The 56,696-nt window shown below is 70.7% G+C and carries 51 protein-coding genes, 3 pseudogenes and 1 riboswitch (2 of these 55 running past the window's edge); of the genes and pseudogenes, 36 read left to right on the forward strand and 18 right to left on the reverse strand.

The features are described 5' to 3' along the window. From lepB (ACIBKX_RS29410) to ACIBKX_RS29455, 10 genes are all read left to right on the forward strand, one after another. On the forward strand, positions 1-300 hold the final stretch of the coding sequence (gene lepB / locus ACIBKX_RS29410) for a signal peptidase I (RefSeq protein WP_363273555.1). The gene continues 819 nt to the left of window position 1, outside the view; only the last 300 of its 1,119 coding nucleotides appear in the window; its start codon lies beyond the left edge, outside the window; it ends in the stop codon at positions 298-300. Beyond that, positions 230-1,126 carry a signal peptidase I gene (lepB, locus tag ACIBKX_RS29415; RefSeq protein WP_399376407.1) on the forward strand — a complete coding sequence of 299 codons (897 nt, stop codon included), beginning with the start codon at positions 230-232 and terminating at the stop codon, positions 1,124-1,126. Before lepB (ACIBKX_RS29410) ends, lepB (ACIBKX_RS29415) begins: the two co-directional genes overlap by 71 nt. Before the next feature lie 82 nt (positions 1,127-1,208). Continuing rightward, positions 1,209-1,976: a signal peptidase I gene (lepB, locus tag ACIBKX_RS29420; RefSeq protein WP_363273554.1), complete on the forward strand. Its 768-nt coding sequence runs from the start codon at positions 1,209-1,211 to the stop codon at positions 1,974-1,976. Continuing rightward, positions 1,966-2,469 (forward strand): NUDIX hydrolase, encoded by a 504-nt coding sequence (locus ACIBKX_RS29425; RefSeq protein ID WP_363273553.1) that lies wholly within the window; start codon positions 1,966-1,968, stop codon positions 2,467-2,469. Before lepB (ACIBKX_RS29420) ends, ACIBKX_RS29425 begins: the two co-directional genes overlap by 11 nt. Before the next feature lie 55 nt (positions 2,470-2,524). Continuing rightward, positions 2,525-2,833: a DUF2469 domain-containing protein gene (locus ACIBKX_RS29430; RefSeq protein ID WP_005311352.1), complete on the forward strand. Its 309-nt coding sequence runs from the start codon at positions 2,525-2,527 to the stop codon at positions 2,831-2,833. A gap of 144 nt (positions 2,834-2,977) precedes the next feature. Next, on the forward strand, positions 2,978-3,355 hold the full coding sequence (locus ACIBKX_RS29435) for a YraN family protein (RefSeq protein ID WP_363273552.1): 378 nt from the start codon (positions 2,978-2,980) through the stop codon (positions 3,353-3,355). Between the two features lies 1 nt (position 3,356). Then, entirely contained in the window at positions 3,357-4,976 is a 1,620-nt protein-coding gene (locus ACIBKX_RS29440) for a YifB family Mg chelatase-like AAA ATPase (protein WP_363273551.1), read from the forward strand. Further along, entirely contained in the window at positions 4,973-6,151 is a 1,179-nt protein-coding gene (dprA, locus tag ACIBKX_RS29445; protein ID WP_363273550.1) for a DNA-processing protein DprA, read from the forward strand. The genes ACIBKX_RS29440 and dprA overlap by 4 nt, the downstream gene beginning before the upstream one ends. A 338-nt stretch (positions 6,152-6,489) precedes the next feature. Next, positions 6,490-7,332, forward strand: coding sequence for an RNA polymerase sigma factor WhiG (gene whiG / locus ACIBKX_RS29450; protein WP_363273549.1), 843 nt, complete (start codon positions 6,490-6,492; stop codon positions 7,330-7,332). Positions 7,333-7,471: 139 nt separating this feature from the next. Next, positions 7,472-8,029, forward strand: coding sequence for a helix-turn-helix domain-containing protein (locus ACIBKX_RS29455; RefSeq protein ID WP_363273548.1), 558 nt, complete (start codon positions 7,472-7,474; stop codon positions 8,027-8,029). Here the strand turns inward: ACIBKX_RS29455 and ACIBKX_RS29460 are convergent. Continuing rightward, a pseudogene (locus ACIBKX_RS29460) lies at positions 7,983-8,552 on the reverse strand (peptidoglycan DD-metalloendopeptidase family protein); the annotation flags it as partial. The gene ACIBKX_RS29455 and the pseudogene ACIBKX_RS29460 overlap by 47 nt on opposite strands. 353 nt (positions 8,553-8,905) lie before the next feature. Between ACIBKX_RS29460 and rpsB the strand changes: the two are divergent. The 11 genes from rpsB to ACIBKX_RS29515 all read left to right on the forward strand — a co-directional run bounded on the left by rpsB (position 8,906) and on the right by ACIBKX_RS29515 (position 21,180). Beyond that, a complete protein-coding gene (gene rpsB / locus ACIBKX_RS29465) occupies positions 8,906-9,808 on the forward strand; it encodes a 30S ribosomal protein S2 (RefSeq protein ID WP_363273545.1) in 903 nt (300 codons plus the stop codon). A gap of 122 nt (positions 9,809-9,930) precedes the next feature. Next, a complete protein-coding gene (gene tsf, locus ACIBKX_RS29470; RefSeq protein WP_363273544.1) occupies positions 9,931-10,767 on the forward strand; it encodes a translation elongation factor Ts in 837 nt (278 codons plus the stop codon). Between the two features lie 185 nt (positions 10,768-10,952). After that, positions 10,953-11,714: a UMP kinase gene (pyrH, locus tag ACIBKX_RS29475; RefSeq protein WP_363273543.1), complete on the forward strand. Its 762-nt coding sequence runs from the start codon at positions 10,953-10,955 to the stop codon at positions 11,712-11,714. 149 nt (positions 11,715-11,863) lie between these two features. Beyond that, positions 11,864-12,421, forward strand: coding sequence for a ribosome recycling factor (gene frr, locus ACIBKX_RS29480; protein WP_363273542.1), 558 nt, complete (start codon positions 11,864-11,866; stop codon positions 12,419-12,421). Between the two features lie 33 nt (positions 12,422-12,454). Beyond that, positions 12,455-13,510 (forward strand): phosphatidate cytidylyltransferase, encoded by a 1,056-nt coding sequence (locus ACIBKX_RS29485; RefSeq protein ID WP_363273541.1) that lies wholly within the window; start codon positions 12,455-12,457, stop codon positions 13,508-13,510. 168 nt (positions 13,511-13,678) lie between these two features. Next, complete coding sequence (locus ACIBKX_RS29490; protein ID WP_363273540.1) at positions 13,679-15,070, forward strand: FG-GAP and VCBS repeat-containing protein; 1,392 nt, start codon at positions 13,679-13,681, stop codon at positions 15,068-15,070. Positions 15,071-15,174: 104 nt separating this feature from the next. Next, positions 15,175-16,281 (forward strand): 23S rRNA (adenine(2503)-C(2))-methyltransferase RlmN, encoded by a 1,107-nt coding sequence (rlmN, locus tag ACIBKX_RS29495; RefSeq protein WP_363273539.1) that lies wholly within the window; start codon positions 15,175-15,177, stop codon positions 16,279-16,281. 48 nt (positions 16,282-16,329) lie between these two features. Beyond that, positions 16,330-16,447, forward strand: a riboswitch (TPP riboswitch). 84 nt (positions 16,448-16,531) lie between these two features. Beyond that, positions 16,532-17,617, forward strand: a complete 1,086-nt coding sequence (locus tag ACIBKX_RS29500; RefSeq protein WP_363273538.1) for a thiamine ABC transporter substrate-binding protein — start codon at positions 16,532-16,534, stop codon at positions 17,615-17,617. After that, complete coding sequence (locus ACIBKX_RS29505) at positions 17,593-19,278, forward strand: iron ABC transporter permease (RefSeq protein ID WP_363273536.1); 1,686 nt, start codon at positions 17,593-17,595, stop codon at positions 19,276-19,278. The genes ACIBKX_RS29500 and ACIBKX_RS29505 overlap by 25 nt, the downstream gene beginning before the upstream one ends. Next, complete coding sequence (locus tag ACIBKX_RS29510; RefSeq protein WP_363273535.1) at positions 19,278-20,357, forward strand: ABC transporter ATP-binding protein; 1,080 nt, start codon at positions 19,278-19,280, stop codon at positions 20,355-20,357. The genes ACIBKX_RS29505 and ACIBKX_RS29510 overlap by 1 nt, the downstream gene beginning before the upstream one ends. 31 nt (positions 20,358-20,388) lie before the next feature. Continuing rightward, positions 20,389-21,180, forward strand: a complete 792-nt coding sequence (locus tag ACIBKX_RS29515) for a maleylpyruvate isomerase family mycothiol-dependent enzyme (RefSeq protein WP_363273534.1) — start codon at positions 20,389-20,391, stop codon at positions 21,178-21,180. A gap of 93 nt (positions 21,181-21,273) precedes the next feature. On the opposite strand, the gene ACIBKX_RS29520 is transcribed toward ACIBKX_RS29515, so the two are convergent. The 6 genes from ACIBKX_RS29520 to ACIBKX_RS29545 all read right to left on the reverse strand — a co-directional run bounded on the left by ACIBKX_RS29520 (position 21,274) and on the right by ACIBKX_RS29545 (position 27,062). Beyond that, on the reverse strand, positions 21,274-22,452 hold the full coding sequence (locus ACIBKX_RS29520) for an LOG family protein (protein WP_363273533.1): 1,179 nt from the start codon (positions 22,450-22,452) through the stop codon (positions 21,274-21,276). Positions 22,453-22,489: 37 nt separating this feature from the next. Continuing rightward, entirely contained in the window at positions 22,490-22,894 is a 405-nt protein-coding gene (locus ACIBKX_RS29525; protein ID WP_363273531.1) for a VOC family protein, read from the reverse strand. Positions 22,895-23,051: 157 nt separating this feature from the next. After that, complete coding sequence (locus ACIBKX_RS29530; RefSeq protein ID WP_363273529.1) at positions 23,052-24,221, reverse strand: hypothetical protein; 1,170 nt, start codon at positions 24,219-24,221, stop codon at positions 23,052-23,054. After that, positions 24,203-24,997: an ATP-binding cassette domain-containing protein gene (locus tag ACIBKX_RS29535; RefSeq protein WP_363273527.1), complete on the reverse strand. Its 795-nt coding sequence runs from the start codon at positions 24,995-24,997 to the stop codon at positions 24,203-24,205. Before ACIBKX_RS29535 ends, ACIBKX_RS29530 begins: the two co-directional genes overlap by 19 nt. A gap of 188 nt (positions 24,998-25,185) precedes the next feature. Then, positions 25,186-26,565, reverse strand: a complete 1,380-nt coding sequence (locus tag ACIBKX_RS29540; protein ID WP_363273526.1) for an aspartate aminotransferase family protein — start codon at positions 26,563-26,565, stop codon at positions 25,186-25,188. Continuing rightward, on the reverse strand, positions 26,550-27,062 hold the full coding sequence (locus ACIBKX_RS29545; protein WP_361822707.1) for an Lrp/AsnC family transcriptional regulator: 513 nt from the start codon (positions 27,060-27,062) through the stop codon (positions 26,550-26,552). Before ACIBKX_RS29545 ends, ACIBKX_RS29540 begins: the two co-directional genes overlap by 16 nt. Positions 27,063-27,223: 161 nt before the next feature. Here ACIBKX_RS29545 and ACIBKX_RS29550 point away from each other — a divergent pair, with 161 nt between their 5' ends. The 3 genes from ACIBKX_RS29550 (at position 27,224) to ACIBKX_RS29560 (ending at position 32,759) form a co-directional block, all read left to right on the forward strand. After that, positions 27,224-28,663: a gamma-aminobutyraldehyde dehydrogenase gene (locus ACIBKX_RS29550; protein WP_363273525.1), complete on the forward strand. Its 1,440-nt coding sequence runs from the start codon at positions 27,224-27,226 to the stop codon at positions 28,661-28,663. 175 nt (positions 28,664-28,838) lie between these two features. Further along, positions 28,839-31,445, forward strand: coding sequence for an MXAN_6230/SCO0854 family RING domain-containing protein (locus ACIBKX_RS29555; protein ID WP_363273524.1), 2,607 nt, complete (start codon positions 28,839-28,841; stop codon positions 31,443-31,445). A gap of 129 nt (positions 31,446-31,574) precedes the next feature. Next, complete coding sequence (locus tag ACIBKX_RS29560; protein ID WP_363273647.1) at positions 31,575-32,759, forward strand: spermidine/putrescine ABC transporter substrate-binding protein; 1,185 nt, start codon at positions 31,575-31,577, stop codon at positions 32,757-32,759. A 15-nt stretch (positions 32,760-32,774) separates the two neighbouring features. Here the strand turns inward: ACIBKX_RS29560 and ACIBKX_RS29565 are convergent, their stop codons facing one another. Both ACIBKX_RS29565 and ACIBKX_RS29570 read right to left on the reverse strand, forming a co-directional pair. After that, complete coding sequence (locus ACIBKX_RS29565) at positions 32,775-33,242, reverse strand: hypothetical protein (RefSeq protein WP_363273523.1); 468 nt, start codon at positions 33,240-33,242, stop codon at positions 32,775-32,777. Positions 33,243-33,269: 27 nt separating this feature from the next. Then, positions 33,270-33,965 (reverse strand): IclR family transcriptional regulator C-terminal domain-containing protein, encoded by a 696-nt coding sequence (locus tag ACIBKX_RS29570; protein ID WP_363273522.1) that lies wholly within the window; start codon positions 33,963-33,965, stop codon positions 33,270-33,272. A gap of 78 nt (positions 33,966-34,043) precedes the next feature. Between ACIBKX_RS29570 and ACIBKX_RS29575 the strand changes: the two genes are divergently transcribed. Then, positions 34,044-34,694: a nitroreductase family protein gene (locus ACIBKX_RS29575; RefSeq protein ID WP_363273521.1), complete on the forward strand. Its 651-nt coding sequence runs from the start codon at positions 34,044-34,046 to the stop codon at positions 34,692-34,694. 48 nt (positions 34,695-34,742) lie between these two features. Here ACIBKX_RS29575 and ACIBKX_RS29580 read toward each other — a convergent pair whose 3' ends face one another. Continuing rightward, positions 34,743-35,897 carry a serine hydrolase domain-containing protein gene (locus tag ACIBKX_RS29580; protein WP_363273520.1) on the reverse strand — a complete coding sequence of 385 codons (1,155 nt, stop codon included), beginning with the start codon at positions 35,895-35,897 and terminating at the stop codon, positions 34,743-34,745. Between the two features lie 219 nt (positions 35,898-36,116). Beyond that, positions 36,117-36,455 (reverse strand): annotated as a pseudogene (locus tag ACIBKX_RS29585) (winged helix-turn-helix transcriptional regulator); the annotation flags it as partial. Between the two features lie 81 nt (positions 36,456-36,536). Here ACIBKX_RS29585 and ACIBKX_RS29590 point away from each other — a divergent pair. Beyond that, positions 36,537-37,163: an NAD(P)-binding domain-containing protein gene (locus tag ACIBKX_RS29590; protein WP_363273518.1), complete on the forward strand. Its 627-nt coding sequence runs from the start codon at positions 36,537-36,539 to the stop codon at positions 37,161-37,163. A 56-nt stretch (positions 37,164-37,219) separates the two neighbouring features. Here the strand turns inward: ACIBKX_RS29590 and ACIBKX_RS29595 are convergent, their stop codons facing one another. Together ACIBKX_RS29595 and ACIBKX_RS29600 are read right to left on the reverse strand one after the other, a co-directional pair. Next, positions 37,220-37,906, reverse strand: coding sequence for a glycerophosphodiester phosphodiesterase (locus ACIBKX_RS29595; RefSeq protein ID WP_363273517.1), 687 nt, complete (start codon positions 37,904-37,906; stop codon positions 37,220-37,222). 20 nt (positions 37,907-37,926) lie between these two features. Next, positions 37,927-38,985 (reverse strand): adenosine deaminase, encoded by a 1,059-nt coding sequence (locus ACIBKX_RS29600; protein WP_363273516.1) that lies wholly within the window; start codon positions 38,983-38,985, stop codon positions 37,927-37,929. A 144-nt stretch (positions 38,986-39,129) separates the two neighbouring features. On the opposite strand from ACIBKX_RS29600, the gene ACIBKX_RS29605 reads away from it, so the two are divergent. Next, positions 39,130-39,999, forward strand: coding sequence for a DUF4190 domain-containing protein (locus ACIBKX_RS29605; protein WP_363273515.1), 870 nt, complete (start codon positions 39,130-39,132; stop codon positions 39,997-39,999). Positions 40,000-40,253: 254 nt separating this feature from the next. Here ACIBKX_RS29605 and ACIBKX_RS29610 read toward each other — a convergent pair whose 3' ends face one another. Continuing rightward, a complete protein-coding gene (locus ACIBKX_RS29610) occupies positions 40,254-40,805 on the reverse strand; it encodes an NADAR family protein (RefSeq protein ID WP_363273514.1) in 552 nt (183 codons plus the stop codon). 207 nt (positions 40,806-41,012) lie between these two features. Between ACIBKX_RS29610 and ACIBKX_RS29615 the strand changes: the two genes are divergently transcribed. From ACIBKX_RS29615 to ACIBKX_RS29650, 8 genes and pseudogenes are all read left to right on the forward strand, one after another. After that, positions 41,013-42,515: a gamma-aminobutyraldehyde dehydrogenase gene (locus ACIBKX_RS29615; protein WP_363273513.1), complete on the forward strand. Its 1,503-nt coding sequence runs from the start codon at positions 41,013-41,015 to the stop codon at positions 42,513-42,515. 56 nt (positions 42,516-42,571) lie between these two features. Next, entirely contained in the window at positions 42,572-43,816 is a 1,245-nt protein-coding gene (locus tag ACIBKX_RS29620) for a spermidine/putrescine ABC transporter substrate-binding protein (RefSeq protein WP_363273512.1), read from the forward strand. 60 nt (positions 43,817-43,876) lie between these two features. After that, complete coding sequence (locus tag ACIBKX_RS29625) at positions 43,877-45,037, forward strand: ABC transporter ATP-binding protein (RefSeq protein WP_363273511.1); 1,161 nt, start codon at positions 43,877-43,879, stop codon at positions 45,035-45,037. Further along, positions 45,034-45,963, forward strand: coding sequence for an ABC transporter permease (locus tag ACIBKX_RS29630; protein ID WP_363273510.1), 930 nt, complete (start codon positions 45,034-45,036; stop codon positions 45,961-45,963). The genes ACIBKX_RS29625 and ACIBKX_RS29630 overlap by 4 nt, the downstream gene beginning before the upstream one ends. Then, the gene (locus ACIBKX_RS29635) at positions 45,963-46,766 is read left to right on the forward strand and encodes an ABC transporter permease (protein ID WP_363273509.1); all 804 of its coding nucleotides are present in this window, start codon (positions 45,963-45,965) and stop codon (positions 46,764-46,766) included. The genes ACIBKX_RS29630 and ACIBKX_RS29635 overlap by 1 nt, the downstream gene beginning before the upstream one ends. 44 nt (positions 46,767-46,810) lie before the next feature. Then, positions 46,811-48,229, forward strand: coding sequence for an FAD-dependent oxidoreductase (locus tag ACIBKX_RS29640; protein ID WP_363273507.1), 1,419 nt, complete (start codon positions 46,811-46,813; stop codon positions 48,227-48,229). Between the two features lie 121 nt (positions 48,230-48,350). Beyond that, complete coding sequence (locus ACIBKX_RS29645; protein WP_363273506.1) at positions 48,351-48,827, forward strand: hypothetical protein; 477 nt, start codon at positions 48,351-48,353, stop codon at positions 48,825-48,827. Positions 48,828-49,044: 217 nt separating this feature from the next. Further along, a pseudogene (locus tag ACIBKX_RS29650) lies at positions 49,045-50,049 on the forward strand (chitinase); the annotation flags it as partial. A gap of 34 nt (positions 50,050-50,083) precedes the next feature. Here ACIBKX_RS29650 and ACIBKX_RS29655 read toward each other — a convergent pair. The 4 genes from ACIBKX_RS29655 to gabT all read right to left on the reverse strand — a co-directional run bounded on the left by ACIBKX_RS29655 (position 50,084) and on the right by gabT (position 56,312). After that, complete coding sequence (locus ACIBKX_RS29655) at positions 50,084-51,373, reverse strand: hypothetical protein (RefSeq protein ID WP_363273505.1); 1,290 nt, start codon at positions 51,371-51,373, stop codon at positions 50,084-50,086. 3 nt (positions 51,374-51,376) lie between these two features. Then, positions 51,377-53,863: an AAA family ATPase gene (locus tag ACIBKX_RS29660; protein ID WP_363273504.1), complete on the reverse strand. Its 2,487-nt coding sequence runs from the start codon at positions 53,861-53,863 to the stop codon at positions 51,377-51,379. Between the two features lie 21 nt (positions 53,864-53,884). Next, positions 53,885-54,451, reverse strand: coding sequence for a phosphatase PAP2 family protein (locus tag ACIBKX_RS29665; protein ID WP_363273503.1), 567 nt, complete (start codon positions 54,449-54,451; stop codon positions 53,885-53,887). A 526-nt stretch (positions 54,452-54,977) separates the two neighbouring features. Beyond that, positions 54,978-56,312, reverse strand: coding sequence for a 4-aminobutyrate--2-oxoglutarate transaminase (gene gabT, locus ACIBKX_RS29670; protein ID WP_363273502.1), 1,335 nt, complete (start codon positions 56,310-56,312; stop codon positions 54,978-54,980). Between the two features lie 322 nt (positions 56,313-56,634). Between gabT and ACIBKX_RS29675 the strand changes: the two genes are divergently transcribed. Beyond that, a protein-coding gene (locus ACIBKX_RS29675) for an ATP-binding protein (protein WP_363273501.1) crosses the window boundary here: on the forward strand, positions 56,635-56,696 show its beginning. The gene runs 2,071 nt beyond the window's last position; 62 of the gene's 2,133 nt are visible here — the first part of the coding sequence; the start codon lies at positions 56,635-56,637; the stop codon falls past the right edge of the window.

The raw sequence follows: 56,696 nt of genomic DNA on the forward strand, positions 1-56,696 counted from the left end.
TCGGACGTGGCCCTGGGCCCGTCGCATAGGGTGGTTCCCGGCGATCGATACGGATTGACCGGACTCCCGACCCCTGCGGAACTCCCGCTCGTTATGGGAGTGGTGGGCCTGCATCGCATATGGGGCAGGCGGCGGCACGGACTGAGGAGTGGATGTGGGGGACGTGGCGGTCGGCGCACGGTCCGGACACGATGGGCCCGAGGAACAGCCGGGGCGGTCGGAAGAGCCGGTGATCGATTCCGCGGCGGACGGAGTGAAGCCCGACAGCGAGCCCGCGGACGGTGGTCCCGGCAGCGGTGACCAGCCGGGGAAGCGCGCCAAGGGGCCGAAGAAGCCCCGGTCCTTCTGGAAGGAACTCCCGCTCCTCATCGGCATCGCGCTGATCCTGGCGCTGGTGATCAAGACCTTCCTGGTGCAGGCGTTCTCGATTCCCTCGGACTCGATGCAGAACACCCTGCAGCAGGGCGACCGGGTCCTGGTCGACAAGCTGACGCCGTGGTTCGGCTCGGAGCCCGAGCGCGGCGAGGTCGTCGTCTTCAGGGACCCCGGCCACTGGCTGGACGGTGAGCCGACGCCGGACCCGAACGCGATCCAGCGGGTCCTCGGCTGGGTCGGCCTGATGCCGTCCGCCGACGAGAAGGACCTGATCAAGCGGGTCATCGCGGTCGGCGGCGACACCGTTGAGTGCAAGGGCACCGGTCCGGTGAAGGTCAACGGCAAGGCGCTGAACGAGCCGTACGTCTTCGAGGGCAACACCCCGTGCAGCGTCGACGACCAGGGCGGCCAGTTCAAGGTGACCGTGCCCGCGGGCAAAATCTGGGTCATGGGTGACCACCGGCAGAACTCGCTGGACTCCCGCTACCACCAGAACCAGCCGGGCGGCGGCGCGGTCCCCGTGGACAACGTGGTGGGCCGCGCGATCGTGATCGCCTGGCCGCCCACCCGCTGGGCGACGCTGCCCAAGCCGGACACCTTCGACCAGCCGGGCATCAGCGCCGCGCTGAGCGCCGCTCCGGCGGCCCTCGGGCTCGCGGGCGCCGTGCCGGTCGTGCTGTGGCGCAGGCGCCGCCTCGCGGTGGCCGCCGACGGGAGCGCGAGGGTTTCTGGCGGAGGTACCGCCGGGTAGGGTGCCGTCCCAGATCGCCGATCTTCCGATGCCCCTGGTGCAGGGGGCGCGGGGTCGTCTCCGAACATGGGGGAGCACTGGGATGAGCAGGACACAACGTACGGACGAGGGCCGCGGGCGGCTCGGCAGCGTGCTGTCGGGGCTGGCCGTGGCCCTCGGCTGTGTGCTCTTCCTGGGCGGCTTCGTATGGGGCGCGGTCGTGTACCAGCCGTACACCGTCCCGACCGGGTCGATGACGCCGACGATCGGCGCGGGCGACCGGGTGCTCGCCGAGCGGGTGGACGGCGACGAGGTGCGCCGTGGTGACGTCGTCGTCTTCCGGGAGTCGAGCTGGGGCGACCTGCCGATGGTCAAGCGCGTGGTCGCCGTCGGCGGCGACCGGGTCTCCTGCTGCACGGACGGCAAGCTGATGGTCAATGGCAAGCAGGTCGCAGAACCGTATCTGCCGGAGGGCAAGGGCGCCGCGGCCACCGGCATCCCCGCCACGACCGTGCCCAAGGGCCGGCTGTTCCTGCTCGGCGACGAGCGCAGCGGCTCCCTGGACTCCAGCGTGCACCTGGGCGACGGCGACCACGGCTCGGTGCCGCGCAGCGCGGTGGAGGGGCGGGTCGACGCGGTGGCGTGGCCGCTGGGCAAGTTCGGGATGCTGGAGAGCGCCGACGGTTTCGCCCAGATGCCGGGCGGCATCTCCGATCCGGGTCCGCTGCGGCTGATGGTGACGGCCGTGGTGGCCGGTGCGGTGCTCGTCCTGGGCGGCGCCGCCTACGGGCCGATCGCCAAGCGGCTCGGGCGCGGGCGTGAGCGGTCCCGGAGCGGCAGTCGCTCGGGAGAGGCCGCCCATGTCGGCTGAGGGGACGGAGCGGCCGCTGCGCGAGGTCGCACGGGTGGTGCTGCTCGACCCGCAGGACCGCATCCTGCTGCTGCACGGGCATGAGCCGGACGATCCGGCCGACGACTGGTGGTTCACGCCCGGCGGCGGTCTGGAGGGCGACGAGACGCATGAACAGGCCGCGTTGCGTGAACTGATGGAAGAGACGGGCATCACCGAGGTCGAGCTCGGTCCCGCCCTGTGGCAGCGGGTCTGCTCCTTCCCCTTCGCCGGGCGGCGCTGGGACCAGGACGAGCGGTACTTCCTGGCGCGTACGTCGCAGACGGCGACGCAGGCCACGGGGCTGACGGAGCTTGAGCGGCGGAGTGTGGCCGGAGCGCGTTGGTGGACGTGCCGGGAACTGACCGAGGCACATGAGACGGTGTATCCGACCAGGCTCGCCGAGCTGCTTCGCAGGCTGCTCGACGAGGGTCCTCCGGGCAGGCCCGAGATCCTCGACACGGAAATCGTGTAGAGGCTCCAGGGGCTGACGCACAATAGGGGGACGCAAGGCTGAAGGGGAACATGCCATGAGCGCCGAGGACCTCGAGAAGTACGAGACCGAGATGGAGCTGAAGCTCTACCGGGAGTACCGCGATGTCGTCGGTCTGTTCAAATATGTGATCGAGACCGAACGGCGCTTCTATCTCACCAATGACTACGAGATGCAGGTGCACTCGGTCCAGGGTGAGGTTTTCTTCGAGGTATCCATGGCGGATGCCTGGGTGTGGGACATGTACAGGCCCGCACGGTTCGTGAAGCAGGTGCGCGTCCTGACGTTCAAGGACGTGAATATCGAGGAGCTGAACAAGAGCGACCTCGAGCTGCCGGGGAGCTGAGCCGGTCCACGGCAGGCTCCGCGGCGGTTCCGCGGGGGTTTCACCGCATCGGGTGAGCGGGTTGTCCACAACGCCCGCGTTGTCCACCAAGATCCACAAGGTGCGCGTCCGGGCCCCAGTGTGGGTGTCGGAGGTGGTGCCGACATGAACGCACGGGGGGCACTCGGGCGGTACGGCGAAGAACTGGCCGCGAGGCGGCTCGGTGAAGCCGGGATGACGGTTCTGGAGCGCAACTGGCGCGGTGGCAGGACCGGCGAGATCGACATCGTGGCGATGGACGGCGAGGCGCTCGTCGTCTGCGAGGTCAAGACGCGCAGGGCGGGCCTGGCCGGCTCGGTGATCTATCAGCATCCGATGGCGGCGGTGGGCCGCGCCAAGGCGGAGCGGCTGCGGCGGCTCGCCGAGCGCTGGATCGAGGAGCGGGGCGGTCCGCCGCCGGGCGGGGTCCGGATCGACCTCGTCGGGGTGCTGATCCCCCGGCGCGGCGCCCCCGTCGTGGAGCACGCGCGGGGGGTGGCCTGAGATGGGCTTCGCGCGTACGTGTTCGGTGGCGCTGGTGGGCGTCGAGGGCGTGGTCGTCGAGGTGCAGGCCGATCTGGAGCCCGGCGTCGCGGCGTTCACGCTGGTCGGGCTCCCCGACAAGAGCCTGACGGAGAGCAAGGACCGGGTCAGGGCCGCGGTGGTCAACTCGGGCGGTGAGTGGCCGCAGAAGAAGCTCACCGTGGGCCTGAGCCCGGCGTCGGTGCCCAAGGGCGGCAGCGGATTCGATTTGGCGGTGGCCTGTGCGAGCCTTGGCGCCGCGGAGCGCATCGATCCGCGGGTGCTCGCCGACATCGTGATGATCGGCGAGCTGGGGCTCGACGGGCGGGTGCGGCCGGTGCGCGGTGTGCTGCCCGCGACCCTGGCCGCTGCGGACGCGGGCTATGAGCAGGTCGTCGTCCCGGAGTGCACGGCGGCCGAGGCGTCGCTGGTGCCGGGGATCTCGGTGCTCGGAGTGCGCAGCCTGCGGCAGCTGATCGCGGTGCTGACCGATGAGCCGGTGCCGGAGGAGGAGCCCGTCGAGCCGGGGCGGCCAGACCCGCTGCTCGCGGGGCTCTGCGTGCCCGGCACGGGCGTCGGTTCGGGGCTCGGCGGAGGTCTTGACGAGACCCATGCGCTGGACCTGGCGGATGTCGTCGGGCAGCTGTCGGCCCGCACCGCCGTGGAGGTGGCCGCCGCGGGCGCGCACCACCTCTTCCTCCAAGGGCCGCCGGGCGCCGGGAAGACGATGCTCGCGGAGCGGCTGCCGGCGATCCTGCCCCGGCTGACCCGTGAGGAGTCCCTGGAGGTAACCGCCGTCCACTCGGTGGCGGGCATGCTGCCGCCGGGCAAGCCGCTGGTGGACGCCGCGCCGTACTGCGCGCCGCACCACTCGGCGACGATGCAGTCCCTGGTGGGCGGCGGCCAGGGCCTCGCACGGCCGGGCGCGGTCTCGTTGGCGCACAGGGGCGTGCTCTTCCTCGACGAGGCGCCGGAGTTCAGCAGCCGGGCCCTGGACTCCCTGCGGCAGCCGCTCGAAGCGGGCCATGTGGTGATCGCCCGCAGCGCGGGGGTGGTGCGGCTGCCGGCGAGGTTCCTCATGGTGCTCGCGGCCAATCCCTGTCCCTGCGGTCGGCACACCTTGCTGGGGGACGGCTGCGAATGCCCGGCCTCGGCCGTCCGCCGCTACCAGGCACGGCTCTCGGGTCCGCTGCTCGACCGCGTCGACCTGAGGGTCGAGGTGGAGCCCGTGACACGCTCCGAGCTGGCCGGGCACGGGACACGCGGCGATGCCACGCAGACGGTCGCCGACCGGGTGCGTGCCGCCCGGGAGAGAGCGGCGGCCCGGCTGGCCGGCACCGGGTGGCGGACGAACAGTGAGGTGCCGGGGCATGCGCTGCGCACGCGGTGGCCGGCCGAGCCGGGAGCGCTGGATGCCGCCGAAGTCGACCTGGAGCGTGGGTTCCTGACCGCCCGGGGGCTCGACCGGGTGCTGCGGGTGGCGTGGACGGTGGCGGACCTCGCCGGGCGCGACCGGCCGTCGGCGCAGGACGTGGCGCTGGCGCTGCAGTTGCGTACGGGGGTGTCGCGGGGCGCGCCCATGGCGATCGGGGCGTCGGCGTGACGTCCGGGGCGGGCGGGTCGGAGGAGGAGGGGGAGGGGGAGGAGCGTACGGCGAGGGCCGCGCTGACGCGGATTCTCGAACCGGGGGACCAGGTGGCCGGGCGGTGGCTGCGGGAGGCCGGTGCCGTCGAGGTGGTGCGGCGGCTCGGGGCGGGGGAGCAGCACCTCGACGGGGTGACGCCCGCGCGGTGGGAAGGGCTGCGGGCCCGTGCGGCTCGGGCGCGGCCCGCCGCTGACCTGGCGGCGGCGCGGGACGCCGGGGTGCGGTTCGTGTGTCCGGGGGAGGCGGAGTGGCCCGTGCAGCTGGACGACCTGGGGGACGCGAGACCCGTCGGGCTGTGGGTGCGGGGGCGGCCCAGCCTGCGGATATGGGCGCTGCGGTCGGTGGCCGTGGTGGGCGCGAGGGCCTGTACGGAGTACGGGGCGCATATGGCGGGCGCTCTCGGCGCGGGGCTTGCCGAGCGGGGCTGGGTCGTCGTCTCGGGCGGGGCCTATGGGGTGGACGGGGCCGCGCATCGGGGGGCGCTGGGTGCCGGGGGTGCCACGGTGGCGGTGCTGGCGTGCGGGGTCGACCGGCCCTATCCGCGGGGGCATGCCGAGTTGATCGGGCGGATCGCGGAACAGGGTCTCGTGGTGGGGGAGTTGCCGCCGGGTGATCATCCGACGCCGAGCAGGTTCATCCTCCGCAACCGTGTCATCGCCGCGTTGACCAGGGGCAGCGTCGTCGTCGAGGCGGCGTACCGCAGCGGTGCGCTGGTCACGGCGCGCAGTGCGCAGGAGCTGGGCCGGCACGCGATGGGGGTGCCGGGGCCGGCCACCAGCGGCCTTTCGGCCGGGGTGCATGAACTCCTGCGCGGGGACGGTGTCCTGGTGACCGACGCGGCGGAAGTCGTCGAGCTGGTGGGGGACATGGGCGAGGTGGCGCCGCGGCGGCGCGGGCCCGTCGTGCCGCGCGATCTGCTCGCCCCGGAGGCCGCGCGGATCCTGGCCGCGCTGCCCGGCCGGGGCAGCGCGTCGGTCAAGGAGATCGCGGTCGGGGCGGGGACGGCGGTGGACGAGGTTGTCGGTCGGCTGTACGAGTTGCGCTCACTTGGGTTCGTCGAACGACACGGCGACGGCTGGCAGTTGACACGCCAGGCGATTCTGTCGGTCTTCCCGGAGGGAGGAGGATCATGACGGACCGTGTTCGGCCGTCCGGATGAATCCTCGATGTCCTTGGGAAATCGCGGAGTTGGCGCTCCGAGGTCGTCACACATCGCGACGACGGGGACTCGGTGGGGCGTCAAGCGGAACGTATCTGCGTACGCGCGATCCCACGCTCTTCGCGCACTGCGACACTCCAGTCACGCTACGCTCACAAGGATTCCGGCGCGGACAGGCGATTCAGACGGCAATCAGCGATCAGACGGCAACCAGACGGCGATCAGACGGACAACCTCATTCACTTCACGCAAGTTCACCTCACGGGTCCGAGCGACTCCACCGGTACACGGCAGAACGGCTCAAGGCGACGAATGCCCCAGCACACCTCAGGGTCCGACCGGGCGGCGGCTCCCCCCGCAGCCCGTAGCGGCGAGCCGGAGCGGCCCCCCGCACCGTCGTCGCTGGACGAGCTGTGGCGGTCGTACAAGGAGACCGGGGACGGGCGGCTGCGCGAGCAACTGATCCTGCACTACTCGCCGCTGGTGAAGTACGTCGCGGGACGGGTGAGCGTGGGGCTGCCGCCCAATGTCGAGCAGGCGGACTTCGTCTCGTCCGGGGTGTTCGGACTGATCGACGCGATCGAGAAGTTCGACATCGAGCGGTCCATCAAGTTCGAGACGTACGCGATCACCCGGATCCGGGGCGCGATGATCGACGAACTGCGGGCACTCGACTGGATTCCCCGCTCCGTGCGGCAGAAGGCGCGCAATGTCGAGCGGGCCTACGCCACGCTCGAGGCGCAGCTGAGGCGTACGCCGTCGGAGAGCGAGGTCGCCGACGAGATGGGGATCGCGCTCGAGGAACTGCACGCGGTTTTCAGCCAGTTGTCGCTGGCCAATGTGGTGGCGCTGGAGGAGCTGCTGCATGTGGGGGGCGAGGGCGGCAACCGGCTGAGCCTGATGGACACGCTCGAGGACACCGCGGCCGACAATCCGGTGGAGGTCGCGGAGGACCGCGAGCTGCGGAGGCTGCTCGCACGGGCGATCAATACGTTGCCGGAGCGGGAGAAGACCGTCGTCACGCTCTACTACTACGAGGGGCTCACGCTGGCCGAGATCGGCAATGTGCTGGGCGTGACGGAGAGCCGGGTGAGCCAGATCCACACGAAGTCCGTGCTGCAGTTGCGGGCGAAGCTGGCGAGTTTTGGTCGCTGAGGACGCTGAATCGTCCCTGCCGGTGGCTGTGCGCGGGGCTCATCAGGGGCTTATCAGGGGCTTCTCCGGGGTGGAGCGGCTCCCGTGCCGGCGGTCTCGTCCGTAGAGTGGACGTGTGCCAAGGATTCGAGCGGCCTCTGTGGCCGAGCACCGGTCGATGCAGCGCGGCGCCCTGCTGGACGCCGCGCGTTCCCTGCTGTCCGAAGGCGGTACGGAGGCGTTGACCTTCCCCGCACTCGCCGAGCGCACCGGGCTGGCCCGGTCCTCCGTGTACGAGTACTTCCGGTCGCGGGCCGCGGTCGTCGAAGAGCTCTGCGAGGTCGACTTTCCCGTCTGGGCGGCGGAGGTTTCGGCGGCGATGGAGGGCGCGGAGACCGCCGAGGGCAAGGTCGAGGCGTATGTGCGGCGGCAGCTGGATCTTGTGGGGGACCGGCGGCACCGGGCGGTGGTCGCCATCTCCGCGGCCGAGCTGGACGCGGGGGCGCGGGAGAAGATCCGTGCCGCGCACGGGGGCCTTGTCGTGATGATCGGCGAGGCGCTGGCGTCCCTTGGCCATGCGGAGCCTCGCCTGGCGGCGATGCTGCTCCAGGGCGTTGTCGACGCCGCCGTCCGGCGGATCGAGCTTGGCGCCGCTGAGGATCCTGCCGCCATTACCGAAGCGGCGGTTGCCATGGCCCTGCGGGGAGTGCGGGGCTGAGGCCCTGTTTGTCGGTGCCCGGCAGCGGGGCGTTGTGCGCACCCGTTCCGCCCTGCGGAACGCCTGCCCACAACGCGGGCGGCGGCAGTTCCGCCACCGGCAGCAGTCGTGAAGGCCCCCTTCCCAGTAGCCAGGGCGGCAGCAATGTCAGTGGATTCACGTAGGTCGTCCCTCTGCGCAGCCCCCAGTGGAGGCAGCTCTCCGGACGGCAGTGGCCCGTCGGGAGTTCCAGGGTGCCCAGGAGCGCGCCCGCGGGCACCTCGTCGCCCTTCTTGACCGTTGCCCGCACGGGTTCATAGGTCGTACGCAGTGGCGGGTCTCCCGTACCCGACAGGTTCACCGAGACCACGCCCCGGCCCGCCACCCGCCCCGCGAACGCCACCGTGCCCGCGGCCGCCGCCCGGACCGGAGCGCCCGGCGGTGCGGCGAGGTCCACACCGCGGTGCCCCCGGCCGTACTCCGTCGCCGGGGGCTCCCAGCCCCGTACGACCAAAGGACGCACCCCCACCGGCCAGCCGTCGCCCGCCGCCGTCGGCAGCGGCAGCACGGCCAGCAGCAGTCCCAGCAATCCGCTCGGCATCACTCGTCGTCGCATGCGAGAACGGTCCCGCCGCCGGCCGATCCGCGGGGATCATGGCCCGGATCTGTGGACTACCAGCCGGTTGTGGACAGCGGCGTCACCCGCCGCCTCGCGGGTCCCGTACACTTCTTGTGGCGATCCGGGTCACCGGGTCGACTTCGCACGCCCCGACATCAGGCCATGAAAAGCCTGGTGCCAGCGCCTCTCGGTCCTTTGCGGCACGGCGCGTCGCGGGCGTCAGGCGCGACCGCCGTCCGGCGGACGCGGCACAACCGAGAACACCAAGGAGTACGGCCATGGCCGTCGTCACGATGCGGGAGCTGCTGGAGAGCGGCGTCCACTTCGGTCACCAGACCCGTCGTTGGAACCCGAAGATGAAGCGCTTCATCTTCACGGAGCGCAACGGCATCTACATCATCGACCTGCTCCAGTCGCTGTCGTACATCGACCGCGCCTACGAGTTCGTCAAGGAGACCGTCGCCCACGGCGGCACGGTCATGTTCGTCGGCACGAAGAAGCAGGCGCAGGAGGCCATCGCGGAGCAGGCCACCCGCGTCGGCATGCCCTACGTCAACCAGCGCTGGCTGGGCGGCATGCTCACCAACTTCTCGACCGTCTACAAGCGCCTGCAGCGCCTGAAGGAGCTCGAGCAGATCGACTTCGAGGATGTGGCCGCGTCCGGCCTCACCAAGAAGGAGCTGCTCGTCCTCTCCCGCGAGAAGGCGAAGCTCGAGAAGACCCTCGGCGGTATCCGCGAGATGTCCAAGGTGCCCAGCGCCGTCTGGATCGTGGACACCAAGAAGGAGCACATCGCTGTCGGCGAGGCCCGGAAGCTCAACATCCCGGTCGTCGCGATCCTCGACACGAACTGTGACCCCGACGAGGTCGACTACAAGATCCCGGGCAACGACGACGCGATCCGTTCCGTCACGCTGCTCACCCGCGTGATCGCCGACGCCGTCGCCGAGGGCCTCATCGCCCGTTCCGGCGTGGCCACCGGTGACTCGAAGCCGGGCGAGAAGGCCCAGGGCGAGCCGCTGGCCGAGTGGGAGCGCGACCTGCTCGAGGGCGAGAAGAAGGCCGACGAGGCCCCCGCCGCCGAGGCCCCCAAGGCCGAGGAGAAGCCGGCCGAGGCCGAGGCCCCCGCCGCCGAGGCCCCCGCCGCCGAGGCGCCGGCCGCGGACGCCGAGCAGGCCTGACCCTCACCGGTCCGGTAGTTGCTTCACAGGTTCGGTAGTTGACGGCGGGGGCCCGATCGGCCCCCGCCGTTCACCCGTACACCTTCGTAGATCTTTCAGACTTCGAGAGAGAAATTTCGATCATGGCGAACTACACCGCCGCTGACGTCAAGAAGCTCCGTGAGCTCACCGGCGCCGGCATGATGGACTGCAAGAAGGCGCTCGACGAGGCCGACGGCGACGTCGACAAGGCCGTCGAGGCCCTGCGCATCAAGGGCCAGAAGGGCGTCGCCAAGCGCGAGGGCCGCTCCGCCGAGAACGGCGCCGTGGTCTCCCTCATCGCCGACGACAACACCTCCGGCGTGATCGTCGAGCTGAAGTGCGAGACGGACTTCGTCGCCAAGGGCGACAAGTTCCAGGCCGTGGCGAACAACCTCGCCGCCCACGTCGCCAAGACCGCCCCGGCCGACCTCGAGGCGCTGCTCGTGTCCGAGATCGAGGCCGGCAAGACCGTCCAGGCGTACGTCGACGAGGCCAACGCCAACCTCGGCGAGAAGATCGTCCTGGACCGCTTCGCGCAGTTCTCCGGCGCCTACGTCACCGCGTACATGCACCGCACCATGCCCGACCTGCCCCCGCAGATCGGTGTTCTGGTCGAGCTGGACAAGGCCGACGCGGACCTCGCCAAGGGCATCGCCCAGCACATCGCCGCCTTCGCGCCGAAGTACCTCACCAAGGACGACGTGCCGGCCGAGGTCGTCGAGTCCGAGCGTCGCGTCGCCGAGGAGACCACCCGCGCCGAGGGCAAGCCCGAGGCCGCGCTCCCGAAGATCGTCGAGGGTCGCGTCAACGGCTTCTTCAAGGAGGTCACCCTCCTCGGTCAGCCGTACGCGCTCGACAACAAGAAGTCCGTCCAGAAGGTCCTGGACGAGGCCGGTGTCACCCTGAAGCGCTTCTCGCGCATCAAGGTCGGCATCTGAGTCCGTACCGCGATCGACGGTAGACCCCGCTAGGGTCTGACAGCGGTCGCCCGCGTACCGCACGCGGTACGCGACGTACGACCGCAGGATCTGACGAGGAGGCCATTGCCGAGCATGGGATGCGAACAACACCCCACCGGCAGTGGCCTTCTTCGTATGTGGCCAAGTAAAGAAGCGAGAACTCCATGACCACCAAGGCCGACACGAAGAGTGACGACGGCAAAGTCGCCGGTCGTTTCCTGCTGAAGCTCTCCGGCGAAGCGTTCGCCGGCGGGGGCGGCCTTGGCGTCGACCCCGATGTCGTGCACGCGATCGCCAAGGAGATCGCGGCCGTCGTACGCGACGGATCGCAGATCGCCGTCGTCATCGGCGGCGGCAACTTCTTCCGCGGCGCCGAGTTGCAGCAGCGCGGCATGGACCGGGCCCGCTCCGACTACATGGGCATGCTCGGCACGGTCATGAACTGCCTTGCCCTGCAGGACTTCCTGGAGAAGGAAGGCATCGACTGCCGCGTGCAGACCGCCATCACGATGGGTCAGGTCGCCGAGCCGTACATCCCGCTGCGCGCCGTCCGGCACCTGGAGAAGGGCCGTGTGGTCATCTTCGGCGCGGGCATGGGCATGCCGTACTTCTCCACCGACACCACGGCCGCCCAGCGCGCCCTGGAGATCGACGCCGAGGCCCTGCTCATGGGCAAGAACGGCGTCGACGGGGTCTACGACTCCGACCCCAAGACGAACCCGGACGCGGTGAAGTACGACGCGCTCGGCTACGGCGAGGTCATCACCCGCGACCTGAAGGTCGCCGACATGACCGCGATCACGCTGTGCCGGGACAACAAGCTGCCCATCCTCGTCTTCGAGTTGCTCTCCGCCGGCAATATCGCGCGCGCCGTCAAGGGTGAGAAGATCGGCACGCTCGTGGGTGACCACGGCACCCGGGTCTGACCCAGGCACGTCCCCCGAGGGATGGACAAAGCCCTGCCGGTCGGACACGGTGCAGGGAAAGAGACGCGACGCAGCCGACACCCCATGGACTCCCCCTGCTTCACCGTGTGGGGGCGCGCCAAGACCACTCACAACACCAGGAGCACGTGGTGATCGAAGAGACCCTCCTCGAGGCCGAGGAGAAGATGGAGAAGGCCGTCGTGGTGGCGAAGGAGGACTTCGCCGCGATCCGCACAGGCCGTGCGCACCCGGCGATGTTCAACAAGATCGTGGCCGACTACTACGGCGCCCTGACGCCGATCAACCAGCTGGCCTCGTTCTCGGTGCCCGAGCCGCGGATGGCCGTGGTGACGCCGTTCGACAAGACCGCGCTGCGCAACATCGAGCAGGCGATCCGGGACTCGGACCTCGGCGTCAACCCGAGCAACGACGGAAGCATCATCCGGGTGACGTTCCCGGAGCTGACGCAGGACCGCCGCAAGGAGTACATCAAGGTCGCCAAGACCAAGGCCGAGGACTCCAAGATCTCGATCCGTTCCATCCGCCGCAAGGCCAAGGAGGCCATCGACAAGGCGATCAAGGACGGCGACATCGGCGAGGACGAGGGCCGTCGCGCGGAGAAGGAGCTCGACGACACCACCGCGAAGTACGTCGCTCAGGTGGACGAGCTGCTCAAGCACAAGGAAGCCGAGCTGCTCGAGGTCTGAGTGCCCGGCTCCGAGGACTGAGGAATCCGATCCGTGAACGACTCTTCCTGGGGGGCGCCTCCCAGAACCGGGTACTGGGGGCCGCCCGACCAGGGCCCTGCTCGAGGGGCTGCCCCGGCAGGTCCCGCGTACGATGCGCATGACGCCCTGTATCCAGCAGAGACGCAGCCCATGCCCATCGTGCCCGACGTGCCTGATGTACCCCAGGAGCCCATGCCCAACGCACCACAGCCCGCCCCCGAAGCGCCTCGTGCGCCTCAGGCGCCGCAGAAGAAGAGCGCGGGCCGTGACCTCGGGGCGGCCATAGGAGTCGGTGTGGGGCTCGGCGCGGTGATCGTCGCGTCGCTCTTCATCGTGAAGGCCGTGTTCGTCGGCGTCATAGCGGTCGCCGTGGTGGTCGGCCTCTGGGAGCTCACCTCACGCCTCGAGGAACGCAAGGGCATCAAGGCGCCGCTGGTACCGCTCGCGGTCGGCGGCGCCGCGATGGTCGTCGCCGGATACGTCCGTGGGGCCGAGGGTGCCTGGGTCGCGATGGCGCTCACCGCGCTCGCGGTGCTCGTCTGGCGGATGACCGAACCGCCCGAGGGCTATCTGAAGGACGTCACGGCGGGCGTCTTCGCGGCGTTCTACGTGCCGTTCCTCGCCACGTTCGTGGCGCTGATGCTCACCGCGGACGACGGGCCGCAGCGTGTGCTCACCTTCCTGCTGCTGACCGTGGTCAGCGACACGGGGGCGTACGCGATCGGCTGGCGCTTCGGCAAGCACAAGCTCGCGCCGCGCATCAGCCCCGGCAAGACCCGCGAGGGCCTGGTCGGAGCGGTGACGTTCGCGATGGCGGCGGGCGCGTTGTGCATGGAGTTCCTGATCGACGGCGGCAGCTGGTGGCAGGGTCTGCTCATCGGCCTCGCGGTCGGCGTGAGCGCCACACTCGGTGACCTGGGCGAGTCGATGATCAAGCGGGACCTCGGCATCAAGGACATGGGCACGCTGCTGCCGGGCCACGGCGGCATCATGGACCGGCTGGATTCCCTGCTGCCTACGGCGCCGGTGGTGTGGCTGCTGCTGGTGATCTTTGTAGGGTCGGGCTGACCTGCGTAGTTGTTACGTGAGGGGCTCGTCGTCCGGTGGGACGGCGGGCCCCTTCTCGTCACCCCGGTCGGCTCTCCGCCTCGTACACCCGATGGCCGCGACACAACCTTCCTGCCCTGTCGGCTGTCCAGTGTGTGATTTTCCGACGTCGTCGACAGGTGAGGTCCCATGGAACGGCTCGTGCAGGTGCCGCTGAAGTTCGCCGCCGGAGCGCTGGCAGCCGTGCTCCTCGCGACGGGGTGCGGCGCTTCGGAGAGCCCGGCCGACGGTGAGGACAACGCCGCCGAGCGGCCCAAGGCGGGCAAGCCGTCGGAGCGGCCCCGGCCGGGGGACTTCAACGGCGATGGTTACGACGACTTCGCGGCGGTGGTGGGGGGCCGGAGCCTGGTCGTGGTGTACGGCTCGGCGGACGGACTCGATCCGCGCCGCCGCACGGTCGCGGCCCGGCCGGAGTCGAAGACCGGGCCCGAGCAGACGCGGCTGCTGCGCACCGATCTGGACCACGACGGCTTCACCGATCTGATCCAGGCGACGGAGCGCGGCAAGCCGGTCGTGCTGTGGGGCGGGCCGCGCGGGGTGGGCGCCCCTGAGCCGCTCTCCGGGGCGCCGGGCAGCCCCGCCGCCACCGGTGACTTCGACGGGGACGGCAACGCCGACCTGTTCTTCCCCGGCGGCACCGGGGGCCCGGAGGGCACGGTCTGGTACGGCCCCGTCAAGCGCGACGGCGCCCCCGCCCGGCGGCAGAGCCTGAGCAACGGCCGGTGGCCGGACTCGATTCCCGGCCGTTTCCTGGCCGGGGACTTCGACGGGGACAAGGCCACCGACCTGGCGATCTGGTTTCACTGGACCGACCCGGAGATGGAGGGCGACGGCGATGTGACCATCAGCGGGCTGCAGTATCTGCGCGGCGGAAAGGGAGGCCTGAAGCTCGCCGAGCGTCGCGAGCGCCCCGACATCGGTCTGGAGGGGCAGCCGGGCGACGTGGACGGCGACGGCATCGACGACCTGTACTCGGCCGGCTTCACCGCGGCGCAGCGGCAACTGGGCGCCGGCTACCGCCTCAGCACCCGCTCCGGGCCCGAGCGCGGCAAGCGGGACGGGGTGGGCCTTGCCGACCCGCCGGGCCTGACGGACGCGACGCAGTACGGCGGCATGGGCGGCACCGCGCTCGGCGACGTCACCGGCGACGGCAAGGCGGACCTGGTCACATCGGCGACCGGCGCCAACGACAGCAACGGCGTGGTCTGGCTGATCCCCGCCCTGCTCACGGCCAAGAGCGGGGCGAAGGGCGGAGCCGGGGCAGCCCAGGCGATGACCCTCGACACCCCCGGCATCCCCGGCAGCGACACCCCCGCCGCAGGCCGCGGCCCGACCCGCAACCGCATCACGGTCGTGGGCCCCCTGCTCGACACCGACGGCGACAAACACCTGGACGTGGTGGTAGGCGCCCCCGGCTTCCTGAACCCGAAGAAGCGCGACCTGGACGCGTTCTGGGTGCTGCGGGGCACGGACGAGGGGATGAAGTACGAGAGCCGGTTCACGGCGAGGGACGTCGGCTGAGGGGAGGCGCTGGCAGCGGCGGAGGGGCGTACTCCCGGGGAGCCCCCGGCCCCCCGCCACGCACAGCAGGCGCACCCCCGCCCGTCTGCGACACTGGACGGACCATGCCTGTACCCGGAGAACTCACCTTCGTCGCGCCCCGCGGAGCCAAGAAGCCGCCGCGGCATCTCGCCGACCTCACGCCCGCCGAGCGCAAGGAAGCCGTCGCCGCCGTCGGCGAGAAGCCGTTTCGCGCCAAGCAGCTCTCGCAGCACTACTTCGCGCGGTACGCGCACGACCCGGAGCAGTGGACCGACATCCCGGCCGGGGCGCGCGGGAAGCTTCAGGAGGCGCTGCTTCCCGAGCTGATGTCCGTGGTGCGGCACATCAGCTGTGACGACGACACGACGCGCAAGACGCTGTGGCGGCTCTTCGACGGGACGCTCGTCGAGTCCGTGCTCATGCGCTACCCGGACCGCGTGACGATGTGCATCTCGTCGCAGGCCGGGTGCGGGATGAACTGTCCGTTCTGTGCGACGGGGCAGGCCGGGCTCGACCGGAATCTGTCCACCGCCGAGATCGTGCACCAGATCGTGGACGGCATGCGGGCGCTGCGGGACGGGGAGATTCCCGGCGGGCCCGCGCGGCTGAGCAACATCGTCTTCATGGGGATGGGCGAACCGCTCGCCAACTACAACCGGGTGATCGGGGCGATCCGTCGGCTCACGGATCCCGAGCCGGACGGGGTCGGGCTCTCGCAGCGCGGCATCACCGTGTCGACCGTGGGTCTCGTGCCCGCCATCCACCGGTTCGCCGACGAGGGCTTCAAGTGCCGCCTCGCGATCTCGCTGCACGCGCCCGACGACGAGCTGCGCGACACCCTCGTACCCGTGAACACGCGCTGGCAGGTGCGTGAGGTGCTCGACGCGGGTTGGGAGTACGCGGCCAAGTCGGGGCGCCGGCTCTCCATCGAGTACGCGCTGATCCGGGACATCAACGACCAGGCGTGGCGCGGTGACCGGCTCGGCCGGCTGCTCAGGGGCAAGCCCGTGCACGTCAATCTCATTCCGCTGAACCCGACGCCGGGCTCGAAGTGGACGGCCTCCCGCCCCGAGGACGAGAAGGCCTTCGTGGAGGCCATCGCCGCCCATGGGGTGCCCGTCACGATCCGTGACACCCGTGGCCAGGAGATCGACGGGGCGTGCGGACAGCTCGCGGCGGCCGAGCGTTAGGCTTGGCCTGAACACGACTGCCTGATGGCCGAGTGTTCGCACATCTGCATATTCCGACAGGGGAGCGCCACAGCGCTGAGAGTGCGGCAGCCAAGGACAGGTTGGCCGCAGACCCTCTGAACCTTGCCCGGGTCATTCCGGGTAGGAAGTTCGGACACCACTCAAGCTGTTGCGCCCTGCCCGCGGACCTCTCCCGGTCCGCGGGCAGGGCCGCGTCTCTTCCTGGTCACACCCAGGAGGAATGATCTCAGTGAGCACCACCAAGAAGGTCACGGTCACCGCGGTCGCGGTCGGCCTCGGGCTCGTCGCGCTCTCCGCGTGCGGCGGCTCGGACAGCGGCGACAAGGCCGCCGGCTCCAAGAGCGTCACGCTCGTCAGCCACGACTCCTTCAACGTCTCCAAGGACGTACTGAAGGAGTTCGAGAAGAAGTCCGGCTACAAGGTCAACGTCCTCGAGGACGGGGACGCGGGCGCCGCCGTGAACAAGGCGATCCTGTCGAAGGACAACCCGCAGGGGGACGTCTTCTTCGGGGTGGACAACACCCTGCTGTCGCGCGCGCTCGACCAGGGTGTCTTTGCTTCGTACGAGGCGAAGGGCTTGGACGGGATTCCCGCCGAGCTTCAGCTCGACAAGGGCAAGCACCGGGTGACGCCCGTCGACAGCGGCGACATCTGCGTCAACTACGACAAGAAGTACTTCGCCGACAAGAAGCTCGCGCCGCCGAAGACGCTCGACGACCTGGTCAAGCCCGCGTACAAGGACCTGCTGGTCACCGAGAACGTCGCGACGTCCTCGCCCGGCCTCGGCTTCCTGCTCGGGACCGCCGCCGAGTACGGCGACGACGGCTGGCAGGGCTACTGGAAGAAGCTCACGGCCAACGGCGTCAAGGTCGTCGACGGCTGGGAGCAGGCCTACAACGAGGAGTTCTCCGGCTCCGCCGGCGGCAAGAAGGCCAAGGGCGACCGGCCGCTCGTCGTCTCCTACGCCTCCTCGCCGCCCGTCGAGGTGCTCTACGCCAAGCCGCAGCCCAAGGAGGCGCCGACCGGCGTCGCCACCGGCACCTGCTTCCGCCAGATCGAGTTCGCGGGCCTGCTGAACGGCGCGCGGAACGAGAAGGGCGGCAAGGCGCTGATCGACTTCCTGATCAGCAAGCGGTTCCAGGAGGACCTGCCGCTCTCCATGTTCGTGAACCCGGCGGTCAAGGACACCAAGCTGCCCGAACTGTTCACGGAGCACGGCGTGAGCGTCGACAAGCCGCAGACCATGGCCCCGGAGAAGATCGCCGACAACCGTGAGCAGTGGGTCAAGTCGTGGACCTCGCTCGTACTGAAGTAGGCAGGTCCCGTAAGGGGCTCACGCGTGGGAGCGCGGCGCGGCTCGGTCTGCTGGCCGTGCCCGTCGCGTTCTTCGCCGTGTTCTTCGCCTATCCGGTCGCCGCGATCGTCGCGCGCGGCCTGAAGGTGGGCGGGCAGTGGCAGTTCGGGCGGATCGCGGAGGTGCTCGGGCAGTCGGACATCCGGCACGTGCTCTGGTTCACCACCTGGCAGGCGCTCGCGTCGACCGCGCTCACGCTGCTGATCGCGCTCCCCGGCGCGTATGTCTTCGCGCGCTTCGAGTTCAGGGGCAAGCAGGTGCTGCGGGCCGTCGTCACAGTGCCGTTCGTGCTGCCCACCGTCGTCGTCGGGACCGCGTTCCTCGCGCTGATCGGGCGCGGGGGTCTGTTCGACGAGATGTGGGGCCTGCGGCTCGACACGACGGTGTGGGCGATTCTGCTCGCCCATGTCTTCTTCAATTACGCCGTCGTCGTGCGGACCGTGGGAGGGCTGTGGTCGCAGCTCGATCCGCGGCAGGAAGAGGCCGCACGGATGCTGGGCGCGTCGCGCTGGACCGCCTGGCGGACGGTGACGCTGCCCGCGCTCGGCCCGGCCGTCGCGGCGGCCGCGCTGATGGTCTTCCTCTTCACCTTCACCTCCTTCGGCGTCGTCCAGATCCTCGGCGGCCCCGCGTACTCGACGCTCGAAGTCGAGATCTACCGGCAGACCGCCCAGCTCCTCGACCTGCCGACGGCCGCCGTCCTGACCCTCGTGCAGTTCGCGGCGGTCGGCGCGATCCTCGGCGTGCACGCGTGGACCGTGCGTCGGCGCGAGACCGCACTGAAGCTGGTCGACGCCGCCACGGTCGCGCGCCGGCCGCGCGGCGCGGGCCAGTGGGCGCTGCTCGGCGGGGTCATGCTCACGGTGGCCGTGCTGATCCTGCTGCCGCTCGGCGTGCTGATCGAACGGTCGCTGAGCGGTCCCGGCGGCTACGGCTTCACCTACTACAAGGAGCTGACCTCGGCGGACGGCGGCGCCTTCCTCGTCCCGCCGATCGAGGCCGTCTGGAATTCGCTCCAGTACGCCCTTGCCGCCACCGCCATCGCCCTGCTGATCGGCGGTCTCGCCGCCGCCGCGCTGACCCGGAAGGCCGGTCGTCTGGTGCGCGGCTTCGACGCGCTCCTGATGCTGCCGCTCGGGGTGTCCGCCGTGACGGTCGGCTTCGGTTTCCTGATCACGCTCGACAAGCCGCCGCTCGACCTGCGTTCCAGCTGGATCCTGGTGCCCCTGGCCCAGGCGCTGGTGGGCGTTCCCTTCGTCGTACGCACGATGCTGCCCGTCCTGCGTGCCGTGGACGGGCGGCTGCGCGAGGCGGCGGCCGTGCTCGGGGCGTCGCCGCTGCGGGCGTGGCGGGAGGTCGACCTGCCGATGGTGCGGCGGGCGCTGCTGATCGCCGCGGGGTTCGCCTTCGCCGTGTCGCTCGGCGAGTTCGGCGCGACGGTGTTCATCGCGCGGCCGGACAACCCGACGCTCCCGGTCGCCGTGGCGCGGCTGCTCGGGCGGGCCGGGGAGCTCAACTACGGCCAGGCGATGGCCCTTTCGACGATCTTGATGGTGGTGTGTGCGGTGTCGCTGCTGCTGCTCGAACGGCTCCGTACCGACCGCACGACAGGGGAGTTCTGATGGATGCGGCCGCAGGTGTGGCTACGGGGGCGACGACGCGTGCGGGGCTGCTGACGCTGGCGGACGCGACGGTGCGGTTCGGGGAGCGGGCCGTCCTCGACGGCGTCGGCCTTGAGGTCGCCGAGCACGAGACGGTGTGTGTCCTCGGGCCGAGCGGCAGCGGCAAGTCGACGCTCCTCAGGGCCGTCGCGGGGCTCCAGGAGCTGGACGCGGGGCAGGTCCTGCTCGACGGCCGCGACCAGCGCGGGGTGCCCGCGCACAAGCGGGGCGTCGGCCTGATGTTCCAGGACCATCAGCTCTTCCCGCAGCGTGACGTGGCGGGCAATGTCGCCTTCGGGCTGCGGATGCGCGGTGCGACGCGCGGCGAACAGGCCGACCGGGTGGCCGAGTTGCTCGATCTGGTGGGGCTGCCGGGGGCGCAGCGGCGGGCGGTGGGCTCGCTGTCCGGCGGGGAGCAGCAGCGGGTGGCGCTGGCCCGGGCGCTCGCGCCACGGCCACGGCTGCTGATGCTGGACGAGCCGCTCGGGCAGCTCGACCGTTCGCTCCGGGAACGCCTCGTCGTCGAACTCCGGGAACTCTTCCACGAGTTGGGTACGACGGTCCTTGCCGTCACGCACGACCAGGGTGAGGCGTTCGCGCTCGCGGACCGGGTCGTCGTGATGCGGGACGGGCGGATCGCCCAGTCCGGTACGCCACTTGAGGTGTGGCAGCACCCGGCGGACGAGTTCGTCGCGCGGTTCCTCGGCTTCGACAACATCGTCGACGCGACGGTCGCGGGTGACGTGGCGGACACGGTGTGGGGCAAGGTTCCGGTGCCGCCGGGCGGGGTGCGGGACGGCCGGTGCAGGCTGCTCGTACGGCCCGCCGGGGTGCGGCTCGTGGCCGCCGACGATGGGCTGCCGTGCGTGGTGACGGCGCGGACCTTCCGGGGCACCCATGTCGCCGTACATCTGGAGCCCCGGACGGGACCCCGGCTGGAGGCGGCGTGCGCGCTGCGGGACGCGCCGGGGGTCGGGGAGACGGTGGGGGTCGGGTTCGACGCGGGGGATGTCGTCGCGCTGGGCGAAATCGAGGTGTGATCTCCCTGGCGGCCTGCCTAGGGTGCGGCACATGACGACCATGGATTACGACCGTTACTGCGCCGAAGTCGCCGGTCAGCTAGGCCAGTTCAGGGCGACCTTGGCCGGGGCCGACCTCTCCGCCACCGTACCGACCTGTCCTGAGTGGACCCTGGCCGACCTCGCCCGGCATGTGGGTGGCGCCGTGCGGTGGGCCGAGCGGCTGGTGGCGACCCGGGCCACGGAGGACATCCCGGAGGAGCAGGTCTCCGGTATTCGCGGGCCCGAGGGGGATGATGCCGCTGCGCTTGACGCGTGGCTGGCGGAGACCGCGGAGCTCGCGGCGAAGACGCTGGGGGGTGTGCCTGCCGATACGGCCGTGTGGAGCTGGTCCGACCGGCAGGACGCCGGGTTCTGGGCCCGTCGCATGACCCATGAGGTGGCCGTCCACCGCGCGGACGCGGCGATCGCCGCGGGGGTTCCCTATGAGGTCGCGCCGGAGGTGGCGGCCGACGCGATCGACGAGTGGCTGGAGATCGTGCGGTTCGTGCAGCGGTCCGACCCCTCGGACAGTGCGGCCGAGTTGCGGGGCGGCGGGCGCAGCATTCATCTGCACGCCACGGACGCGGCCGCGGAGTTGAACGCGGAGTGGCTCATCGAGTTCGGCGAGGACGGGTTCGACTGGCGGCGGGGGCATGAGAAGGCGACCGTCGCTCTGCGGGGGCCGTTGACCGAGGTACTGCTCGCCTTCTACCGGCGGCGGTCGCCCGATGACGGGGGCGTCGAGGTGCTGGGGGAGCGGGAGTTGCTGGACTTCTGGCTGGAGCGGGCTTCGTTCGGGTGATCAATCCCCAACCCCGTCCTCAATCGCCGGACGGGCTGAAAGCGCCCCGAAGGGGCGCGGGGAACTGCGCGACCAGCCACGAAGTACCCGCGGTCAACCGGACTGGGAAGCCGACAGCTCAGCCAAGGCGGCCGGGACGGCCGTCACGTCGTCCACCAAGGTGATCCGCGGCTCCATGGACCGCTCCCGCGCCAGCGCCTGCAGCAGCGGCCACGCCGGGAGATTCTCCGTCCAGTGGGTGCGGTTGACCAGGACCATCGGGACCGGCTCGCCCCGTGACTCGTAATAGTTCGGGGTCGCCGCGTCGAAGATTTCCTGGACCGTGCCCGCCGCGCCGGGCAGGAAGACCACGCCCGCGTTCGAGCGGGCGAGCAGGCCGTCCTCGCGGGTCGCGTTGGCGAAGTACTTGCCCAGGTGCGAGGCGAAGGCATTCGGCGGTTCGTGGCCGTAGAACCACGTGGGGATGCCCACCGACGCTCCGCCGTCCGGCCAGCGGCCACGGACGTCGAAGGCCGCCCGCGCCCACTCGGTGACCGACGGGGTGAAGGAGGGGGCCTTGGCCAGGAGTTCCAGCGCCTCGTCCAGCATCTCGTCGCGGAAGACCGACGCGTACGCGCCCAGATTCGCCGCCTCCATCGCGCCGGGGCCGCCGCCCGTGGCGACCATGAACCCCGCGCGGGCGAGCGAACGGCCGAGTCGCGCCGCACCCTCGTACGCAGCCGTGCCACGGGCCATCGCGTGCCCGCCCATGACGCCCACCACCCGTGCGCCGACGAGCAGTTCGTCCAGGGCGTCGGAGACCGAGTCGTCGTGGATCGCGCGGAGCATCGAGGAGAAGACGTCGCCGTCCGCCTTGGTCCGCTGGAACCACTCGTAGGCGAGGGCGTCGGGCGTCGCGTCGTAGCCGCGCTCGGCGAGGCCCGCGAACAGCTCGTCCGGCGTGTAGAGCAGACCCCGGTACGGATCGAACGGCAGGCCCGGCACCGGCGGGAAGACCAGGGCGCCCGCCGAACGCACCGCGTCGGCCGCGGACTGCTCCATCGGGCAGCCGAGGAACACCGCGCCCGTGGTGTCGCAGGACAGGAGCGCCGCCGTACGCCCCGTCAGATCTATGGCCTGGACCCGGCATCCGGCGATCGAGCCGCCCGCAGCCAGGTCGTCGAACTCGGCGAGCGTCTCGATCTCGCGGTCGTCGCCCGGCAGTTGGCCGGGCGACGGAGCGTGGGCGGATCCGGATACGGATACGGATACGGATTCGGGAGTCGGCTGCATCCGCTCATGCTAGGCAGCACGCTCCGCGCGGCCGAGCTCAGCCCTCGACGGCGGTCGGGTCCATCCACATGATCTCCCACGTGTGGCCGTCCAGGTCGTCGAAGCTGCGGCCGTACATCATGCCGTAGTCCTGCGTACGGCCCGCCGTGGCGCCGGCGGCCAGCGCCTTGTCGACCAGCTCGTCGACCTTCTCGCGGCTCTCGGCGCTCAGACAGAGCAGTGCCTCGCTGGTGGTCGTCGAATCCGCGATCTGCTTCTCGGTGAACTCCGCGTAGCGCTGCTTGCCCAGCATCATCGCCACGATGGTGTCGCTGATCACGACGCAGGCGCAGTCGTCCGTGGTGAACTGCGGGTTGATCGTGTAGCCGAGCTCCGTGAAGAACTTCTTCGTGCTGTCGACATCGGCGACGGCGAGGTTGACGAAGATCATCTGCTGGTACATGTGTCTCTCCCGTTGAGCGTTGACCGTTGAGCCCGGTGTGGTCCGTGCGTCGTGTGCCTTACGGAGGGTTAGACGCCGGGCCCGCGCGGAACTCATCGGCCCGCCCGAACTTTTTTCGCAGAGCTGCCGAGTTGCCGAGCTGCCGAGCCGATACGCCTTACGCGAGCGGCAGCGCGGCCAGCTCCGCGACGATCCACGTCAGCGGACCGAAGACCGCCGCGAGGGCACCCGCGCGCAGCGCCGCCGAACCGCGCAGCAGCGTCATCGGCGCCCCCAGTTGCAGCAGCGCCGCCGTGGTGTCCGAGCGCTCGTGCTTCGCCTCGACCGCGGCCGTGGCGAGGGTCAGCACCGCGCAGCCCACGACGAGCAGCGAGCCGAGCGTGGTCAGCGGGCCGACGTCGGGGCGGGCGCCCGCGTACAGCGTGAGTGCCGCGTACGCCGCCGACGCCACGGCACACAGCACGCCGAGCGGCCGGCCGATCCGCCGCGCCTCCTCCTGGAGCGCGCGCCCCGCGAGCAGCCGCATCGCGCCGGGCCGCACCGACTGCAGCAGCCGCCCGCACAGATGGGTGAGGCCGGGGCCCGCGACCGCGAGGCCGACCGCCGTCAGCGCCCATCCGGCGAGCACGCCCGCGGGGCCGCCGGTGAGGCCGCCCGGCATGGCGGGGCCCGAAGCACCGCCGGCCCGGCTCGCGTACGTCTCGACGGCGAGGCCGGCGGCGAGCAGCGCGATCCCCCAGGGCAGCCCGTTCGGCGCCGTGGCCGGGGCGTCCGGCCGCTCCGGGTCCTCCCGCTCCTGCTCGGCGCCGGGCTTGGCGGGGCGCGGCCGGAGCACGAGGGCGCTGGCCAGGGAGGCGGCGAGGGGCACCAGGGCGAGCAGGGTCAGCGCGGCGGCGAGCGGCAACGGCGTGTCGGCGGCGAGGAGTTCGGCCGCGGCGCCGTCGAACGGCAGCCCGGTCAGGTCGCCCCGCAGGTGCAGGAAGAACAGCAGGGCCACCATGGAGCCGAGCGTGCAGGCCACGGCCGTGGAGATCGCGGCGAGCACACTCAGCTTGGCCGGGCCGAGCCCCACGGCGGAGAGTCCGGTACGCGGCCGGGTCGCCGGGTCCGTGCGCGCGACGGCCACGGCGAAGTAGACGGTGGCGGCGATCGGCGCCAGGCACCAGGCAAGGCGCAGCACGGCGGGGCCCGACGCCTCCGGATGGCCCATCGCGTACCCCAGAGTGCACAGCAGCAGGAATCCGGTGCCGGCCGAGGCGGCGGCGACCAGCAGACGGCGCAGCTGGACCAGGGGATGGGCGCCGCGGGCTAGACGGAGAGCGAGCACGCGGCCCGGCCTTCCGCGTCGGAGCCGCCGGGGACCTCGTCGGCCGTGGCGCCCGTGCCTCCGGGAGCCGTGACCCCCTCCGCCCCCGGCAGATGCACCGTGTGCACCCGCCGCCCGTCGAGCAGCGCGACCGTACGGTCCGCGAGGGCCGCCACCTCCGCGTCGTGTGTGGCGAGGACCACGGTGATGCCGTGCGAGCGGGCCGCGGTGGTCAGCGTGCGCAGGACGTGGGCCCGGTCGGCGCGGTGCAGCGGGGCGGTGGGCTCGTCGGCGAAGATCACCGACGGCATGGTGACCAGGGCGCGGGCGACGACGACGCGCTGGCGCTGGGCCTGGAGCAGCGCGTGCGGGCGCTTGCGGGCGCAGTCGCCGATGTCGAGGCGCTCCATCCACTCCTGGGCGACGGTCCGCGAGCCGCGGTTCGACGTGCCGCGCAGCATCAGCGGCAGCGCGACGTTCTCCCAGGCGGTGAGCTCGGGCACCAGGCGCGGCTCCGGGTCGATCCAGCCGAAGCGGTCGCGGCGCAGCCGTTCGCGGGCCGCCGCGCTCATCGTGTGCACGGGGGCGCTGTTGAACCAGACCTCGCCCTGCTGGGGCAGGAGCTGGCCCGAGAGGCAGCGCAGCAGGGTCGTCTTGCCGCAGCCGCGCGGGCCGCTGACGGCGAGGATCTCGCCCTCGCGGACGCCGAGCGATACGCCGCTGAGCGCGGGCGAGCCGTTGTGTGTGATGTGCAGGGCGCGTGCCCACAGCACGTCGTTGTCCGGTGGGGCCACCATCACGTACACCTCGGTTCAGATCAGTTTTGCCTCCCCCGTCCGGGGGAACGAAGGCGGGGCCGATCGGTCACTGGGCACGCTAGGGATCCGGGTCGCGAAGCCGGGAAACGACGCGGCCCGGGGGCGCCCGTTCTCACTCGAACGGGCGCCCCCGGGCCGGTGTCGCTGACCTCAGGTCACGGGGTGACTCAGAGCTTGGTCCAGGCCTCCGTGAGGACCTGGCGCAGGATGCCCTCGATCTCGTTGAAGGTGTCCTGGTTGGAGATCAGCGGCGGGGCCAGCTGGACGACCGGGTCGCCACGGTCGTCGGCGCGGCAGTACAGGCCGTTGTCGTACAGCGCCTTGGAGAGGAAGCCGTACAGGACGCGCTCCGTCTCCTCGTCGTTGAAGGACTCCTTGGTGTCCTTGTCCTTCACCAGCTCGATGCCGTAGAAGAAGCCGTTGCCGCGGACGTCGCCGACGATCGGCAGGTCCAGCAGCTTGCGCAGGGTCTGGTAGAACGCGTCCTCGTTGTCGAGGACGTGCTGGTTGAGACCCTCCTTCTCGAAGATGTCGAGGTTGGCGAGGCCGACCGCGGCGGACACGGGGTGACCACCGAAGGTGTAGCCGTGCAGGAAGGTGTTGTCGCCCTTGTAGAACGGCTCGGCGATGCGGTCCGAGACGATGCAGGCACCGATCGGGGAGTAGCCCGAGGTCATGCCCTTGGCGCAGGTGATCATGTCCGGGACGTAGCCGAACTTGTCACAGGCGAACATCGTGCCGAGACGGCCGAAGGCGCAGATGACCTCGTCGGAGACGAGCAGCACGTCGTACTTGTCGCAGATCTCGCGCACGCGCTGGAAGTAGCCGGGCGGCGGCGGGAAGCAGCCACCGGCGTTCTGCACCGGCTCCAGGAAGACGGCCGCGACCGTCTCCGGGCCCTCGAAGAGGATCTCCTGCTCGATCTGGTCGGCGGCCCAGCGGCCGAAGGCCTCCGGGTCGTCGCCGTGGATCGGGGCGCGGTAGATGTTGGTGTTCGGCACCTTGTGCGCGCCCGGGACGAGCGGCTCGAAGGGGGCCTTCAGGGCCGGCAGACCGGTGATGGACAGGGCGCCCTGCGGGGTGCCGTGGTAGGCGACCGCGCGGGAGATGACCTTGTACTTCGTGTGGTTGCCGTTGAGCTTGTGGTACTGCTTCGCCAGCTTCCACGCGGTCTCGACGGCCTCGCCGCCACCGGTGGTGAAGAAGACCTTGTTGAGGTCGCCCGGCGCGTAGTCCGCGAGACGCTCGGCAAGCTCGACGGCCTTGGGGTGGGCGTAGCTCCACACCGGGAAGAAGGCCAGCTCCTGAGCCTGCTTGTAGGCGGTCTCGGCGAGCTCGTGACGACCGTGGCCCGCGTTGACCACGAACAGGCCGGAGAGGCCGTCCAGGTACTTCTTGCCCTTGTCGTCGAAGATGTAGGTGCCCTCGCCACGCACGATGGTGGGAACGGGCGCGTTCTCGTACGACGACATGCGGGTGAAGTGCATCCACAGGTGGTCGTACGCGGTCTGGCTGAGGTCCTTGCTCACGGCTATCGGGTTCCCCACATATAGGTCTGCTTCTTGAGCTTCAGATAAACGAAGCTCTCGGTGGAGCGCACGCCGGGGAGGGCGCGGATGCGCTTGTTGATCACTTCGAGAAGGTGGTCGTCGTCCTCGCAGACGACCTCCACCATCAGGTCGAAGGAGCCCGCGGTCATCACCACGTACTCACACTCGGCCATGGCCGTCAGTGCCTCGGCGACAGGATCCAGATCGCCCTCGACATTGATGCCGACCATCGCCTGCCGTCGGAAACCCACGGTGAGCGGGTCCGTGACGGCGACGATCTGCATCACGCCCTGGTCGAGCAGCTTCTGGACGCGCTGCCGTACGGCTGCCTCGGACAGGCCCACGGCCTTGCCGATGGCGGCGTACGGACGGCGTCCGTCCTCCTGAAGCTGTTCGATGATCGCCAGGGAGACGGCGTCGATGGACGAAGAACCGTTCCCGTGTCGGGAACTGCTGGAATCTGCGCTGCGACTGGCCACAACCCCATGGTGCACAGGTCTCGTCGGTTCCGCAAGGTCAGATCGATGAAATTCGTTGTTTGGAGCTTCGAACGTCACGGATTTCGCAGTTCTGGGCGGCCGGGTATGTTGAAAGCGTTGGTAGAACGACTAGGGTGGGTGTCTCATCCACTGGACATCTGACTGGAGGGCCGGAAGTGACCACCGAGCTGCGCCGTCTGCGTAACTACATCGACGGAGAATTCCGGGACGCCGCCGACGGCCGGACCACTGAGGTGGTCAACCCCGCCACCGGCGAGCCGTACGCCACCGCGCCGCTGTCGGGCCAGGCCGACGTGGACGCCGCCATGGAGGCGGCCGCCGCCGCGTTCCCCGCCTGGCGTGACCTGGTGCCGGGCGAGCGCCAGAAGTACCTCCTCAAGATCGCCGACGCGTTCGAGGAGCGCGCCGAGGAGCTCATCGCGGCCGAGGTCGAGAACACGGGCAAGCCGATCGGACTCACCCGGTCTGAGGAGATCCCGCCCATGGTCGACCAGATCCGCTTCTTCGCGGGTGCGGCCCGGATGCTCGAGGGCCGCTCGGCCGGCGAGTACATGGAGGGTCTGACCTCCATCATCCGCCGCGAGCCGATCGGCGTCTGCGCGCAGGTCGCGCCGTGGAACTACCCGATGATGATGGGCGTCTGGAAGTTCGCCCCGGCGCTCGCGGCCGGTAACACGGTCGTCCTGAAGCCGTCGGACACCACCCCCGCCTCGACCGTCCTGATGGCCGAGATCATCGGCTCCATCGTCCCCAAGGGCGTCTTCAACGTCGTCTGCGGCGACCGTGACACGGGCCGCGCGATGGTCGAGCACAAGACCCCGGCGATGGCCTCCATCACCGGTTCGGTGCGCGCCGGCATGCAGGTCGCCGAGTCCGCCTCCAAGGACCTCAAGCGGGTCCACCTGGAGCTGGGCGGCAAGGCGCCGGTCGTCGTCTTCGAGGACGCCGACATCGCCAAGGCCGTCGAGGACATCTCGGTGGCGGGCTTCTTCAACGCGGGCCAGGACTGTACGGCCGCCACGCGCGTGCTCGTCCACGAGTCCATCCACGACGAGTTCGTGACGGCGCTCGCCAAGGCCGCCGCCGACACGAAGACCGGCCAGCCGGACGACGAGGACGTGCTGTTCGGCCCGCTCAACAACGCCAACCAGCTGAAGCAGGTCTCCGGCTTCATCGACCGCCTTCCGGCGCACGCCAAGGTCGAGGCGGGCGGCCAGCGGGTCGGCGAGAAGGGCTACTTCTACGCCCCGACCGTCGTCTCGGGCCTCAAGCAGGACGACGAGATCATCCAGAACGAGGTCTTCGGCCCGGTCATCACCGTCCAGTCCTTCACGGACGAGGAGCAGGCCGTCGAGTACGCGAACGGCGTCGACTACGCCCTCGCCTCCTCCGTCTGGACGCAGAACCACGCCCGCGCCATGCGGATGTCCAAGGTCCTCGACTTCGGCTGCGTCTGGATCAACACGCACATCCCGCTCGTCGCGGAGATGCCGCACGGCGGCTTCAAGAAGTCCGGCTACGGCAAGGACCTCTCGGGCTACGGCTTCGACGACTACACGCGCATCAAGCACGTGATGACGTCCATCGAGGGCTGAGCACCACCGCTTCGCCCGGCGCCTAATTGAGGTGCCCGGCCCTTCCGCCCCCGCGTACGGTTGCGTACGCGGGGGCGGCTCCGTCGTGTGCTTCCTTCTTTTCTTCTTCTGCAAAAAGATCCGTAGCGCACGCACTCTCCGCCCCCGCCTTCTGCCGCACGGGGGGTGTGAGTTGATGACGACGACCGACGATCTCGCGGGGCTGCTGCTGCGCCGTCGGCAGACCGTGTACGTACCCGAGGGCGCGGGGCGCTGTGCCGAGACCGATGCCGCAGTCGTCGTACTCGAAGCCGAACTCGCCGACCGCGGGCACCTGTTGACCGCCCCGCTGCGCCGCGCGCTGACCGCGCTGTCCCTCCGGGAGCTGCGGGCGACCGGGCTGCGGCTGCTCGCCGGAGTCGACGCGCTGCTCGGCTCCGACCGGCACCATGCCCCGCTGTTCGAGCGGTACCCCGACGAGATTCCGTACCAGTACGCGTACGACCGCTTCACCGCGGCCGTCGCCGCGCACCTCGCCGCCCAGCCGCACCAGCCCTGCATGAACTGCGCGGGCACCACGGCACGGGTGCGCGCGCTCGCGCCCTGCGCGCATCTCCTCTGCGACGACTGCCGCCCCGGCAAGAAGACCGACTGGGGCTGCTGCGACGAGTGCTGCGAGTGGTACGGCTGCCCGATCTGCGAGCAGCGCTACGAGACGGACGGGCCCACCGATCCCTGGCTGGACACGGGGGCGGGGCTCGGCGGTGACGGCGGTCCGGTGCTGCGCGCGCTGCGGCTCGGGGCGCCGGGCGACGCCGCCGATGAGCTGGGGGCATTGCTCGCCCGCCGAACGCCCCTCAACCCCCTGGATCACGACGACCTCGTGCTGCTCCTGGGGCACCTGGACCCGGCCGACGCCGCCGACTGGCTTCCCGCGGCCATCCCGTTGCGCGAGAGCAAGGCACTCGCCCTCGCGCCGCTGCTCGACCTGCCCGAGGTGCGTCCGCTGGTCGGGCGGTACGCGGACACCGCCACCGATGTGCTGCGCCTTCTCGTCGTACGTTCCGGGGGCGACCCCGACCTGCTCCAGCTGCCCCGCCTGCGCGGGCTTTCCCGTCCTGTACGCCGTGAACTCCTCGCCCTGCTGGACGGGTTGGACTTCCGGCGGCTCGCCGAGGACATGGCCCGGCACCCCCGCGTCTGGAAGCGGGCCGGGGAGATCCTGCACCCCTTCGAGCACGCCCACCGGCACGCGCGCGTGGCGCTCGCCTTCGCGGTCCTTCGAGGGACGCGCCTGGACGACGGCGCGCTCTCCGAAACGCTGCTCGCCGAGTCCGCCCGGCACGAGGACGTCCGCCTGGCGGGCGACCGGCTGCGCGTCGTCACCTGGCAGGGGCGGGTCGAGGAGGCGCTCGGCCGCTGGGACACCACGGCCGCGGCGGGCCTGCTGCGCGAGCGCCCCGGCGAGCTGCTGCGCCGCCTGGACCTGCTGCTGGCCCGCTCCGGCTCGGTCACCCTCCCGGAGCCGGTGGGCGAGGCGCTCGCGCACGCGCTGCCGGGCACCGCTCCCGGACCGCTGCTCGGCGCGTTCGGTCAGCTGAAGATCCGGAACATACCCGGGCACCGCCGTGTCTTCTTCCCGCGCGGCCGGGTCACCAAGGCATACGCGGTCGAGGACCGGAGGCCGCCGCTGCCCTCCCGCGTGGCGGGGCGCGCCGGTGAGCTGATCGAGGCGGAGGCCGTGCGGAGGCTTGCCACGGGCTGCTCGGAGGACGAGCGGTACGACCTGGCCGTCCTGGACGCCTCGCTCGCCGACCTGCCCGTGCCGTTCGCCGAGCGCGCCTCGGCGGCCTCGCTGGTCGCGGTGCCGCGCGGCAGCTCGCTGCCGATGCCCGCCGACAGCGAGACCGTGCGGCTCTTCCTGCACTGGCTGCAGCCCAAGGGCAAGCGCGTGGACCTCGATCTGTCCGTCGCGCTCTACGACGACCTGTGGCGGTTCGTCGGCCTGTGCGACTACACGCATCTGCAGTACGCGGGCGGCGCGGCCCGGCACTCCGGGGACCTGACGTCGGCGCCCGCCCCGCACGGCGCCACCGAGTACCTGGACCTCGACCTGCCGCGCCTTGCGAACGCGGGGGTGCGATTCGTCGTCCCCGTCGTGCTCTCGTACAACGACGTGCCCTTCGACGAACTCCCGGACGCCTTCGCGGGGTTCATGGCGGTGGAGCGCAAGGGGCGGGCGACGTACGACCCGCGGACCGTGCGGCAGCGCTTCGACCTCGCGGGGGACGCGACGCTGCGGGTGCCGATGATCGTCGACCTGCGTACCCGGCACGCGTGGTGGGCCGACGTCACGCTCGCCACCTCCGGGGGCAACCACTCCGTGTGGCGGTACAAGCGGCAGCTCGCGCACCTCGGACACGACCTGCTCGACACCTTCCAGCCGCGCGGCCGGGCCACGCTCTGGGACCTGGCCTGCTGGACGGCGGCCGCCCGCACGGACGGCGACGTGTACGTGCGCGGACGCGGGCACGTCCTGTGGGGATACCGCCGCGCCGAGGACGAGCCGCGCGCCGACTTCGCGCTGCGGATCCGCGACGGCTGGGAGCCGGACGCGCTGCGCGCGGAGCCGGAGCTGGCCGACCGCCGTGCCCTTCTGGCCCTCCTGTACGGGGAGTTGCCGGGCGCGGACGAGGTCGCGTCCGGCACGGTGTACCGGCTCTATCCGGGGCCGGTCGACGCGGCCCCGCTGGACCGGATCACGGCGGGGGACCTGGCGGGGTGGCTGGAGCCGCGGGCGTGAGCGCCGGGCCGGCCACCGGCGGCGCCGGGTGATCGACAGGGTGTCGGGTCCGGACCGCCGGGCTCGACGCAGCGTCCATTGCTTGTACGGGCCACACGGGCGCATGCTGCCGGGGTGCGAGCGAACCTCATGCCCTCCTCCGTGTCCCGCCGTTCCCTGCTCCGAGCCCTGGGCGGTGGTGCGGCGATCGGTGCGATGGGTGCGCTCGCGGGGTGCGGTGTGCCGGCGGCGTACATCGCGCCCGACGAGCGCTCCGCGCGGGACCGGTCCCGGCAGGACCGCACGCTGACCTTCGCCAACTGGCCGCTGTACATCGACACCGACGACGATGACGCGACGAAGCGGCCCACGCTCGACGCCTTCGAGAAGCAGACGGGCATAGACGTCCGCTACACCGAAGAGATCAACGACAACGACGAGTTCTTCGGCAAGATCAGCCCGTCCCTGATGAACCATCAGGAGACCGGCCGCGACCTCATCGTCATCAGCGACTGGATGTGCGCCCGCTTCGTACGCCTCGGCTGGGTCCAGGAGATGGACCGCGCCGAGCAGCCCAACGTCACCAGGTACCTCGACCCGCTGCTGCGTTCACCGAGCTTCGACCCCGGGCGTAAGCACACCGTGCCGTGGCAGTCGGGCATCACCGGCATCGCGTACAACAAGCGGAGGGTCGGCCGCGAGATCAAACAGGTCTCCGACCTGTGGGCCGACGACCTCAAGGGCCGGGTCACACTGCTCTCCGGCCTCGACGAGGCGTTCGCGCTGCTGATGCAGGGAGACGGGGTCGACATCACCAAGTGGAAGGCGGACGACTTCCACAAGGTGTGCGACAGGGTGGAGAAGCTGGTGGCGTCGAAACACATCCGCCGCTTCACGGGCAACGACTACATCAAGGACCTCTCCAGCGGTGACGTCCTGGCCTGCCAGGCCTACAGCGGCGACGTCATCCAGCTCCAGGCCGACGACCCGGACATCGAGTTCGTCGTCCCCGAGGAGGGCGCCGAACTGTGGGCGGAGTCCCTGATGGTCCCCAACCTGGCCCGCCACAAGCGGAACGCGGAGCGCCTGATCGACTACTACTACGACCCCGAGGTCGCCGCGGAACTCGCCGCCTGGGTCAACTACGTCTGCCCCGTCCCGGCGGCCCGCGACGTCCTCGCCTCCTCCAAGGACAAGGAGCTGGCCGCGCTCGCCGAGGACCCGCTGATCTTCCCGGACGACGCGATGCGGGGGCGTCTCGCCATCGCGCGGGACATCAAGTCGCAGGAGCGGACGGAGTTCGCCAAGCGGTGGAACGCGATCGCGGGGTTGTAGGCGGTGCTCCGCCGGTCAGGAGCGGCGGCGGCGCAGGGCCTCTCGGGCGTCCTCGAGCGCGTACGAGGAGCGCAGCCGCCAGGTCTCCAGTTTGTCCAGCACCCTCGATGCCACCTTCCGCCACTTGAACCAGGGCGGTAGCCGGCGGAACGGCACGAACGTGAGGGTGTCGTCGACGGCGGTCTCGGCGAGGCCTCTGTGGCCTTCCGCGCGCAGCGCGGCGTAGAGCTCCGGGGTCAGCCTGCCGTGCAGCCGGGCCGCGGTGCCCGCCGCCGTGTAGGCGAAGCCGCGTTGGCCGTGGTCCGGCAGCCGCATCGCGCGCAGGATGCGGGGTGCGGCCTCCTCCAGGGGGCAGTTGAAGGCCAGTCCGATCACCGCCGTGCCGAGCGGTCGCTCGCCGCGCTCGAACGCCGCGTCCACCTCGGCGGGGTGGTCGATGCCCAGCAGGCCCTCGGCGGTCTCCCAGTTCCATGCGGACGCCATGAACGGTCCTCCTTCCCTCGCCTTCGGTCAGCCACCGTACGGGGCCGTCCGGAGTGCCTCCGTCGTCGCCCGGGCCGCCTCGCGCACCGCCGCCGCCAGACGGGCCTGCGGGACGCCGGTCGTGCGGGCCGTGACCGTGACGGCCGCGAGGGTCGTGCCGGTGGGGGAAACCGGGGCCGCGCAGGCGAGTTCGCCGAGGCGGTACTCCTCGTGGGCCGTGGCCAGACCGGAGCCGCGGACCTGCGCCAGTTGCGCCGCCAGGCGGGCGGGAGCGGTCACGGTGTGCGGGGTGTGGCGGGGCAGTTCGCCCTCGCGTACGTTCCCGAGCCCCGCCGCGAGGAGCACCTTTCCGGCGGCCGTCGCGTGCAGGGGCAGCCGTTCACCGCTCACCAGGAACAGGGCGGCCCCGTCCGACTCCACCGCGACATCCGCGTCCCCGCCCGTCCGGGCCGAGAGCTGACGCAGCGCGGGCAGCGCCGCCCGGAGCAGGCCGCGAGGGCAGGGCGCCGTCGCGCCGAGCGCCCTGATCCGGATACCCAGTCGGTAGGAGCCGTCCGAGGCGCGTTCGACGCCGCCCCAGTCGACCAGCTCGCGGACCATGCGCAGCGCGGTCGGCAGCGGAAGCCCGGTGCGCCGCGCGATGTCGGTCAGGCGCAGGGACTCCGGTCCGTCGGCGAAGGCGTCCAGCACCGAGAAGACCCGACCGGCCACGCTCTCGCCCATCCCGCAGTCCCCCCTGGGCTTTCGCTCAGTGAAAGCCGTCCGTTGTCCCGTGGCGCCACCGCCCGTGAAGGTCAACGCATGACACTCGACCTCTCTTCCGACCAGCTGCTGTCCACCACCCGCGCGGTACGCCACCGGCTTGACCTCGGGCGGCCCGTGAGCCGTCAACTCCTCGAAGAATGCGTCGACTTGGCGGTCCAGGCGCCGACCGGGCGCAACCGGCAGCGCTGGCACTTCGTGATCGTCACCGACCCGGAGCGGCGCGCGGCGCTGGCCGACGCCTGGCGCGCGGGAGTCTTTGCCCCCGGCACCTCACCGGCGATCCCGGAGCGGGACATCCCGCGCATGAACGTCGCGCCGGGCGTCATGGACCGCGTGTTCTCCGGCGCCGCGCACCTCTACCGGCATCTGCACGAGGTCCCGGCCCTCGTCGTCCCCTGCGTCGAGGGGCGCACGGAGGGCGCGGCGATCGTCCACCAGGCGGGGACCTGGGGCTCGATCCTGCCGGCCGTCTGGAGCTTCATGCTCGCGGCCCGCGCCCGCGGCCTCGGCACCTGCTGGACATCGGGCAACGTGGCCAACGAGAAGGAGGCCGCCCGCATCCTCGGCATCCCCTTCGGGGAGGTGATGCAGGCGGCGCTGATCCCCGTGGCGCACACCATCGGCACGGACTTCCGGCCCGCGAAGCGGATTCCCCGGGAGCAGGTGCTGCACTGGGAGCGGTGGTGAGCCGCTGGTGAGCCGTGGGTGGGTCGTGGGTGGGTCGTGCACGGGCCGTCAGGAGAAGGCGGCCATGGCGATCCGCTCGGCGACCGGGTCCATGCCCGTGCCCTTGGCGTCGGTCGAGTTGACCGAGTAGACGAGGGTGCGGGAGCCGTCCTCGGTGGCGGCGATCATGCTCAGATAGCCGTAGCGGGAGCCGGTCTTGAGCCAGACCACCTTGCCGCCGACCTCCATCCGCTGCGGCCCCCCGCCGAACATCGCGCCCTCGATGTCCGCGGGCACGGTCAGCATCTCCTTCAGCTGCGGCGCGGCGAGCACCTTTCCGCCGAACAGCGCCTGCGTGAAGACCTCCAGATCGGCCGTGGAGGAGATCATGTCGCCGGCCGCGAACCGGTCCGTCTGGTCCCACTCGGTGACGTCGACGAGCCGCGTCGTGCCGTCCGGCTGCTTCACCGACTGGTAGCCGCGGTTGTGCGGGCCGCGGATCCGGAGGCCGGAGCCGGGGAAGCAGGTGTCACGCATGTGCAGCGGCCGGAAGATCCGCTTGCTCGCCTGATGGGCGTATGTGTCACCGGTGACCTTCTCGATCAGCATGCCGAGCACGGTGTAGCCGATGTTGCGGTAGTGCTGCTCGTCGCCGGGGTCGTGCGCCGGGCCCTTGGCGATGGCCGATTCGACGACGGTCCGCGGCAGCAAGGTGTCGTAGCGGTGGGCGAGTTCGTCGTCGAAGGCGAACCCCGCCTTGATGCCGCTGGTGTAGTTGAGCAGGCTGCGTACGGGAATCGGCTTGAACGGCTTCTCCTGCTTCGGGAACAGCTCCGGCATGTAGTGCTGCACCGGCTTGTCGAGGTCCAGCTCGCCCTCCGCGACGAGCTGCAGCGCCACGGCCGCGGTCACGATCTTCGTCGTCGACCCTGCGCGGAACCGCCCGTGCGGGTCCGCCTTACGGCCCGTCTCGATGTCGTGTACGCCGGAACTGCCGCGCCATGTGCCGTCGGTGCCGCCCACGCGGACGAGCGCGGCGGTCGCGTCGGCGTCCGGCAGCCCCTTGATCGCGTCGCGCAGGGCCTTGCCGTTGGGCGCGTCGGTCGTGGCGTGACCGGCGCCGGCCGCCGCGGCCGGGGCACTCGCGAGGGCGGGGGCCACCGCCGTGCCGGTCAGGCTCAGGGCCAGGGCGGCGGCGAGTGCGGTGCGGGCGGCGAGGCGCACGGTGTGACTCCAGGGTGGGATGGGGTGGGCTGTGGTGCTTCCATCCTGGCGATCGCCCGGGGGGTGTGGATCCTCACTGGGGAGGGCGGAGTCCCGTAGGGAGTCAAGGGGTCAACGCGCCTTGATTTCAGGGAAGTTGAGGGGATTGCCCCTAGGGGGTGCCGGTCTGTCGGTCGGGTCGGCATCGGCGTCGGCATCGGCATCGGTGTCGGCATCGGCTCGCTCCTGTGCCGCCATCACCTCGTCGCCGTGGTCGAAGGCCCACGCCCCGAAGGACTCGATGGGCGCGAGCAACGTGCCGCCCAGGGCGGTGAGTTCGTACTCGACGCGGGGTGGGGACTCGGCGTACCGGTGGCGGGAGACCAGGCCGTTGTACTCCAGGCGGCGGAGGGTCTCGGTGAGGATCTTGGGGCTGATGCCGCCGATGAGCGTGCGCAGTTCGCCGGGGCGGCGCGGGCCGTGCCGCAGGGCCCACAGGACCACCGCGTTCCAGGTGTTGGAGAGCAGATCGAAGGCGAGCCGGGCGCGGCAGTCGGCGAGCAGGTCGTCGTTCGTCACGTACCGAATGGTGCCTGAGCCCTTTCCTACTGTCGTCCCGAGCCGCCCTCAGAGCGGGGGCGCCGGGAAAGGTGCACTGTCATGCGGATAGGGATTGTCGGTACGGGCAACATGGCGGACGCGCTCGGTACGCACTGGGTGCGGGCCGGGCACGACGTGCTGATCGGCGGGCGCGACGAGCGGCGGGCCGTGGCGCTCGCGGGGCGGATCGGGGCCGCGAGGCACGGGACGGTGCGTGCGGCCGCCGAGTTCGGGGATGCCGTGCTGCTCGCCGTGCCCTACGAGGTGGGAGCGGGGCTTGCGGGTGAGCTTCAGGATGCCCTGCGCGGGCGGGTGTTGGTTGATTGTTCGAACCCGGTCGGTCCTGGGTTCGCCCTGCTCACCGAGGGCGGGCCGGCCGCTGCGGTACGGCTCGCCGACGCGGCGCCGGGGGCCCGTGTCGTCAAGGCGTTCAACCTCTGCCACGAGGACGTGTGGCGGATGGACCCGCCGGTCTTCGACGGCCGGCCGCTCGCGGTTCCGGTCTGCGGGGACGACGCGGGCGCCCTGGACGTCGTACGCGAACTGGTGAAGGACATCGGCTGCGAGCCCTTCGCCGCCGGTGGCCTCGACCGGGCCGGTCTCGTCGAGGCGACCGCCGCGCTGCTGATCGGGCTGTGGGTGGGGGAGGGGGTGGACGCGCAGGCGATGGTGCCGCCTGTGGGGTAGGGATCGGTGGGCTGGGTGTCGGTGGGCTCGGTGCGGTGGGCCGGGCGTTGGCGGGCTCAGGTGCCGGGCGTCAGCAGGGCGCGCAGGATGTCGACCCGGTTCGTCGTGATCGAATCCACGCCGATGTCCAGCAGGCGGCGCATCGAGCGCCGGGTGTCCGGGGTCCACGCCGAGACGAGGAAACCCTCGCGCCGTACGTGGACGGCCAGCTCGCGGTCGAGCAGCGCGAAACGGTAGTTGAGCCAGCGCGGCTTGATCGCGTCGAGCACGGCGCGGCGCGGCGGGGCCAGGCTCGTCCAGGTCAGAGCGATCTCGGCGGCGGGATCGGCGGCGCGCACCGCGAGCATCGTCCGCGCGCCCGCGCAGTAGTAGGCGCGCTCCGCCGCCCCGCAGTCGGCGATCGTGCCGATGACGGTACGGACGGACTCCGGCGTCGCGCCCGGCAGATCCACCATCAGGCGGTGGCCGTCCGTCGCTTCGACGGCCTCTTCGAGGGTCGGTACGCCGTATCCCGTGAGGCCGCGCACCTCGTCCGCCGAGAGTGCGGACAGCGGGCGGTCGTGGCCCCACAACCGCTTGAGTCCCGCGTCGTGCAGCAGGACGGGAACGCCGTCACGGGTGACGCGGACGTCGATCTCCACCGCGTCCGCGCCCCGTTCGAGCGCGGAACGCAGGGACGGGAGGGTGTTCTCGCGGACGCGGTAGGGATCGCCTCGGTGGGCCACGGCTGTCACGGTGCGCATGGGCCCATTGTGGTGCCGCCCTAGGGGGCGAGCCACGTCTCCGTGTACGTGTCGATCTCCTCGGCGAGCTTCGCCTTGCCCGCCGGGTCGAGGAACGAGGCCTCGACCGCGTTCTTGGCGAGCGCCGCGACGCCCCGCTCGTCGAGGTCGAGGAGGCGGGCGGCGACCGCGTACTCGTTGTTCAGGTCGGTGCCGAACATGGGCGGGTCGTCCGAGTTGATCGTGACCGGCACCCCGGCGGCGACGAACTGCTTGATGGGGTGCTCGTCGAGCGTGGTGACGGCGCGGGTCGCGATGTTCGACGTCGGGCAGACCTCGAGCGGGATGCGGTGCTCGGCGAGGTGCGCGAGCAGCTTCGGGTCCTGGGCGGCGCTGGTGCCGTGCCCGATGCGCTCGGCGCGCAGCTCGGTCAGGGCGTCCCAGATCGTCTGCGGTCCCGTCGTCTCACCGGCGTGCGGCACGGAGTGCAGCCCGGCCGCGATCGCCTGGTCGAAGTAGGGCTTGAACTGCGGCCTCGGTACGCCGATCTCGGGCCCGCCGAGTCCGAACGAGACCAGGCCCTCGGGGCGCAGCTTGTCCGTGGTCGCGAGCCGCAGCGTCTCCTCGGCGGATTCGAGGCCCGCCTCGCCGGGGATGTCGAAGCACCAGCGCAGTACGACGCCGAGCTCGTCCTGTGCCGCCTTGCGGGCGTCCTCGATGGCGTCCATGAAGGCGCGGTCGTCGATGCCGCGGCGCACGGAGCTGAAGGGGGTGATGGTCAGCTCCGCGTAGCGGATGTTCTGCCGGGCCATGTCGCGGGCGACTTCGTAGGTGAGGAGGCGGACGTCGTCCGGGGTGCGGATCAGGTCCACCACGGAGAGGTAGACCTGGATGAAGTGGGCGAAGTCCGTGAACGTGAAGTAGTCGGCCAGCGCCTCGACGTCCGTGGGCACCTTGGAGTCGGGGTGGCGGGCGGAGAGCGCGGAGACGATGCGGGGGGACGCCGAGCCGACGTGGTGCACATGCAGCTCCGCCTTGGGCAGACCGGCGATGAAGGCATGTGGGGCGTGCTGCTGCTCTGCGGTGCGGTGGTCGGTCACGGTTTCCTCCCCAGGAACGGGCTTGATCGGCTGATCGATGGGTCGCCGGACATCGTATTCGCGGGGCTTCGGCGGGGGGCGGGCGGCTTCCCGGGCAGGGCCGGGGCCGTAGCATGACGGAACGTACGAAAGAGGTGACGCCGCATGTCCGAGGCCGAGGGGCCCGTGCCGGATGCCGGGTCCGAGCGGGATCCGTGGGCGCCGCCGCAGGACGGTCCGGCGGGGGAGTCCGTGCAGGCGGCGGGGTCGGCCGGCGGGGCCGCTGCCGGGTCTGCCGCAGGGTCCGCCGGTGGCTCGGCTGCCGGGCCCGTGCCGCTGGAGAAGCGGGACCCGTGGGCGCCGCCGCCGGAGGACGCGCCGCAGGGCGGGGCGGGGCGGCCCGTGGGGTGGCCCGCGCCTTCGGTGCACGACCAGTCGACCATCGCCGCGATGCCGGGCGACCCCTTCGCATCGCCTCCGCCGCCCGCGCCGGGCGCCGCGGGAGAGCCGGTGCCGCCGCCTCCGATCGGCCCCGAGGGCCCGGGACAGGCGCCGTACGGCTACCCGGCGGGGCCGGGCCAGCAGGGGTATGCAGGGCACCAGGGGTACGCCGGGCAGCAGGGATACGCGGGGCAACAGGGGTACGCCGGGCAGCAGGGCTATCCCGGTTATCCGGGGTACCAGGGCCCGCCCGGCTACGGCTGGCCCGCCATGCCGATGGGCCCCGCCAATGGCATGGGCGTGACCTCGCTCGTCCTCGGCATCATCGCGGCCGTCGTCTTCTGCCTGTGGCCCCTGGCGATCGTCCTCGGCATCCTGGCGATCATCTTCGGGGCGATCGGCCGCGGCAAGGCACGACGCGGCGAGGCGACGAACCCCGGACAGGCTCTGGCCGGGATCATCTGCGGCATCGCCGGAATCGTCCTCGGCGTGGGCATGCTGGTGGCCCTGATCGTCGCCCCGGACGACGTCTTCGAGGAGGACGGCGCATCGGACGGCGGGGGCAGCTACTCGACGATCCTGGTCGTGGACTGAACCGCCGCCCAGCGGCGGATGGCCCCGGCCCCGATCGCCCGGCAGCCCAGGGCCTGTCCGGCGGATCTTGCCTGGGACGCGGCGGCCCGGCACGCACGTCTGCGGCGTTGTCGTCCATCAGCATCGCTGTCGTCCATCGCCATCGCTCCGCGATGCCTCGATCCTCCGCCTTGCAGCTGCACGCACCAGACCACCGCTCACCGGCAGAGACAAGGCACCGCCCACAGGAGTCGGCCAGATCCGCCGGACAGGCCCTAACGGAGCCGGTCCCGCGCCGCCATCAGCGCGAACCCCAACAGATTCGGCCCCCGCCACTGCTCCGGGTCCTGGATGCGTTCGTCGTCGGCCGCCAGGCCCACGCCCCAGATGCGGTCCAGGGGGCTTGCCTCGACCAGGACGCGTTCGCCCGTGCCCACCAGGAACGACCGCAGCTCGTCCGTCGAGGAGAACTTGTGGACGCTGCCCTCGACCACGATCCCGAAGCGCTCCCGCTCCCATATCGCCTCGTCGAAGCCCCGCACCAGGCGGCCGTTGTTCTTCGCCTCGGCCGGTGTCCGCGAGGCGAGGACCGCCCGCTCCGCCTCCGCGTCACCGAAGAGCCGCGCCTTGCCGGCCATCATCCAGTGCTCCGCCGTCCCGTACTCCACCCCGTCCACCGTGAACGGCGCGAGCCACCACTGGCTCAGGCAGCCGGCCCCCAGGGATCCGTCCCGCCGCGGCCGGTGCCCCCAGAAGTGCAGATACTTCACACGGTCGCCCCCGCGCGCCGCCGCGACCAGCGCCTCCACCGAGTCGATCTTCGTCATACACGCGAGTCTGGCAGGCACCACTGACACTCCGTCCTGGGTTTTCCAGGACGACTCGACACCTGGTCGACAGATTCCGTCGCGTAACCAAAAGGCAACAACGGAATCACTTGTTGGAGCATCAGTGCTCTGTCAGGATCGGCACTCAAATCGATCTGGAGCTACGCCGAACCCCCGGTACGGGGGACGCCGGCGGAGGAGAGCGTCATGCACAACTTCCAGGCGCAGGACCACTTCGCGGAAGGTTCGCAGTACATCGCGGGTCGGCTGACCCAGGGCACATCGGGCAGAACCCACGCCGTCGTCGACCCCGCCACGGGCGAAACGGTCCACACGTACGAACTCGGGGGAGAGAAGGACGTCGACGCCGCGGTGGCCGCTGCCGCGCGCGCCTTTCCCGAGTGGGCCGGCGCCACCCCCGGCGAGCGCTCCGACGCCATGCACCGCTTCGCCGCCGTCCTGGCCGACCGCGCCGAGGAGTTCGCCCGGGCCGAGTCGGTCCAGTGCGGCAAGCCCATCAAGCTGAGCCGGGAGTTCGACGTCCCCGGCACCGTCGACAACGCCGCCTTCTTCGCGGGCGCCGCACGGCATCTCCAGGGGCAGTCGGCCGGTGAGTACTCCGGCGATCACACCTCGTACATCCGGCGCGAGCCCATCGGCGTCGTCGGCTCCATCGCGCCCTGGAACTACCCCCTCCAGATGGCCGCCTGGAAGGTCCTCCCGGCCATCGCCGCCGGCAACACCATCGTCCTCAAGCCCGCCGAGCTCACCCCCTTCACCTCGCTCCTCTTCGCGCAGGCCGCCACCGAGGCGGGCATCCCCGACGGCGTCGTCAACATCGTCAGCGGGGCCGGGCGGGACGCCGGAGAGCGGCTCGTGGGCCACCCCGATGTCGCCATGACCTCCTTCACCGGCTCCACCGGCGTCGGCAAGCGCGTCGCCGAGATCGCCACCGCCACCGTCAAGCGGCTGCACCTGGAGCTCGGCGGGAAGGCGCCCTTCGTCGTCTTCGACGACGCCGACCTCGACGCGGCCGTGCACGGCGCGGTAGCGGGGGCACTGATCAACACCGGGCAGGACTGCACGGCCGCCACGCGCGCGTACGTGCAGCGTCCGCTGTACGACGCCTTCGTGGCGGGCGTCGCCGACCTCATGGAGTCGGTCCGGCTCGGCGACCCGTTCGACCCGAACACCGACCTCGGGCCGCTCATCTCGCACGTCCACCGCGACCGCGTCGCCGGTTTCGTCGACCGGGCCCGCTCCTACGCGCGCGTGGTCACCGGCGGCGAGGCGCTCCAGCACCCCGGCGCGTACTACAAGCCCACCCTCATCGCGGACGCCGCGCAGGACAGCGAGATCGTGCAGTCCGAGATCTTCGGGCCGGTACTTGTAGTGCTGCCCTTCGACTCCGACGACGAGGGCATCCGGCTCGCGAACGACACACCGTACGGCCTCGCCGCCTCCGCCTGGAGCCGCGACGTCTTCCGCGCCAACCGCGCCACCCGCGAGATCAAGGCGGGCTGTGTCTGGGTCAACGACCACATCCCGATCCTCAGCGAGATGCCGCACGGCGGTTACAAGGCATCGGGTTACGGAAAGGACATGTCCGCCTACTCCTTCGAGGAGTACACGCAGGTCAAGCACGTCATGTTCGACAACACCGCGGTGGTGCGCAAGGACTGGCACCGCACGATCTTCGGGGACCGATAGTCAACAGGCCGCTCCGACCAGCGGCCGCCCACCCTCCCGAAAGGGCAACCAAGCGCATGGAGCAGTACGAGCCCGAACGCCTCTCCCCGGCCCAACTGGCCGCCATGCAGCGCAGCTTCAAGAACGGCAGGGCCTCCCTCACCCGCCGTTCCCTGCTGCGCGCGGGCACCGGCGGCGCGCTCGCCGTCGGCGGTCTCGGGGCGCTCAGCGCCTGTGGGATCCCCGCGGCGAGCAAGGGCCAGGGCGATGTCTCGTCCGAGGACCACTCGGCCAAGGAGAAGCGGATCGTCTTCTCCAACTGGACCGAGTACATGGACGTCGACGACGACGAGAACCGCCCCACCCTGGACGCGTTCACCAAGCGCACCGGGATCAAGGTCAAGTACACCGAGGACATCAACGACAACGTCGAGTTCTTCGGGAAGATCAAGCCGCAGCTCGCGGCTGGTCAGGACACCGGCCGCGACCTCATCTGCGTCACCGACTGGCTCGCCGCGCGGCTCATCCGCTTCGGGTGGGTCCAGAAACTGGACCCGGCCAACCTGCCCCACGCGTACACCAACCTGGCGTCCCAGTTCCGCAACCCGGACTGGGATCCCGGACGCGCGTACTCGTACCCCTGGACCGGCATCTCCACCGTCATCGCGTACAACAAGAAGGCGACCGACGGCGAGGAGATCACCTCGGTGTCGCAGCTCCTGGACAACCCCAAGCTCAAGGGCCGCGTCGGCTTCCTCTCCGAGATGCGCGACTCCGTGGGCATGACGCTCCTCGACATGGGCAAGGACCCGTCGAAGTTCACCGACGACGACTTCGACGCGGCGATCGCGCGGCTCCAGAAGGCCGTCGACAAGAAGCAGATCCGCCGCTTCACGGGCAACGACTACACCTCGGACCTCGACAAGGGCGACATCGCGGCCTGCCTCGGCTGGGCGGGCGACATCGTGCAGCTCCAGGCGGACAACCCCGACATCGGCTTCCACATCCCGGACGCGGGCTACATCACGTCCACGGACAACCTCCTCGTGCCGAACAAGGCCCGCCACAAGAGCAACGCGGAACGGCTCATCGACTACTACTACGAGCCCGAGCCGGCCGCCCGCCTCGCCGCGTACATCAACTACGTCTGCCCCGTCGACGGCGTACGCCCCGAGCTCGCCAAGCTCGACAAGGACGCGGCGAAGAACCCGCTGATCCTGCCGGACAAGGAGATGGCGGCGAAGTCCCGCGGCTTCCGCTCGCTCACGCCGAAGGAAGAGACGGCGTATGAGGAGAAGTTCGCCAAGCTGACCGGTTCCTGAGCGGCGCCCGCGCGCGCCCCTGTAGTCCCTCGACTCTCCCCTCGACCCCCTGGACGCACCATGACGACTGCTACAGAACACGGCGGCGACGTCCGCCTGACCGGGATCAGCAAGACGTACGGCTCCTTCACCGCCGTACAGCCGCTGGACCTGACCGTGCCGGCGGGCTCCTTCTTCGCGCTCCTCGGCGCATCCGGCTGTGGCAAGACCACCACGCTCCGCATGATCGCGGGCCTTGAGGAGCCCAGCTCGGGCACCGTCCACCTCGGCGACCAGGACGTCACCGCGCTGCCGCCCTACAAGCGGCCCGTCAACACCGTCTTCCAGTCGTACGCGCTCTTCCCGCACCTCGACATCTTCGAGAACGTCGCCTTCGGCCTCCGTCGCCGCGGCATCAAGTCCGTGAAGAAGCAGGTCGGCGAGATGCTCGACCTGGTCCAGCTCGGCGAGCAGGCCCGCAAGAAGCCGCACCAGCTCTCCGGCGGCCAGCAGCAGCGCGTCGCCGTCGCCCGCGCGCTGATCAACCACCCCAAGGTGCTGCTCCTCGACGAGCCGCTCGGCGCGCTCGACCTCAAGCTGCGCCGCCAGATGCAGCTCGAACTGAAGCGCATCCAGACCGAGGTGGGCATCACCTTCGTGCACGTCACGCACGACCAGGAGGAGGCCATGACGATGGCCGACCAGGTCGCGGTGATGAACGCGGGCCGCGTCGAGCAGCTCGGCGCCCCCGCCGACCTCTACGAGAACCCCAGCACCACCTTCGTCGCCAACTTCCTCGGCACGTCGAACTTCATAGAGGCCGAGATCGCCGGACGCAGCGGCGACGACCTCACCCTGAAGGCGGGCGACGGCAAGCTCACGCTGCCCGCCGCGCGATGTTCGGCCTCCACCGCCACCGGCGGCAAGGTCCTGCTCGGCGTACGCCCCGAGAAGATCTCCCTCACGCACGCCGACGCGGCGGGGGAGATCCCCGAGGGGCGCAACCGCATCACGGGCAAGATCGCCGACAGCAGCTTCATCGGCGTGTCCACGCAGTACGTCGTCGACAGCCCCGTCTGCGACTCCTTCGAGGTGTACGCGCAGAACATCGAGCGCGACACCCGCCTGGTGCCCGGCGCCGAGGTCGTCCTGCACTGGAACCCCGCGCACACCTTCGGCCTGGACGCCGCCCAGGACATCGAGGCGGGCGTCGAGAAGGTCGAGGAGGACGCCTCCGCATGACGACGACCCTCACCGACGCGCCCCCGACGAAAGAGCCGGAGGCGGCGCCCCGCAAGATCCGCAAGCGCGGCCGCCTCGTCCCCTATTGGCTGCTGCTGCCCGGCATCCTCTGGCTCGTCGTCTTCTTCGCGCTGCCGCTGGTCTACCAGGCCTCCACGTCCGTCCAGACCGGCTCCCTGGAAGACGGCTTCAAGGTCACCTGGCACTTCGCCACGTACTGGGACGCGCTCAGCGACTACTACCCGCAGTTCCTGCGCTCGGTCCTGTACGCCGGTGCCGCCACGATCCTGTGCCTGCTGCTCGGCTATCCGCTCGCGTATCTGATCGCGTTCCGCGCGGGCCGCTGGCGCAACCTGATCCTGGTCCTGGTCATCGCCCCGTTCTTCACCAGCTTTCTCATCCGTACGCTGGCCTGGAAGACGATCCTCGCGGACGGCGGGCCCCTGGTGGGCGCCCTGAACTCGCTGCACGTCCTGGACGTCACCAGCTGGCTCGGCTGGACGGAGGGCGACCGGGTCCTCGCCACACCGCTCGCGGTGATCTGCGGACTGACGTACAACTTCCTGCCGTTCATGATCCTGCCGCTCTACACGTCCCTGGAGCGCATCGACGGCCGGCTGCACGAGGCGGCGGGCGACCTCTACGCCAAGCCGTCCACCACCTTCCGCAAGGTGACCTTCCCGCTCTCCATGCCGGGTGTGGTCTCCGGAACGCTGCTCACGTTCATTCCGGCGGCCGGTGACTACGTCAACGCGGATCTGCTCGGTTCGACCGACACCCGCATGGTCGGAAACGTGATCCAGACGCAGTTCCTGCGGATTCTGGACTATCCGACGGCGGCGGCGCTCTCCTTCATCCTCATGGCGGCGATCCTCGTCATGGTCACCGTCTACATCCGTAAGTCCGGGACGGAGGATCTCGTCTGATGGCTGCCTTCTTCCGCTGGCTGCGCGGCAAATTCGTGGTGATCGCGGGTGTGCTGACCCTCGCGTATCTGCTGCTCCCGAACATCGTCGTGACGGTGTTCTCCTTCAACAATCCGACGGGCCGCTTCAATTACTCCTGGCAGGAGTTCTCGCTCGACGCCTGGAAAGACCCGTGCGGTGTCGCCGACATGTGCGGATCGCTCTCCCTGAGCCTGCAGATCGCGGCCTGGGCGACGATCGGCGCGACCGTGCTCGGCACGATGATCGCCTTCGCGCTCGTCCGCTACCGCTTCCGGGCGCGCGGCGCGGTGAACTCGCTGATCTTCCTGCCGATGGCGATGCCGGAGGTCGTCATGGCCGCCTCGCTGCTCACGCTCTTCCTCAACATGGGCGCGCAGCTCGGCTTCTGGACGATTCTCATCGCCCACATCATGTTCTGCCTCAGCTTCGTGGTGACCGCCGTCAAGGCGCGCGTCATGTCGATGGACCCCCGCCTGGAACAGGCCGCGCAGGACCTTTACGCCGGTCCCGTGCAGACGTTCCTGCGGGTCACGCTGCCGATTGCCGCACCGGGAATCGCGGCGGGCGCACTGCTCGCCTTCGCGCTCTCTTTCGACGACTTCATCATCACGAATTTCAACGCGGGCTCGACTGTGACCTTCCCCATGTTCGTCTGGGGATCGGCACAGCGGGGCACGCCCGTTCAGATCAATGTGATCGGTACGGCGATGTTCCTCGTCGCCGTGCTGCTCGTGCTCGCCGGAATGCTGATCGGCAAGCGCCGCAACAGAACCGCCAAGTAGCGCCGAAAGGCGCTGCAAGCAAATCCCTGAAGGAGTTGGAAATCATGGCCCCAAGCGCCATGACCCGTTGGACCAAGTCTCTTTCCGACGCTCAGCCGGTGTCCTACTGGCTGGACGACCCCGGCAAGCCGGCCGCCGAGCCTGCCCTTGCCGCCGACGAGCAGTGCGATCTGCTCGTCGTCGGCGGCGGCTACAGCGGACTGTGGACCGCGCTCATCGCCAAGGAGCGCGACCCGCACCGCGAGGTGGTCCTGCTGGAAGGCCGCGAGGCGGGCTGGGCCGCCTCCGGCCGCAACGGCGGCTTCTGCGCCGCGTCCCTCACGCACGGCATCGCCAACGGCCTGTCCCGCTGGCCCGGCGAGATCGCCAAGCTGGAGGAGCTCGGCGCCCGCAACCTCGACGAGATCGAGGCGGCCGTCAAGCGCTACTCCATCGACTGCGACTTCGAGCGCACCGGCGAGATCGACGTGGCCACGCAGCCGCACCAGCTCGCCGAACTCCACGAGATGTACGAGGAGATGGCGGAGCACGGCCTCGCGGACGGCTCCGAACTCCTGGACGCCGACGCGGTCCGCTCCCATGTCGATTCACCGACATTCCTGGGCGGCCTCTGGGACCGCGAGGGCGTCGCGATGCTCCACCCGGCGAAGCTGGCGTGGGGCCTGAAGCGGGCCTGTCTGGAGAAGGGCGTACGCATCTACGAGCACACGCCCGCGCTCCAACTCGCCTCGTCAGGCGCCGGCATGGCGGTCCGCACGCCGTACGGCCGGGTCCGCGCCCGGCAGGTGGCACTCGCCACGAACATCTTCCCGTCCCTGGTCAAGCGCCTGCGTCCGTACACGGTCCCGGTCTACGACTACGCGCTCATGACCGAGCCGCTGAGCGCCGGCCAACTGGCGGCGATCGGCTGGAAGAACCGCCAGGGCCTCGGCGACAGCGCCAACCAGTTCCACTACTTCCGGCTCTCCGCCGACAACCGCATCCTCTGGGGCGGTTACGACGCGATCTACCCCTTTGGCGGCAAGGTGCGCGCCGAGCACGACGACCGCCCCGAGACGTACGCGAAGCTGGCGGACCACTTCTTCACCTGCTTCCCGCAGTTGGAGGGCCTGCGGTTCACGCACGCGTGGGGCGGCGCGATCGACACCTGCTCGCGCTTCTCGGCGTTCTTCGGCACGGCGCACTCGGGGCGCGTCGCGTACGCGGCGGGGTACACGGGCCTCGGTGTCGGGGCCACCCGGTTCGGCGCCGACGTGATGCTTGACCTGCTCTCCGGCGAACGTACGGAACGCACCTCGCTGGAGATGGTGCGCACGAAGCCGCTGCCGTTCCCGCCCGAGCCGTTCGCGTGGACGGGCGTCGCGCTGACCAAGTGGTCGCTGGCGCGGGCGGACGAGAACGGCGGCAGGCGCAATCTGTGGCTGAAGACGATGGACAAGCTGGGCCTGGGCTTCGACAGCTGAGCAATCGGTCCTCCTGAGCAATTGGCCCGCCGAACCCGCGTAATGCTCCGCCCCCGGGCCGCTCCCTCCTGTGACAGGCCAGCTGACGCACAGCTGCCGCGCAGGAGAAGGAGGTCCCCCGATGACCGGTTCGGGGACGAAGTCGGCGGTCGAATGGCTGGTGTCCGTGGCACCTGATCCGGAGGCCTGCCGCTGGGAATGGGAGCGAAACCCCCTCGGGGTCGCGCTCCTCCCGGCGGGCAGGCTCTGGGACGTACTCATCCTGCCCGGCGAACTCGGCTACCCCACGCTCGACGTGCTCACCCGCTGCATCGACCGGCCCGGCCCGGTGCTCACCGACTTCGGCGACGCCCGCATGGGCTTCTTCGTCCCGGCGGGTACGGTCGCCCGCTGGATCGGTACGGGCGTACGGGGCGCGGGCCGCGGCACCTGGATCGTGGTGCCGTATCCGGGCCGGGCGACGGGCGCGGCCCGCTGGCTGATCCCACCGGACGGTTCGGGCACGCTCACCGACCCGGCCCTGCTGGAACTGGCCATGCACGAGGCGGCGGCGGGCCTTGTGCGGGACGCCCTGTACGCCCGGGACGAGGATTCGTGAACTGCCGGAACCCTTGACAACCGAATTGGTCTGGACCAAGTTGGGCGCGCGCCACCCTCCAATCCCCCCATGCCCGGAGGCAGTTGTGGACCGCTCGGACCGCTCCCTGATACGCCGTTTCAGACGTACGGCCATCGCCGTGGCCGCGGCCTTCGCGCTCGCCGCGCCCGCCGTGACCGCTCGGGCCGCCGACAGCACGCCGCAGGCCCCCGCCGACCACGCCCTTGTCGGCTACTTGCACACCAGTTTCGCCAACGGCTCGGGCTACACCCGGCTTGCGGACACCCCGGACAGCTGGGACATCATCGATCTCGCCTTCGGTGAACCGACGTCCCCGACCTCCGGCGACATCCGCTTCGACCTCTGCCCCAAGACGGAGTGCCCGAACGTCGAGACCAAGGACGAGTTCAAGGCCGCGATCAAGGCGAAGCAGGCGGCGGGCAAGAAGGTCCTGATCTCCATAGGCGGCCAGAACGGCCAGGTCCAGCTCACCACCACCCAGGCCCGCGACACCTTCGTCTCCTCGGTCTCGTCGATCATCGACGAGTACGGCCTGGACGGCCTGGACATCGACTTCGAGGGTCACTCGCTCTCCCTGGACGCCGACGACACGGACTTCAAGAACCCCAAGACCCCGTCGATCGTGAACCTGATCTCGGCGGTGAAGACCCTGAAGTCCAAGTACGGTTCAGGCTTCACCCTCACCATGGCGCCCGAGACCTTCTTCGTGCAGCTCGGCTACCAGTACTACGGCACGGGCAAATGGGGCGGCCAGGACCCGAGGGCGGGCGCCTACCTCCCGGTCATCCACGCCCTGCGCGACGACCTGACGCTCCTGCACGTCCAGGACTACAACTCCGGGCCGATCATGGGCCTGGACAACCAGTACCACTCGATGGGCGGCGCGGACTTCCACATAGCGATGACGGACATGCTCCTGACGGGCTTCCCGGTGGCGGGCGACACGAACAACGTCTTCCCCGCCCTGCCCCCGGAGAAGGTGGCCATCGGCATGCCGGCCTCGACGAACGCGGGCAACGGCCACGTCCCCACGACAGAGGTCAACAAGGCCCTGGACTGCCTGACGAAGTCCACGAACTGCGGCTCGTACCAGCCACACGGCACGTGGCCGACGCTGCGGGGCCTGATGACATGGTCGATCAACTGGGACCGCTACAACAACTGGGAGTTCTCGAGGAACTTCGACTCCTACTTCGGGTGAGGCGCCGCCACCCCGCCACCCGGTCCGCGTGGGGTCAGGCGATGACCTGGCCCCACAGCCGCACCAGGGCCTCGCCCCGCCCCGGCCCGCCGAGCGCGTCGAGCAGCGACGGCAGATCGACCGGCACCGACCGCACCCGTGCCGACGTGCCCCCGTCCCAGCGCCGCACCGCGACGCTCGCCCGCGGCGCCGCAGCCCCGCCCGGATGCAGCAGCACGCACGTCGCGGTCTCGCCGGCCGGCTGCCGGGCCAGGGCATGGGCGTACAGGAAGGCCTGGTAGAGGTCGGCGGTGCTGACCTTCTTCTCCTCGTACAGCTTGTACTTCACGTCCACCGGGCGGCGCACCGGCTGTCCGTCCCTGCTCCCCGAGAGCAGTACGTCCGGCCGCACCTCGCTGTAGTGGCGTCCGCTCCGCTCGTCGTGCAGTACTCCGCGGTGGCGGCTCTGGCCGTCGACGGTGAAGCCGGAACCGGCGGCGGCTGCGGCCTCGGCGAGCAGCCGGGTGGTGAAGGACTCGAAGAGCGCGTTCATGTCGATCAGGAACGCGCGCGCGGCGAGCGGTCCGGTGCCGAACAGGTCGTCGACGCCGCCGCCGGAGAGGAGCAGCGCGGCCCAGAGGTGCGCGGCCCGGTAGTGGGCGTTGTGCCGGTGGTAGTCGAGCGCGGCCAGCGCCGCCCGCAGATCGCCGAGTGGAGTGGGGGCGTACTGCGCGAACTGCGCCGCCACCCGTCGCGCACGGGCCCGCACGGCCGGGGTGCGGGTGGTGCGGGCCGCGAGATCGGCGGCGGCCGCGCAGAGCCGGTTGTCGAGGATGTCCGCGTCGTGCTCGTCGAATCGGCAGGCGAGCCGGTCGAGCCGCCCGTGATGCACCAGGAGCTGCCGCTCGGGCAGCAGCCGCCCCCGCACCGCCGGCAGATCCGTTTCCCGCGATACGTAGTCCCGCCGCACCCCGCGTGCGAGGAGCCGCTCCCCGTGCTCGACGACGAGCAGCGCGACCAGGTCCCGGAGATGAGGCCTCCCGTCGGCGAACGCCCGTCCCGCGTCCAGCGCCGCCGATGATCCCTCGGCGTACGCCAGCATGCGCAGCACGTCCAGCTCCTCGCCGAGGTACTTCGGCAGCACCCGCACTTCGCACGCGTCGAGCCGGATGACGCCGACATGCGGTCCGGCGGTCAACTGGAGCCGCCCGTGGGGCAGTTCCTGGATGTCCAGTCGCTCGGCGAGCCGGGGGTCCGCGATGCGGCGGCGGTCGGCGGGGGTGAGCCGGATGCGCTCGGCGGTGTGGCGGGCGTACTCGCGCAGGGTGATGACGGCCGGGGGCACCGGTCACTCCGTCCCGGTGTCGCCGTCGGTCCTGAACTCCGAGTAGAGCGCCGCGACCAGCGACTCGTCGTCGATCTCGCGCAGCGTGTGCGTCTCGGCGTCGACCAGGCCCTCGCCGAGGAACGACGTGAGCAGCGTGTAGTCGTCGTACGCGTACTCCTGGAGCAGCGGCAGGATCTCCGTGCGGATGATCTCGGCCAGCTCCGCGACGGAGCTCACGGGCTCCCCGTTCGGCAGGAAGAAGGCGTGCCCGATCTGCTTCTCGCGGTCGAGCTGCTCCCGGATGCGCTGGTTCAGGGCGTCGAGGAACGCGGCGAGATGCAGCCGGTCGACGTAGAAGCCCTGCAACGGAGCGGAGTCGGGCAGGAGTTCCAGGAACGCGAAGCGGCGCCGGATCGCCGCGTCGAGCATCCGGATGGAGCGGTCGGCCGTGTTCATCGTGCCGATCAGGTGGACGTTGCGCGGGATCGCGAAACGCTCCCCGCTCAGCGGCAGCGTGAACGAGCGGCCCCGTTTGTCCTTCTCCAGGAGCGTGACCAACTCCCCGAAGATCTTGGGCAGGTTGCCCCGGTTCAGCTCGTCGACGATCACGAGATACGGGTGGTCGGGATCGGCGGCCGCGGCAGCGCAGACCCGCTTGAACACGCCGTCGACCCGGTCGAGCGTGAGCCCGGCGCCGCCCTTCACCGGCCGGAAGCCCTCGACGAAGTCCTCGTACCCATAACTCGGATGGAAGGTGACCAGCGTCAGTCGCCCCGCCCCGAAGTCCCGCACGGGCGCGGTCAGCAGGTCGAGCGCGGTGCCGAAGCCGGGGCTTCCGGGCTCGGCGTACGGATCCAACTCGCCCGTTCCGTCGCTGCGTTCGCCGAGCCAGCGCACGGCGAAGCGCAGGGCCGCATATGTCTTGCCGGTGCCGGGAGGCCCGAAGAGGACGGCCTGGCCGCGCCGGTCGAGGGCGTCGGCCATGCGCTGGAGGGCGGGGTCGAGGGGCTGGGCGGTGATCTTCTCGTCCTTGACGAGCCCGTCGAGGACGTCCTGGAACTGGCGGCTCTCGATCTGCGACCACAGCTTGGCCGGCACGTCCTTGACGGTCACGAGAGCCCACGCGGGCACCCGCTCCTCCAGCCGGAGGGGCGGGGTGTGCCGCCACTCGACGCTCACGGTGTGCCGGTGGTGGGGACGCTCGGGCCGCCACACGTAACCCTCGTCGGTGACCGTGCCGATGCCGACGATCTCGCTCGTGCCACGGTTGGCGACGACCATGTCTCCGGGGTGCAGCTCCATCAGCGTCCAGACCTCGTTGGCCTTCGCGCTGATCTTCGACCTGCTGCCCGCGTACCGCTCGGCGTTGGCCGTGCCGAACGCCCGCTTGAACTCGTCCTTGTCCGCGAAGTCCCGCAGATCGCCGACCTCGTCCCAGCCGACGGCGGCATAGCCGCCCGCCAGACAGTCCTCCCACAGGGACGCGTCACGGCCGGGGGCGATCTTCACGATGCGGGGCGGCCGGGTCGGCGCCGCCCACCAGTGCAGGAACAGCGCCACCTGGTCACGGGACCAGCCGTCGAAGCGCCCCGACTCGTCGACGACGGAGGCGAGCAGCGCCCGGGTGGCGAAGACGCCGAGCTTGGCGGGGGCGGGCCGGCCGGTCAGGCGGGCGATGTAGTGCTTGACGGTGCCCAGGTCGTGGATGGGCAGGGTCGCCTCGGGGGCGTAGAGGCGCAGGGTCTTGGAGATGAGGTTGCCGTTGCCCGACCGCACCGCCTCGATGTCGTCGATGTCGGCGACCCGGCCCTCGCGTGCGGCGACGACGGCCTCGCCGATGCCCGCGCGCACGGCCGCCCAGGCTTCGTTCTCGTCGGCGTAGCGCTCGTCGTGGTACCAGCTCTCGCTCTGCTTCCGGTACGTGACCAGGTGCCCCTTGGTGAAGGCACCGCGCCCGCTGCCGAGGGCCTCCGCCTCGAACTCGACGCGGTAGCAGTACGGCTTGTCGCCCTGCCCCATCGCGTAGCGTTCGAGCTTCAGATACGGCCAGTTGTCCCAGGGGAACGCCTCCCGGATGGCCTCGGCCTGCCGCTCGGCGGCGATCAGCCGGTCCGCGAACGCGCCGGGGTCGAAGGCCGCGAGCGCCTCGTCGAGCGACCAGGGCCGGATCTCCTTGGCCTGAGCCTCGTTCACCGGGGCGAAGGTGCAGGAGCAGAGATGAGTGATCGGTCTGCCCTGCTGGTTGAGGAGGCCGATCCGCTCCGCGTACCTGACACGTGCCGTGGTGTCGGCCGCCGGTCCCGCGTCGAGCAGCCGGCGCCAGGTGAGTCCGTCGGGGTCGTTGCCGCGGGGCATTGAGCCGGAGTCCGTGAGGTGGCCGCACGCGGGGTCGTGGTGAAGCTTGGTGCCGTGCTTCGGCAGGAGTATGTGGCCCGGAGACGGCAACAGGGCGTAGTCCCGCCGTTCATAGGGAACGAGCACTCTCTCCGTCGCTGCGCCTGCGGTCACCGCGTCCCCTTCGAACTCGCCCTACTCCCTGGCCGGCCCCCGACCGTATCGCGCGACCACAAACACCATCACCACCAGCACCATCCCGAACAGAGACCAGCTCGCCACGACGTCCAGCGGCCAGTGATAGCCGCGCCGCACCAGGCCAAGCCCGACGCCGAAGTTCAACAGGGCGCAGGCGATGAGCAGTTCGCGGCGGGCGTAGGTGCCGCGCAGGTGGGGGAGCAGGAGCAGGGTCGCGCCGCCGTACGCGGCCAGCGCCGTGGCCGTGTGGCCCGAGGGGTAGTAGCCGGTGCCGTCCATGCCGGGTGGGGCCGTGCGGGCGACGAGGAGTTTCAGGGGGATCACCAGGGCCGGGACAGCCGCCATTCCCGCGGCGGCGGTCGCCGGGGGGAGCCACCAGCGGTACGTGCCGTCGCGCCGGCCGCGCCAGGCCGTCCAGGCGATGGTGGCGGCCAGGACGGGGGCCGCGATCGCGACGCCGCCCAGGTCGGCGAGGAACTCGGCGGCGCCGTTCGGGAGTGCGCTTCCGGCGGTCCAGGGGCCGAGCCGCTCGTCCGCGTCGCGGAGGGGGCCGTCGGCGGTCACCTGCCAGGTGATGAGCGCGAAGAGCAGCGCGCAGAGGCCGAAGAGGGCGGAGAGGAAATGGGTCGGCCGTCCCGGAACAGGGGGGGTAGTTCCGGGACGGCCGTCCTGATCGGCGTACCGCGCGCCCCGGGGGGTTTGGGGCGAGCGGCCATCCGATCGGTGAGGAGTTCCGGAGCCAGAGGCTCCAGGTGTGTGCGCGAGGGCACGACCAAGACGGGGCTGGGGAGGCTCCGTCCCGGTGTCGCCCGCAGTTCCCTGCGGGCGGGGTGTTTCTCTCATCTGCAGAAACCGTACGTCAGGTGGTGTCGGGCCGACAGGCGGAACGGCAACCCGGCATGGGTCCCGCACACGTTCTTCACACGCCCTGACGGTCACCCCAGGTCACGGCTCTCTCACCGCGCGGGGTACACACACGTCAGGCCATGTGCGGATACATACGGAGCCGGGATCTTCCCCTTTGGGATGATCCCGGCTCCGTTGACCGCTATCGGCGGCGGCCGCCGTGGTTCGGCCGCCGCCAGTAGCGTCAGATGCGGGCGAAGGCCGCCTCGATGATGTCCAGACCCTCGTTGAGCAGCTCGTCGCCGATCACCAGCGGCGGCAGGAAGCGCAGCACGTTGCCGTACGTGCCACAGGTGAGGACCAGCAGACCCTCCGCGTGGCAGGCCTTGGCCAGGGCGCCGGTCGCCTCCGGGTTCGGCTCCTTGGTGGCGCGGTCCTTGACCAGCTCGATGGCGATCATCGCGCCACGGCCGCGGATGTCGCCGACGATGTCGTACTTCTCCGCGATGGCGGCGAGGCGCGCCTTCATCGTGGCCTCGATGGCCTTCGCCTTGCCGTTGAGGTCGAGCTCCTTCATCGTCTCGATGGCACCGAGCGCACCGGCGCAGGCCACCGGGTTTCCGCCGTAGGTGCCGCCGAGGCCGCCCGCGTGCGCGGCGTCCATGATCTCGGCGCGGCCCGTGACGGCGGCGAGCGGCAGACCGCCCGCGATGCCCTTGGCGGTCGTGATCAGGTCCGGGACGATGCCTTCGTCCTCACACGCGAACCACTGGCCGGTGCGGCAGAAGCCGGACTGGATCTCGTCCGCGACGAAGACGATGCCGTTGTCGTTGGCGAACTGCACGATCGCCGGCAGGAAGCCCTTGGCCGGCTCGATGAAGCCGCCCTCGCCGAGCACCGGCTCGATGATGATCGCGGCGACGTTGTCCGCGCCGATCTGCTTGGTGATCTGGTCGATGGCCTGCTTGGCGGCCTCGGGACCGGCGTTCTCGGCGCCCGTCGGCCAGCGGTAGCCGTAGGCGACCGGGACGCGGTAGACCTCGGGGGCGAACGGGCCGAAGCCGTTCTTGTACGGCATGTTCTTGCTGGTCAGCGCCATCGTGAGGTTCGTACGGCCGTGGTAGCCGTGGTCGAAGACGACGACGGCCTGGCGCTTGGTGTACGCACGGGCGATCTTGACGGCGTTCTCGACGGCCTCGGCGCCGGAGTTGAACAGCGCCGACTTCTTCTCGTGGTCGCCCGGCGTCAGCTCGGCGAGCTGCTCGGCGACGGCGACGTAGCCCTCGTACGGCGTGACCATGAAACAGGTGTGGGTGAAGTCGGCGAGCTGCGCGCTCGCGCGGCGCACGACGGCCTCGGCGCTCGCGCCGACGGACGTCACGGCGATGCCGGAGCCGAAGTCGATGAAGCGGTTCCCGTCGACGTCCTCGATGATGCCGCCACCCGCGCGCGCCGCGAAGACGGGCAGCACGGAGCCCACGCCACCGGCGACCGTGGCGGTACGGCGGGCCTGCAGCTCCTGGGACTTCGGCCCGGGAATGGCGGTGACGACGCGGCGCTCCTGCGGAATTTCGGTCATGGAGGGCTCCTGGGGGTGGGGGTGTTACGGACGCACTGTTGCTTTCTTCGCAGGTTAGGGCCGGAAACCGGGGGCGGTCATGCTCCACGGGGGAGTTGTTCGGCGTGGCGGTTGTCCGTGGTGGACATAGCGGGGGACATAGCGGGGGACATGGTGGTGGACGCGGCGGCGGCCGGACGGGTCACGGCTTTCGTCCGCTTCGGGTGACGGGCCGCGCCACCACGTTCCCGCAGGCCCCGGCCGCGTATCCGGTGAACTCCCCCTGTGGGGGCACTAGATTGACCCGCGGAACAGCAGAGCGGCAGGTCAGGGGGCAAGGGTCATGGACTCCGACGGCACTTTCGACGCACGCGGCACGCATGCCACACCGGTGCCGCGGCCGGC

The organism is Streptomyces sp. NPDC050658, from assembly GCF_044457025.1.
GTDB lineage: Bacteria > Actinomycetota > Actinomycetes > Streptomycetales > Streptomycetaceae > Streptomyces.

What these genes read in the sequence shown, in the direction of transcription:
- lepB (WP_363273554.1), top strand. Translation starts at nt 1,209, where the DNA reads ATGAGCAGGACACAACGTACGGACGAGGGCCGCGGGCGGCTCGGCAGC.
- ACIBKX_RS29425 (WP_363273553.1), top strand. Translation starts at nt 1,966, where the DNA reads ATGTCGGCTGAGGGGACGGAGCGGCCGCTGCGCGAGGTCGCACGGGTG.
- ACIBKX_RS29430 (WP_005311352.1), top strand. Translation starts at nt 2,525, where the DNA reads ATGAGCGCCGAGGACCTCGAGAAGTACGAGACCGAGATGGAGCTGAAG.
- ACIBKX_RS29435 (WP_363273552.1), top strand. Translation starts at nt 2,978, where the DNA reads ATGAACGCACGGGGGGCACTCGGGCGGTACGGCGAAGAACTGGCCGCG.
- ACIBKX_RS29440 (WP_363273551.1), top strand. Translation starts at nt 3,357, where the DNA reads ATGGGCTTCGCGCGTACGTGTTCGGTGGCGCTGGTGGGCGTCGAGGGC.
- whiG (WP_363273549.1), top strand. Translation starts at nt 6,490, where the DNA reads ATGCCCCAGCACACCTCAGGGTCCGACCGGGCGGCGGCTCCCCCCGCA.
- rpsB (WP_363273545.1), top strand. Translation starts at nt 8,906, where the DNA reads ATGGCCGTCGTCACGATGCGGGAGCTGCTGGAGAGCGGCGTCCACTTC.
- tsf (WP_363273544.1), top strand. Translation starts at nt 9,931, where the DNA reads ATGGCGAACTACACCGCCGCTGACGTCAAGAAGCTCCGTGAGCTCACC.
- pyrH (WP_363273543.1), top strand. Translation starts at nt 10,953, where the DNA reads ATGACCACCAAGGCCGACACGAAGAGTGACGACGGCAAAGTCGCCGGT.
- ACIBKX_RS29490 (WP_363273540.1), top strand. Translation starts at nt 13,679, where the DNA reads ATGGAACGGCTCGTGCAGGTGCCGCTGAAGTTCGCCGCCGGAGCGCTG.
- rlmN (WP_363273539.1), top strand. Translation starts at nt 15,175, where the DNA reads ATGCCTGTACCCGGAGAACTCACCTTCGTCGCGCCCCGCGGAGCCAAG.
- ACIBKX_RS29510 (WP_363273535.1), top strand. Translation starts at nt 19,278, where the DNA reads ATGGATGCGGCCGCAGGTGTGGCTACGGGGGCGACGACGCGTGCGGGG.
- ACIBKX_RS29515 (WP_363273534.1), top strand. Translation starts at nt 20,389, where the DNA reads ATGACGACCATGGATTACGACCGTTACTGCGCCGAAGTCGCCGGTCAG.
- ACIBKX_RS29520 (WP_363273533.1), bottom strand. Translation starts at nt 22,452, where the DNA reads ATGCAGCCGACTCCCGAATCCGTATCCGTATCCGTATCCGGATCCGCC.
- ACIBKX_RS29525 (WP_363273531.1), bottom strand. Translation starts at nt 22,894, where the DNA reads ATGTACCAGCAGATGATCTTCGTCAACCTCGCCGTCGCCGATGTCGAC.
- ACIBKX_RS29535 (WP_363273527.1), bottom strand. Translation starts at nt 24,997, where the DNA reads ATGGTGGCCCCACCGGACAACGACGTGCTGTGGGCACGCGCCCTGCAC.
- ACIBKX_RS29555 (WP_363273524.1), top strand. Translation starts at nt 28,839, where the DNA reads ATGACGACGACCGACGATCTCGCGGGGCTGCTGCTGCGCCGTCGGCAG.
- ACIBKX_RS29560 (WP_363273647.1), top strand. Translation starts at nt 31,575, where the DNA reads ATGCCCTCCTCCGTGTCCCGCCGTTCCCTGCTCCGAGCCCTGGGCGGT.
- ACIBKX_RS29565 (WP_363273523.1), bottom strand. Translation starts at nt 33,242, where the DNA reads ATGGCGTCCGCATGGAACTGGGAGACCGCCGAGGGCCTGCTGGGCATC.
- ACIBKX_RS29570 (WP_363273522.1), bottom strand. Translation starts at nt 33,965, where the DNA reads ATGGGCGAGAGCGTGGCCGGTCGGGTCTTCTCGGTGCTGGACGCCTTC.
- ACIBKX_RS29575 (WP_363273521.1), top strand. Translation starts at nt 34,044, where the DNA reads ATGACACTCGACCTCTCTTCCGACCAGCTGCTGTCCACCACCCGCGCG.
- ACIBKX_RS29590 (WP_363273518.1), top strand. Translation starts at nt 36,537, where the DNA reads ATGCGGATAGGGATTGTCGGTACGGGCAACATGGCGGACGCGCTCGGT.
- ACIBKX_RS29595 (WP_363273517.1), bottom strand. Translation starts at nt 37,906, where the DNA reads ATGCGCACCGTGACAGCCGTGGCCCACCGAGGCGATCCCTACCGCGTC.
- ACIBKX_RS29605 (WP_363273515.1), top strand. Translation starts at nt 39,130, where the DNA reads ATGTCCGAGGCCGAGGGGCCCGTGCCGGATGCCGGGTCCGAGCGGGAT.
- ACIBKX_RS29610 (WP_363273514.1), bottom strand. Translation starts at nt 40,805, where the DNA reads ATGACGAAGATCGACTCGGTGGAGGCGCTGGTCGCGGCGGCGCGCGGG.
- ACIBKX_RS29615 (WP_363273513.1), top strand. Translation starts at nt 41,013, where the DNA reads ATGCACAACTTCCAGGCGCAGGACCACTTCGCGGAAGGTTCGCAGTAC.
- ACIBKX_RS29620 (WP_363273512.1), top strand. Translation starts at nt 42,572, where the DNA reads ATGGAGCAGTACGAGCCCGAACGCCTCTCCCCGGCCCAACTGGCCGCC.
- ACIBKX_RS29625 (WP_363273511.1), top strand. Translation starts at nt 43,877, where the DNA reads ATGACGACTGCTACAGAACACGGCGGCGACGTCCGCCTGACCGGGATC.
- ACIBKX_RS29630 (WP_363273510.1), top strand. Translation starts at nt 45,034, where the DNA reads ATGACGACGACCCTCACCGACGCGCCCCCGACGAAAGAGCCGGAGGCG.
- ACIBKX_RS29635 (WP_363273509.1), top strand. Translation starts at nt 45,963, where the DNA reads ATGGCTGCCTTCTTCCGCTGGCTGCGCGGCAAATTCGTGGTGATCGCG.
- ACIBKX_RS29640 (WP_363273507.1), top strand. Translation starts at nt 46,811, where the DNA reads ATGGCCCCAAGCGCCATGACCCGTTGGACCAAGTCTCTTTCCGACGCT.
- ACIBKX_RS29645 (WP_363273506.1), top strand. Translation starts at nt 48,351, where the DNA reads ATGACCGGTTCGGGGACGAAGTCGGCGGTCGAATGGCTGGTGTCCGTG.
- gabT (WP_363273502.1), bottom strand. Translation starts at nt 56,312, where the DNA reads ATGACCGAAATTCCGCAGGAGCGCCGCGTCGTCACCGCCATTCCCGGG.